Source organism: Microbispora hainanensis (genome assembly GCF_006874475.1).
Lineage (GTDB): Bacteria > Actinomycetota > Actinomycetes > Streptosporangiales > Streptosporangiaceae > Microbispora > Microbispora hainanensis.
Genome location: NZ_VIRM01000067.1, coordinates 1 through 42,630, shown reverse-complemented (window position 1 = coordinate 42,630; position 42,630 = coordinate 1). Strand labels below are relative to the sequence as shown.

Annotated in this window: 42 protein-coding genes and 1 tRNA gene; 21 read left to right on the top strand and 22 right to left on the bottom strand. The window is 70.8% G+C overall.

Features of this window, described 5'->3' with window-relative positions:
• Window positions 1-1,480: 1,480 nt before the first annotated feature.
• Entirely contained in the window at window positions 1,481-3,214 is a 1,734-nt protein-coding gene (locus tag FLX08_RS42655) for a trypsin-like serine peptidase (RefSeq protein ID WP_244313131.1), read from the bottom strand.
• Window positions 3,215-3,688: 474 nt separating this feature from the next.
• Window positions 3,689-4,213: a MarR family winged helix-turn-helix transcriptional regulator gene (locus tag FLX08_RS35805; RefSeq protein ID WP_142624691.1), complete on the bottom strand. Its 525-nt coding sequence runs from the start codon at window positions 4,211-4,213 to the stop codon at window positions 3,689-3,691.
• 83 nt (window positions 4,214-4,296) lie between these two features.
• Between FLX08_RS35805 and FLX08_RS35800 the strand changes: the two genes are divergently transcribed.
• Both FLX08_RS35800 and FLX08_RS35790 read left to right on the top strand, forming a co-directional pair.
• Entirely contained in the window at window positions 4,297-5,055 is a 759-nt protein-coding gene (locus FLX08_RS35800; protein WP_208761877.1) for a trans-aconitate 2-methyltransferase, read from the top strand.
• 209 nt (window positions 5,056-5,264) lie between these two features.
• On the top strand, window positions 5,265-6,803 hold the full coding sequence (locus FLX08_RS35790; RefSeq protein ID WP_142624690.1) for a CYTH and CHAD domain-containing protein: 1,539 nt from the start codon (window positions 5,265-5,267) through the stop codon (window positions 6,801-6,803).
• Window positions 6,804-6,807: 4 nt separating this feature from the next.
• Here the strand turns inward: FLX08_RS35790 and FLX08_RS35785 are convergent, their stop codons facing one another.
• From FLX08_RS35785 to FLX08_RS35770, 4 genes are all read right to left on the bottom strand, one after another.
• The gene (locus FLX08_RS35785; RefSeq protein ID WP_244313130.1) at window positions 6,808-7,704 is read right to left on the bottom strand and encodes an NUDIX hydrolase; all 897 of its coding nucleotides are present in this window, start codon (window positions 7,702-7,704) and stop codon (window positions 6,808-6,810) included.
• A gap of 72 nt (window positions 7,705-7,776) precedes the next feature.
• Window positions 7,777-9,873, bottom strand: a complete 2,097-nt coding sequence (locus FLX08_RS35780) for an RNA degradosome polyphosphate kinase (protein ID WP_142624689.1) — start codon at window positions 9,871-9,873, stop codon at window positions 7,777-7,779.
• Window positions 9,874-10,129: 256 nt separating this feature from the next.
• The gene (locus tag FLX08_RS35775; RefSeq protein ID WP_142624698.1) at window positions 10,130-11,125 is read right to left on the bottom strand and encodes a TetR/AcrR family transcriptional regulator; all 996 of its coding nucleotides are present in this window, start codon (window positions 11,123-11,125) and stop codon (window positions 10,130-10,132) included.
• Window positions 11,126-11,513: 388 nt separating this feature from the next.
• Complete coding sequence (locus FLX08_RS35770) at window positions 11,514-12,452, bottom strand: acyl-CoA desaturase (RefSeq protein ID WP_142624688.1); 939 nt, start codon at window positions 12,450-12,452, stop codon at window positions 11,514-11,516.
• A 553-nt stretch (window positions 12,453-13,005) separates the two neighbouring features.
• On the opposite strand from FLX08_RS35770, the gene FLX08_RS35765 reads away from it, so the two are divergent.
• The 3 genes from FLX08_RS35765 to FLX08_RS35755 all read left to right on the top strand — a co-directional run bounded on the left by FLX08_RS35765 (window position 13,006) and on the right by FLX08_RS35755 (window position 16,033).
• Window positions 13,006-13,076, top strand: a tRNA-Gln gene (locus FLX08_RS35765).
• A gap of 183 nt (window positions 13,077-13,259) precedes the next feature.
• A complete protein-coding gene (gene glmU, locus FLX08_RS35760; RefSeq protein ID WP_142624687.1) occupies window positions 13,260-14,738 on the top strand; it encodes a bifunctional UDP-N-acetylglucosamine diphosphorylase/glucosamine-1-phosphate N-acetyltransferase GlmU in 1,479 nt (492 codons plus the stop codon).
• 317 nt (window positions 14,739-15,055) lie between these two features.
• Window positions 15,056-16,033, top strand: coding sequence for a ribose-phosphate diphosphokinase (locus FLX08_RS35755; RefSeq protein WP_142624686.1), 978 nt, complete (start codon window positions 15,056-15,058; stop codon window positions 16,031-16,033).
• Between the two features lie 157 nt (window positions 16,034-16,190).
• On the opposite strand, the gene trpS is transcribed toward FLX08_RS35755, so the two are convergent.
• Window positions 16,191-17,270, bottom strand: coding sequence for a tryptophan--tRNA ligase (gene trpS / locus FLX08_RS35750; RefSeq protein WP_142624685.1), 1,080 nt, complete (start codon window positions 17,268-17,270; stop codon window positions 16,191-16,193).
• Between the two features lie 370 nt (window positions 17,271-17,640).
• On the opposite strand from trpS, the gene FLX08_RS35745 reads away from it, so the two are divergent.
• A complete protein-coding gene (locus FLX08_RS35745) occupies window positions 17,641-18,237 on the top strand; it encodes a 50S ribosomal protein L25/general stress protein Ctc (RefSeq protein ID WP_142624684.1) in 597 nt (198 codons plus the stop codon).
• Window positions 18,238-18,380: 143 nt separating this feature from the next.
• Window positions 18,381-18,992: an aminoacyl-tRNA hydrolase gene (pth, locus tag FLX08_RS35740; protein WP_142624683.1), complete on the top strand. Its 612-nt coding sequence runs from the start codon at window positions 18,381-18,383 to the stop codon at window positions 18,990-18,992.
• Here the strand turns inward: pth and FLX08_RS35735 are convergent.
• Window positions 18,916-19,611: a 3'-5' exonuclease gene (locus tag FLX08_RS35735; RefSeq protein ID WP_208761876.1), complete on the bottom strand. Its 696-nt coding sequence runs from the start codon at window positions 19,609-19,611 to the stop codon at window positions 18,916-18,918. The two genes, pth and FLX08_RS35735, sit on opposite strands and share 77 nt — an antisense overlap.
• A gap of 114 nt (window positions 19,612-19,725) precedes the next feature.
• Between FLX08_RS35735 and FLX08_RS35730 the strand changes: the two genes are divergently transcribed.
• Genes FLX08_RS35730 through cysN form a run of 4 tightly spaced genes read left to right on the top strand, consistent with a single transcriptional unit; the run spans window position 19,726 to window position 24,116 of the window.
• Window positions 19,726-21,150, top strand: coding sequence for a sugar transferase (locus FLX08_RS35730; protein WP_142624697.1), 1,425 nt, complete (start codon window positions 19,726-19,728; stop codon window positions 21,148-21,150).
• Window positions 21,151-21,153: 3 nt separating this feature from the next.
• Window positions 21,154-21,927 (top strand): 3'(2'),5'-bisphosphate nucleotidase CysQ, encoded by a 774-nt coding sequence (locus FLX08_RS35725; protein WP_142624682.1) that lies wholly within the window; start codon window positions 21,154-21,156, stop codon window positions 21,925-21,927.
• Between the two features lie 12 nt (window positions 21,928-21,939).
• Window positions 21,940-22,854, top strand: coding sequence for a sulfate adenylyltransferase subunit CysD (gene cysD / locus FLX08_RS35720; protein WP_142624681.1), 915 nt, complete (start codon window positions 21,940-21,942; stop codon window positions 22,852-22,854).
• Window positions 22,854-24,116, top strand: a complete 1,263-nt coding sequence (gene cysN / locus FLX08_RS35715) for a sulfate adenylyltransferase subunit CysN (RefSeq protein ID WP_142624680.1) — start codon at window positions 22,854-22,856, stop codon at window positions 24,114-24,116. Before cysD ends, cysN begins: the two co-directional genes overlap by 1 nt.
• 20 nt (window positions 24,117-24,136) lie before the next feature.
• On the opposite strand, the gene FLX08_RS35710 is transcribed toward cysN, so the two are convergent.
• The 4 genes from FLX08_RS35710 to FLX08_RS35695 are packed head-to-tail and all read right to left on the bottom strand — an operon-like array spanning window position 24,137 to window position 26,951.
• On the bottom strand, window positions 24,137-25,354 hold the full coding sequence (locus tag FLX08_RS35710) for an NAD(P)/FAD-dependent oxidoreductase (RefSeq protein WP_244313129.1): 1,218 nt from the start codon (window positions 25,352-25,354) through the stop codon (window positions 24,137-24,139).
• A gap of 14 nt (window positions 25,355-25,368) precedes the next feature.
• Window positions 25,369-25,968 (bottom strand): GTP cyclohydrolase I FolE, encoded by a 600-nt coding sequence (gene folE, locus FLX08_RS35705; RefSeq protein WP_142624679.1) that lies wholly within the window; start codon window positions 25,966-25,968, stop codon window positions 25,369-25,371.
• A gap of 1 nt (window position 25,969) precedes the next feature.
• Window positions 25,970-26,398, bottom strand: a complete 429-nt coding sequence (locus FLX08_RS35700; protein WP_142624678.1) for a hypothetical protein — start codon at window positions 26,396-26,398, stop codon at window positions 25,970-25,972.
• Window positions 26,399-26,432: 34 nt separating this feature from the next.
• The gene (locus FLX08_RS35695) at window positions 26,433-26,951 is read right to left on the bottom strand and encodes a DUF2231 domain-containing protein (RefSeq protein WP_142624677.1); all 519 of its coding nucleotides are present in this window, start codon (window positions 26,949-26,951) and stop codon (window positions 26,433-26,435) included.
• 127 nt (window positions 26,952-27,078) lie between these two features.
• Between FLX08_RS35695 and FLX08_RS35690 the strand changes: the two genes are divergently transcribed.
• From FLX08_RS35690 to FLX08_RS35675, 4 genes are all read left to right on the top strand, one after another.
• Window positions 27,079-27,768 (top strand): helix-turn-helix transcriptional regulator, encoded by a 690-nt coding sequence (locus FLX08_RS35690; RefSeq protein WP_208761875.1) that lies wholly within the window; start codon window positions 27,079-27,081, stop codon window positions 27,766-27,768.
• A 164-nt stretch (window positions 27,769-27,932) separates the two neighbouring features.
• A complete protein-coding gene (locus FLX08_RS35685) occupies window positions 27,933-28,856 on the top strand; it encodes a sulfotransferase family protein (RefSeq protein ID WP_244313128.1) in 924 nt (307 codons plus the stop codon).
• Window positions 28,853-29,788: a glycosyltransferase family 2 protein gene (locus tag FLX08_RS35680; RefSeq protein ID WP_142624676.1), complete on the top strand. Its 936-nt coding sequence runs from the start codon at window positions 28,853-28,855 to the stop codon at window positions 29,786-29,788. The genes FLX08_RS35685 and FLX08_RS35680 overlap by 4 nt, the downstream gene beginning before the upstream one ends.
• On the top strand, window positions 29,788-30,708 hold the full coding sequence (locus tag FLX08_RS35675; protein ID WP_142624675.1) for a WecB/TagA/CpsF family glycosyltransferase: 921 nt from the start codon (window positions 29,788-29,790) through the stop codon (window positions 30,706-30,708). Before FLX08_RS35680 ends, FLX08_RS35675 begins: the two co-directional genes overlap by 1 nt.
• On the opposite strand, the gene FLX08_RS35670 is transcribed toward FLX08_RS35675, so the two are convergent.
• From FLX08_RS35670 to FLX08_RS35655, 4 genes are all read right to left on the bottom strand, one after another.
• Complete coding sequence (locus tag FLX08_RS35670; RefSeq protein ID WP_142624674.1) at window positions 30,705-31,079, bottom strand: DoxX family protein; 375 nt, start codon at window positions 31,077-31,079, stop codon at window positions 30,705-30,707. The two genes, FLX08_RS35675 and FLX08_RS35670, sit on opposite strands and share 4 nt — an antisense overlap.
• Window positions 31,080-31,258: 179 nt before the next feature.
• On the bottom strand, window positions 31,259-31,633 hold the full coding sequence (locus FLX08_RS35665) for a hypothetical protein (RefSeq protein ID WP_208761874.1): 375 nt from the start codon (window positions 31,631-31,633) through the stop codon (window positions 31,259-31,261).
• Window positions 31,634-31,790: 157 nt separating this feature from the next.
• The gene (locus FLX08_RS35660) at window positions 31,791-33,059 is read right to left on the bottom strand and encodes an RNA polymerase sigma factor (protein ID WP_142624672.1); all 1,269 of its coding nucleotides are present in this window, start codon (window positions 33,057-33,059) and stop codon (window positions 31,791-31,793) included.
• Window positions 33,056-33,370: a YciI family protein gene (locus tag FLX08_RS35655; protein WP_142624671.1), complete on the bottom strand. Its 315-nt coding sequence runs from the start codon at window positions 33,368-33,370 to the stop codon at window positions 33,056-33,058. The genes FLX08_RS35660 and FLX08_RS35655 overlap by 4 nt, the downstream gene beginning before the upstream one ends.
• Before the next feature lie 234 nt (window positions 33,371-33,604).
• On the opposite strand from FLX08_RS35655, the gene FLX08_RS35650 reads away from it, so the two are divergent.
• Window positions 33,605-34,825: an MFS transporter gene (locus tag FLX08_RS35650; protein WP_167530702.1), complete on the top strand. Its 1,221-nt coding sequence runs from the start codon at window positions 33,605-33,607 to the stop codon at window positions 34,823-34,825.
• Window positions 34,826-34,884: 59 nt separating this feature from the next.
• On the opposite strand, the gene FLX08_RS35645 is transcribed toward FLX08_RS35650, so the two are convergent.
• The 4 genes from FLX08_RS35645 to FLX08_RS35635 form a co-directional block, all read right to left on the bottom strand.
• Window positions 34,885-35,742 carry a bifunctional 5,10-methylenetetrahydrofolate dehydrogenase/5,10-methenyltetrahydrofolate cyclohydrolase gene (locus FLX08_RS35645; protein WP_142624669.1) on the bottom strand — a complete coding sequence of 286 codons (858 nt, stop codon included), beginning with the start codon at window positions 35,740-35,742 and terminating at the stop codon, window positions 34,885-34,887.
• Window positions 35,739-36,359: a cyclodeaminase/cyclohydrolase family protein gene (locus FLX08_RS35640; protein ID WP_142624668.1), complete on the bottom strand. Its 621-nt coding sequence runs from the start codon at window positions 36,357-36,359 to the stop codon at window positions 35,739-35,741. Before FLX08_RS35640 ends, FLX08_RS35645 begins: the two co-directional genes overlap by 4 nt.
• Before the next feature lie 106 nt (window positions 36,360-36,465).
• On the bottom strand, window positions 36,466-36,633 hold the full coding sequence (locus tag FLX08_RS40995; protein ID WP_167530701.1) for a hypothetical protein: 168 nt from the start codon (window positions 36,631-36,633) through the stop codon (window positions 36,466-36,468).
• Between the two features lie 81 nt (window positions 36,634-36,714).
• Window positions 36,715-37,692: an EamA family transporter gene (locus FLX08_RS35635; RefSeq protein ID WP_142624667.1), complete on the bottom strand. Its 978-nt coding sequence runs from the start codon at window positions 37,690-37,692 to the stop codon at window positions 36,715-36,717.
• Window positions 37,693-37,796: 104 nt separating this feature from the next.
• Here FLX08_RS35635 and FLX08_RS35630 point away from each other — a divergent pair, with 104 nt between their 5' ends.
• The 3 genes from FLX08_RS35630 to FLX08_RS35620 all read left to right on the top strand — a co-directional run bounded on the left by FLX08_RS35630 (window position 37,797) and on the right by FLX08_RS35620 (window position 40,258).
• Window positions 37,797-38,297 (top strand): MarR family winged helix-turn-helix transcriptional regulator, encoded by a 501-nt coding sequence (locus tag FLX08_RS35630; RefSeq protein ID WP_142624666.1) that lies wholly within the window; start codon window positions 37,797-37,799, stop codon window positions 38,295-38,297.
• A 179-nt stretch (window positions 38,298-38,476) separates the two neighbouring features.
• The gene (locus FLX08_RS35625) at window positions 38,477-39,661 is read left to right on the top strand and encodes a Fic family protein (protein WP_244313127.1); all 1,185 of its coding nucleotides are present in this window, start codon (window positions 38,477-38,479) and stop codon (window positions 39,659-39,661) included.
• 189 nt (window positions 39,662-39,850) lie between these two features.
• A complete protein-coding gene (locus tag FLX08_RS35620) occupies window positions 39,851-40,258 on the top strand; it encodes an ASCH domain-containing protein (RefSeq protein WP_142624664.1) in 408 nt (135 codons plus the stop codon).
• A gap of 78 nt (window positions 40,259-40,336) precedes the next feature.
• Here FLX08_RS35620 and FLX08_RS35615 read toward each other — a convergent pair whose 3' ends face one another.
• A complete protein-coding gene (locus FLX08_RS35615) occupies window positions 40,337-41,056 on the bottom strand; it encodes a GntR family transcriptional regulator (protein ID WP_142624663.1) in 720 nt (239 codons plus the stop codon).
• A 19-nt stretch (window positions 41,057-41,075) separates the two neighbouring features.
• The gene (locus FLX08_RS35610; RefSeq protein WP_208761873.1) at window positions 41,076-41,615 is read right to left on the bottom strand and encodes a GntR family transcriptional regulator; all 540 of its coding nucleotides are present in this window, start codon (window positions 41,613-41,615) and stop codon (window positions 41,076-41,078) included.
• Between the two features lie 158 nt (window positions 41,616-41,773).
• On the opposite strand from FLX08_RS35610, the gene FLX08_RS42650 reads away from it, so the two are divergent.
• Together FLX08_RS42650 and FLX08_RS35600 are read left to right on the top strand one after the other, a co-directional pair.
• On the top strand, window positions 41,774-42,184 hold the full coding sequence (locus FLX08_RS42650; RefSeq protein WP_244313126.1) for a hypothetical protein: 411 nt from the start codon (window positions 41,774-41,776) through the stop codon (window positions 42,182-42,184).
• 101 nt (window positions 42,185-42,285) lie between these two features.
• Window positions 42,286-42,630, top strand: a 345-nt coding sequence (locus FLX08_RS35600) for a hypothetical protein (RefSeq protein WP_142624662.1), incomplete at its 3' end; no start/stop codon positions are given.

The window sequence follows — 42,630 nt, the reverse complement described above, 5'->3', positions numbered from 1 at the left end:
CTATAGGACCAATTGGAGTGACGTAAGTGGAATTGGTCGCTTCGCGCATTGCCTCCAACTTGGTGCCTTCAGCCGCTTCCTGAACGGAAGCTGAAAATGAGCTGATCGCAGGCTGTGCAGGGGGATATCGGTCACGTTCCGCACCAGGTCGGTCACGAGGCAATGTGATGTAAATCACAGGTTTGAGCGAAACCAGATGACCGCGAGATTGCGTCAGAGTGTGCCCGTTCGCCTGGATCTTGGTCCGTGTGGCCGGCCGGAGGACGCGGCTTGATGATCAAGGAGATGTGCGAAGGAGCAGGTCGATCCCTTGATGGCCATGGTGAGGCCCTCTCTGGAACGCCAGGCACCGCCTCGGCCGGCTCGGGTTCCCGCTGCGCCGGAACCCTGTCGAGAGGCCCTCGTCGCGGTGCGGCGAGGGCTTTCCTGGGGGTTTCCTGGGAGCTCTCGCCAGGGGGTTACCATCCGGTAAGCCAGCTAATCGGATGACCGATATTCACCGGGCCCTCTGAGTCGCCGAATCGGGGCGTTCGAGACTCCGCCGGAGCGCACTTGGGATCGCCGTACCGCTCGCGATGTGCATTCTCCGGATGGCCGAGCGGGGTTTTCTGGCCAGGCCCCACGATGATCACGGGGTTTTCGGGCAGGATGCCGGCGGTGATTGTCCGCCCGCCGCTGAGAAGGTGAGGCGACGAGCGTCGTTCGTGCTCGACGGCCAGTGGTGTCGTGATGTCTGCGCAGGTGGATCGGTGTGTTGTCGGTATGGGGTCCGCCTGCGACGGTTGTCCTCGGCGGTTTCCCGTGACCCGGAGAAGCGGTACGCGACCACGGATGCGGGAGCCTCCAGGATGCTTTCAGGTCCGCAATGGGGGCGCTCTTCAGGGAGCCGGCGGTGAGGCTCTGCGGAAACAGGTGTCAGGGTATTTTGCTCGTGTTCTCCATGCGTTCTCATGAATGATTTCCGTATTCGGATTTTATTGTGGTCAGTGATCATTGTTTTGATCGTTTGATTTCTCGTGACCCCGGCTGTCCGTTATTCGCGTGCTTTTCTCCCGGGCCGTGCCGGCGAAGTCGCGAAGGGGTCATGACCCCGAGGAAGCGCATTCCGTAATGCCGCTGTGAGAGGAAAGCCGGCCGAACCCGGCATGGGCGATCAAGCCGGGGAGGCCGAGAACGGGCCTGAGAGGCCGTGCGGGCGGCCGGCGCGGCGATGCCGAACAGGGCGGGCTGCCCGATCTCGTCGCCCACTAGCGAGGGGCCCCGTGATCGGGCACAAGGCAACGGGCCCAAGTCAGCGAGCACTAGGCACTGGGCGCGAGGGTGACGGGCACAAGGCGGGAGGCGCCAGAGGCGGGAGGCGCCAGAGGCGGGAGGCACAAGAGGCGGGAGGCACAAGAGGCGGGAGGCACAAGAGCGCGGGTAAAAGGAAAGGGCCCGGCTGCGAACAGCCGGGCCCTCCTGGACGTCAGGAGTCGGAGACTCAGACGATCTTGCCGGACCAGTTGGCCGCGGCGGCCTTGTAGACGCCCAGGGTCTCACCGTCGAAGTACGGCGAGATGCTGGTGTCGATCCGGCCGTTGCCGTCGGTGTCGGCGACACCGATGGTCACACCGTTCAGGTAGCCGAGCCGCTTGGCGTTGCTGTAGCGGTAGAGCCAGGACGAGCCGATGGCGCCCTCGCCCGTGAAGGAGGACTTGACCCCCACGAGCTCCTCGCCCTTGATGGCCGCGGAGCTCGCCTTGAAGGTCTTGCCGTACGCCCACTTCTGGGTCTTGCCCGTGAAGGCGTAGTTGCCGTCCGGGTGCGACCCGCTCGGGTAGCCGAACATGAAGATCGAGGTGCCGATCTTCTGGTTGTAGGCCAGGCCCTGACCACCGACGTTGGAGCCGAGGCTGCCGACGTCCTTCAGCGTGATCTTCAGCGTGCCGTGCGGCCGGTGGTCGTCGCGGGTCTGTGCCCAGAACGTCCGCGCGTAGTACTTGTACTTCGCGTGGTCGTTGTGGTCGCAACGGTCCTTGCCGGAGAAACGACCGTGGTCGTCGCACCAGTCGGGCTTGCCCGTCGGCCTGTGGGTGGGAGTCGCGGTGACCGTGGCGGTCGCGGTGACGGTCGCGGTCGCCGTGACCGTGGCGGTCGCGGTCGCGGTCGTCGTGACCGTGACGGTCGGCTGCGGCTTGGGCTTGGGCGGCTCCGGCTGCTTCAGCGTCTGGAGCTCGTTGTTCTCGCCGCTGGGCGCGGCCTTCGGCGTGAGCGGCTTGTCGTCGCCCTTCGGACCCTTGTAGTCGTCGCGGTCCCAGACCTTCTTGCGGAAGTAGAGGGTCTTGCCGTCACGGCTGACGTACGAGTCCGCGTGGCTCTGGTAGGCGCGCTCGCTGATCTCGTGGGTCTGGACGCCGGTGCCCTTGGCCCAGGGGCCGTTGCCGGTGAGGTCCCTGCCCCTGTTCAGGGCCTGGAACTGCCGGACGGAGACGGGGCCCGCGTGCCAGTCGCTCTTGCCGTGGTCACGTCCGCCGCGGTGCTTGCCGTCGTGGTCGTAGCGGCCACTGTGGCCCTTGCCGTGGTGGTCGTCGCGGCCGTGGTTGTCGTAACGCACGTCCGTGACCTGGACGCCGTTGTAGACGGTGACGAACGCGTAGTCGCGGTCGCCGTCCTCGTACACGCTGTAGTCGTAGTGCGTGTAAGCGGTCTTACCGACGTAGATGCCCCACGGGGTCTTGCCCTCGTAGTAGCCGGGGATGAAGACCCACCTGTCCAGAGTCGTGGCGTTCGACTTGGTGTCGTACACGCAGTGACCCGCGGTCGCCACCAGGTTCTTGTACTGCGACTGGACCGAGGTGGCCGAGCACCAGTGCGGCCTGCCGTCGGCGCCGATGAAGAACACCTTGCCGGTGGTCTTCGGCAGGTTCACGTTCTTGAGGCTGCCGGTGGCGGCCTTCTGGTCGCCGCTCGACCCGACAACGCCGGCCTTGGTGTCGGCGGACGCGCCACCCGTGGAAACGTGCTTCGCGGAGATCTTGGTCTCCACGCCGTACGGGGTGGCGTTGATCAGGTTGGCTCGCGCCTCACCGAACCAGAACGCGGCGATTTCCTTCGCGGCGAGGTTGGTCTTGGCGAGGTTGACGGACGGGATGGAGTCGGCGTGAGCCGGGGCGGCGATCGCCGCGGAGGCCAGCAGGCCGGCCGCGACCCCGCCGAGAGCGAGAGTGCGCTTCAAGAGGATCTCCCTGGTCTGTCGTGAGGCGTCACTTGCGCCCCATGCGTCAGTGAAGGAACGGTGGGAAGTTATAACGAGAAACCCTCTGAAAACAGAAATTTCACGGTTTCCTCTCCAGGCCCGCAGAGTCTTCGCCTCGGTGCGGTGGCCGCGTCACCGTGGCGATGTGGGGCCCGTCTTCGCTGATCACAGACCCATTCGGCCGCCTCGGCCCTTGTTCGATGCTGGACCGATCCAAGGAAGGTATGTGACGTAAATCACATCCATATGCCCATATCTATGCCGAATGGGAATGAGTCAATGGCGCGCCGGCGTGGCGTTCGGGGCGCCACCGAAAACGTCAAAAGCGACAAACGGCAAAGACGGGCACGCTTTAGTCCTGATAGGAACGTTTGTCAGCTTTTCCCATCGACGTCCGGCCGGTTCCGTCTCCATGTCGGGGTGGCCGGCCGGGGGGACGACGGCTCCGCCGGATCAGGGGGCGGCCGCGTCGGAGGCGTCGAAGGGGATCAGAAGCGTGCGCAGCAGGGCGGCGAGAGCCTTCTGCTCGTGCTGGTCGAGACCCGCGAGGAGTTCGCGTTCGCGGCGCAGCAGGTCGGCGAAGGCGGCGTCCACGCGGTGCATCCCGGCGGGGGTCAGCCGCACCAGCACGCCGCGCCGGTCCTCCGGATCCGGGCGCCGGGTGACCAGTCCTCCGGCGGCCAGCCTGTCGATGCGGTTCGTCATCGTGCCGGAGGTCACCAGGGTGGCGCGCAGCAGTGCGCCCGGGCTCAGCTCGTACGGTTCCCCGGCGCGGCGCAGGGCCGTCAGCACGTCGAACTCCCACGACTCCATGTCGTGCGACGCGAAGGCCGCGCGGCGCTCGCGTTCCAGGTGCCGGCTCAACCGGGAGACCCGGCTCAGCACTTCGAGAGGCGTCACGTCCAGGTCCGGGCGCTCCTGTCTCCAGGCCGCGACCAGCCGGTCCACTTCGTCCTCGACGGGCCTCGAGAAGGTCATGGGCCGAGTCTAGCTTCTCTTGACATCGAGATATCTCCCGCGATATCGATTTATCTCGACGTCAAGATAATGGAGGTGTGAGCATGGGTGCGGACATCTGGGATCCGGTGGTCTACGAGCGGTACGCGGCCGAGCGTGGCCGTCCCTTCCACGAGCTCATGGCCCGGGTGGGCGCCAAGTCGCCCGAGTATGTCGTCGATCTCGGCTGCGGCACCGGGGAGCTCACGGCGACCCTGTGTGATCGATGGCCCGGCGCTCAGGTGCACGGCGTCGACTCCTCGCCCGCGATGATCGCCAAGGCGCCGCCTGGGCCGACGTTCGAGGTGGCCGACGTCCGCGAGTGGCGTCCGCCGCGCCCGGTCGACGTGATCGTCTCGAACGCGCTCCTGCAGTGGGTGCCGGAACACCCCGACCTGCTGCGCCAATGGAGGAGCCACCTGACCGAGGGCGGCTGGCTCGCCTTCCAGGTGCCCGGCAACTTCGACGCGCCGAGTCACGCCGTCGTGCGCGAGCTGTGCCGTACGACCTGGCGGGAGGAGCTGGGCGACGTGCCGCGGGACGCGCCGGTCCGGGAGCCGGCCGACTACGTGGACCTGCTCGCCGGTCTCGGCTTCTCGGTGGACGCGTGGGAGACGACCTACATCCACGTGCTGCCGGGGGAGGACGCCGTGCTGAACTGGATCAAGGGCACCGCCCTGCGGCCCATGCTCGACCGGCTGCCGCCCGAGCGCCGCGCCGACTTCCTCGCCGACTGCGCCCGCGCCCTGCGCGCCGTCTATCCGCCCAGGCCGTACGGCACGCCGTTCCCGTTCCGGCGGATCTTCGTCGCCGCGCACCTGTGAACGCGCACCCGAGCGGGCCGGAGGGGCACGCCGCCGGCACGACCGCGCGGGGCTGAGCGCGTCACCGCTGAGCGCGTCACCGCTGAACGCGTCACCGCTGAACGCGTCACCACTGAGCGCGTCACCACTGAGCGCGTCCTCGGCGAGCGGAACGTACGGTTCACCTTGGGGGCCGATATGACCGTCAACCGGGACATTCAGGGGGAACGGTGGCGCTGGAGATCGAGGACAAGTTCGACGTTCCGGAGGGTTTCGCCCTGCCCGACCTCAGCGGCGTGCCGGGGTGCGAGGGGGTGTCCGAGCCGCTTTCCCACCGGCTGACCGCGGTCTATTTCGACACCCCCGATCTGCGGCTGGCGGCTCGCGGCGTCACCCTCCGCCGGCGGCGCGGCGGGGACGACGAAGGCTGGCACCTCAAGCTGCCCAAGGCCAAGGGGGCCCGTCAGGAGATCACCCGGCCGCTCACCCGCAGCGCCAAGGTGGTGCCCGCCGAGCTGGCGAGCCTCGTCCTCGCGTACACGCGGGGCGCCCCGCTCGCGCCGGTGGCCCAGCTGGAGACCCGCCGGAGCATCACCCGGCTGCTCGGCCCGGGCGGCCCGGGCGGCACAGGCGGCGCGGGTGGCACGAGCGGCGCGGGTGGCACGAGCGGCGCGGGTGGCACGAGCAACACGGGCAGCACTGTGCTTGTGGAGATCGCCGACGACCGCGTTAAGGGCACCGTGCTCGGTGACGAGCCGGTGGTGCGGCGCTGGCGCGAGGTCGAGGCCGAGCTCAAGGAGGGCGAACGCGACCTCCTCAAGAAGGTCGCCAAGCGGCTGCGCAAGGCCGGCGCCGCTCCCGCGGACAGCGCGAGCAAACTCGCCCGCGCCCTGGGCGACCGCATCCCCGCGCCGCCGCCGAGGACCCGGCCCGAGCCCGGTTCGGCCGGAGAGGTCGTCGTCGCCTACCTCCGCGCTCACGTCGACGCGCTGATCGCGCAGGACCCGCACGTGCGGCTGGCCGAGGAGGACGCCGTCCACAAGGCCAGGGTCGCCAGCCGCCGCCTGCGCAGCGCGCTCAAGGCGTTCAAGCGGATCGTCGCGGGCACCGAGGACATCCAGGAGGAGCTCAGGTGGCTCGGCGAGGTGCTGGGCGAGGCACGTGACCTGGAGGTCATCAGGGCACGCTTCGCCGCCCGGCTCGACGGCCTCGATCCCCGCTTCGTCACCGCCGGCGCGCGCCGCAGGCTGGGCGACGACCTGGCGGCCAGGGAGCACGAGGCGTACGAGCGGATCCGGCGCGTGCTCAGCGAGAGCCGATACTTCGCGCTGCTCGACGCCCTCGACGCGCTGGCCGCCGGCCCGCCGCTGACGGCCGCTGCGGCCAAGGACGCGGACAAGGCGCTGCCGAAGATCGTGGACCGGAACTGGCGGCGGGTGACCGACGCCTACGAAGCGGCGCGGCGTATGGAGGAGGGCGCGGAACGGGAGACGGCCATGCACGACGTGCGCAAGGCCGCCAAGCGCGCCCGATATACGGCGGAGGCCGCCGGCATGTCCGGCGCGGCCGAGCGCGCCAAGGAGGTGCAGGAGGTGCTCGGACGGCACCAGGACGGCGTCGTCGCCCAGGGCGTGCTGCTGGAGGAGGCGGAAAGGGCCCGCCAGGCCGGGGAGGACACCTTCACCTACGGCATGCTCGCGGGCATCGAGAGCGCCGAGGCGGCCCGGGCCCACGAGGAGTTCCCCGCCGTCTGGTCCCGCCTCGCCTGAGGGTTCAGGTCGTATAACGCTCGAGGCTGACAACGTGGACGGGGTCGGTGGCACCGTGAAGGAAGGCGCGGTGGAGCACGGCGAAGCCGCCCTTGGGGAGGGTGTGATCGGCGGTCCACACGCCGCGCAGCGCCCGGCCCGCCATGCCCAGCAGCTCGGGCAGGACCTTGCCGTGGCTGCACACCACCGCCGGCTCGGGCGCGGCGAGCAGCTCGCGCATCAGCCGTTCCGCCCTGCGCGGGTCGTAGCCGCTCTCCGACAGCGCCGTCTCCTCCCGCACCTCCAGCCCGTGCCGCTCGGCGTACGGCGTGAGCGTCTGCGTGCAGCGCCTGCTGTGCGAGCTGACCAGCACGGTCGGACGGTAGGCCCCCAGCACCGTGGCCAGCACCTCGGCCTGAGCGCGCCCGCGCTCGTCCAGTGGGCGCAGGTCGTCGTCGCCCTTCCACTCCTGCCGGGAGCCCGCCAGCGCGTGCCGCACCAGGATCAGCGGCGTGGTCGACAAGGGGGCGGCGCGAGCGGCGTGCAGCAGGCCGCGGTCCCACTTGTAGGTCAGGCGCCGCCGCGCCTCCTCGATCGGCAGCCACACCACCTCGTCGACCTCGTCGCCGTCGGCCGCGACCCGGTCGTCGAGAGCGCGGGCGAGCCAGTAGTCCACCCGCTTGAGCCGGTCACCGTGCATGTAGTGCACGGGCGGCAGCGCACGGCCGAGCACGACCTCCAGGCCGGTCTCCTCCCGCACCTCGCGCAGGGCCCCCACGATCACGTGCTCGCCGCGCTTGAGCTTCCCCTTGGGGAGGCTCCAGTCGCCGTACGCCGGGCGGTGCACGAGAGCGACCTCCGGGGCGTCCTCGTTCCCCCGCCAGACGACCGCCCCGGCCGCCCTGATCATGCCCGTGGCCATGTTTCCGACCCCGCCGTCGATCCGTCGATCCGTCGATCCGTCGATCCGTCAGTCCGTCACGTCGTCAGTCCGTCAATCCGTCACGTCGTCCACGGTCCGCCAGCGCCTTCCGGCGATCAGGTGGTGCTGGAGATCGACCTCGCCCCGGTGACGCAGCCACTTGCCGTCGGAGTGCAGCGTCCAGGCGGTGGTGGTGTCGCGGAACGCCAGGTCGAGCAGGTCGGACAGATACCGGCGCTGCTGCGGGCTGGCGACCTTGACCAGCGCCTCGACCCGGCGGTCCAGGTTGCGGCGCATCAGGTCGGCGCTGCCGATCCAGATCTCCGGCCGGCGCCCTCCGCCGAACTCGTAGATCCGGGAGTGTTCGAGGAAACGGCCGAGCACGCTGCGTACGCGGATGTTCTCCGACAGGCCGGGCACGCCGGGACGCAGGGTGCAGATGCCGCGGACCCACAGGTCCACCGGCACCCCCGCCTGCGAGGCGCGATACAGCGCGTCGATGATCGGCTCGTCCACGATCGAGTTGGTCTTGATCCGGATCCTGGCCGGACGGCCCGCCGTGCGGTGGGCGATCTCCTGCTCGATCCGGGCGAGCAGGCCCTGGCGCAGCGAGTTGGGCGCGACCAGCAGCCGGCGATACTCCGACTGGCGGGAGTAGCCGGTCAGGTGGATGAACAGGTCGGTGACGTCCTCGCCCACCTGGGGATCGGCGGTCAGCAGCCCGAAGTCCTCATACTGCCGGGCCGTCTTCGGGTTGTAGTTGCCGGTGCCGATGTGGCAGTAGCGCCGCAGCTCGCCGCCCGCCTCCTGGCGGACCACCATGGCCAGCTTGCAGTGCGTCTTGAGGCCGAGCACGCCGTAGACCACGTGGCATCCGGCCGTCTCCAGCTTGCGCGCCCAGGAGATGTTCGCGTGCTCGTCGAACCTCGCCTTGATCTCCACCACGACCACGACCTGCTTGCCCGCCTCGGCCGCGTCGATCAGCGCGTCCACGATGGGCGAGTCGCCGCTGGTGCGATAGAGGGTCTGCTTGATCGCCAGCACGTCCGGATCGGCCGCCGCCTCCTCCACGAACCGCTGCACGCTGGTCGCGAACGAGTCGTACGGGTGGTGGACGAGGATGTCGCGCTCGCGCAGCACGGTGAACAGGTCGTCCTCGGCGCTGATCGCCTCCGCCGGGACGAACGGCCGATAGTGCAGCTCCGGGCGGTCGAGGTCGGCGATGGCGTGCAGCCCGGTTAAGTCGAGCGGCCCGGGCAGGCGGTAGATCTCGTTCTCGGACACACCGAGCTCGTCCACGAGCAGCTCAAGCACCTGGGGGGTGATGGTGTCCTCGACCTCCAGCCGCACCGGCGGCCCGAACCGGCGGCGCAGCAGCTCGCGCTCCAGCGCCTTCATGAGGTTCTCGGTGACGTCCTCGTCGACCTCCAGGTCCTCGTTCCTGGTCACCCGGAAGACGTGGTGCTGCACGATCTGCATGCCCTTGAACAGCTCGCCCAGGTGGGCCGCGATCACGTCCTCAAGCGGGACGAACCGGTTCGGCGAGGCGGTCACGAACCGGGGGAGCTGCGAGGGGACCTTCACCCGCGCGAACACCGTGTGGCCGTCCTCCGGGTTCCGCACGGTCACGGCCAGGTTCAGCGAAAGACCCGAGATGTACGGGAACGGGTGGGCGGGATCGACGGCCAGCGGTGTCAGGACCGGCCGGATCCGCTCACGGAAGAGCTTGCGCAGCGCCGTCCGCTCGTCCCGCGCGAGGTCGTCCCAGCGGACGATCGCGATGCCCTGCTCGGCGAGCTCCGGGCAGATGCGCTCGTGGAAGACCGCCGCGTGCCTGCGGGCGAGGTCGTCGGCGACCGTCGCGATCCGCGACAGTGCCTCGCTCGGCTTCAGCCCGCCCGTCGTCCGCAGCAGCAGGCCGGTGGCCATCCGCCGTCTGAGCCCGGCCACCCGTACGCGGAAGAACTCGTCCAGGTTGCTCGCGAAGATGGCGAGGAACCTGACACGTTCGAGCAGCGGCACCGAGGAGTCCTCCGCCAGCTCCAGGACGCGCTCGTTGAACTGGAGCCAGCTCTCCTCCCGGTTGAGGAATCGATCGCTGGGCGGCGGAGTCTGCGCGGGGAGGTCGGTCTCCTCCGGCTCACGGGCGGGGGAGCTTTGGGCGGACATATAACGAAATATGCCCCAAGTCGTTGAACAGAACGTTAACTTAACCGCAACGAAACCGTCAGACCGCTCCGTCAGGCGGCGTTCGCCCCGATCCCCACGCCTTCACGCGTGTGGCTCCCGCGGGTCACCGGCGAGCGCCCGCAAACCGCCTCCCTCGGCATCGCCGGATCACTCTGAGCGGGGATCGCTCTGAGCGGGGTCGCCGGACCATCCTGAGCGGCTTTCCGCACGTCGCCGGCGAGCGCCTGCGAGACCGTCAGTCGGATCCCTTCACCCGCTCGCGCTGAAGGCGTTCCAGTTCCTTGGCCCGCTCGCGCTGCTGGCGTTCGAGCTGCTTGGCGCGTTCGCGCTGTTCGCGCTCCTGCGCCTTCTCCTGCTCGCGGCGGAGCTTCTCCTGCTCCTTCATCTGCCGTTCGAGCTCCTTGGCCCGTTCGCGCTGTTCGCGCTCCTTGGCCTTCTCCAGCTCGCGCTGCTGACGTTCGAGCTGCTTGGCGCGTTCGCGCTGCTCGCGTTCACGAGCCTTCTCCTGGTCGCGGCGGAGCTTCTCTTGCTCCTTCGACTCGCGCTCGGCGGGTCTCGCCGTACGGGTCTCCGCGGAGGGGGACAGGATCAGGCCGCGCGTCGCGGCGGTGAGCATGGGATTGGCGTCGAGGCCGGTGAGGCCGTTCCAGGACAGGTTCACCAGGTGGGCGGCGACCTCCTCGCGGCGCGGCTTGCGCACTTCGAGCCACCACTGTCCGGTGAGGGCGGTCATCCCCACGAGCATCTGGGCGTACATCGGCGCGAGCTTGGGGTCGTAGCCGCGCTCCTTGAACTCGTCGGCCAGCACGTCCTCCACCTGGCTGGCGATGTCGCTGATCAGGCTGGCGAAGGTGCCCGTGCCCGAGGCGGCGTGGGAGTCGCGGACCAGGATGCGGAATCCCTCGCTGCTCTCCTCGATGTACTGGAGGAGGGCGAGCGCGGCCCGTTCCAGCTTGATGCGGGCGTGCGAGGCCGACAGGGCCTGGGTGACCAGGCTGAGCAGGCGCTGCATCTCCCGGTCGATGACGACGGCGTAGATGCCCTCCTTGCCGCCGAAGTGCTCGTACACCACGGGCTTGGACACCTTGGCGCTGGCCGCGATCTCCTCGACCGAGGTGCCGTCGAAGCCCTTGTCCGCGAACAGGGCACGGCCGACCTGGATCAGCTGCTCGCGCCGCTCCGCGCCGGTCATGCGTCTTCGGGATCGGGAGGACTCGCTCACGGGTTCCATCATGGCGGGTGCGGCGGCTCGAACCCGGTTCGGGCCGGTTCGCGGTTGTTTGGCGGAAGTCGCCGGACGCGCCGGTACGACCACCGCGGAGGCGGGGGCCGTACGAGTGCCGAGGCCGGCCGAGGCCGAACGAGCCGGGGCCGAACGTGCCGGGGCCGAACGTGCCGGGACCGAACGAGCCGGGGCTTGACGGGCCGTTGCCGAACGGGCCGGTGCCGGGAGGGCGGATGTGGTGGACACCGCCGGAGGAGCCGCCGGAGGAGCCGCCGGGGAAGCCGCCGGGGAAGAGGGTGCCGATGCGGGGGGCGTCGGTGTGGGGGACGTCGGTGTGAGGGACAGGGCCGCCGCGTTACGCGGAGCGGCCCTGCCGTCACCGCTGACTGAGTCGTCAGGCAATGCGCTTCGCCGCCAGCCGCTCTGGGGTCGGCCAGCGCACGTCGTAGGCCCATCCGGCCTTCTCGAACCAGCGGATCAGGCCCGCGCTGAGGTCGATCTGGCCCTTCAGGGCACCATGCCGGGCGCAGGTGGGGTCGGAGTGGTGCAGGTTGTGCCACGACTCGCCGAACGACGGGATGGCCAGCCACCACACGTTGCGGGACTTGTCGCGCGACTCGAACACCTCCTCGCCGAACACGTGGCAGATGGAGTTGATCGACCAGGTGACGTGGTGCAGCAGCCCGATCCGGATCAGCGTGCCCCAGAAGAACGCGGTCAGCGCGCCCTGCCACGACCAGGTGATGAGGCCGCCCAGGACCGGCGGGAGCAGCAGCGAGGTGATCGCCAGCGTCGGGAACCACCGGTGCAGCTTCATGATGTCCGGGTCCTTGAGCAGGTCCGGGGCGTACTTGGCGCGGTTGACGCGCTCGACCTCGAAGAGCCAGCCCACGTGCGCGTACAGCAGGCCCTTGCACATCGACTTGAAGCCGGGCCCGAACCGCCACGGCGAGTGCGGGTCGCCCTCCTTGTCGGAGAACTTGTGGTGCTTGCGGTGGGCGGCGACCCAGTCCACCACCGACATCTCCAGCGACAGGCTGCCGGCGATCCCGAGCGCGATCTTCAGAGGCCGGTTGGCCTTGAACGAGCCGTGGGTGAAATAGCGGTGGAACCCGACCGTGACCCCCAAGCCGGACACGATGTAGAAGGCGGCGGCGATCGCGACATCAGTCCAGCCCAGGCCCCATCCCCAGGTGAACGGCACCGCCGCGATGACCGCGAGGATCGGAAGGCCGACGACGAGTGCGAAGACGACAAGATCGGCTTTGCTCTTGCCTTCCGGCTCGAACTCCGGCTTCGGCTGTGGTGAGGGACGTTCGGTCAGGACGGTCATGGGCTACCTCACGAGATGGGGAAGAATGTCTGGCTACGGAACCGTAACCTACGCCATCGTAAGTTAGGAATCCCTAAGAGCGAATGTGTGGAAGGTGACGCTCCGGGCCACATCTGGTGGCGAATCCACGTCTTGCACCAACGGTCGGCCATCTGGTAGTGCATCGCGCTCACTTACGGCCGCGTCGAGGATGCCGCGGCGTCGACGGCGATCTGCCCGGAATGTCCTCCCGATAACATCCCCGGCCGTCGCGCCCGGCGCCACACGCGGGCCTGCCGGACCGTTTGATGTGGTGCCGATGCCGGGCCGCGTCGGCGAGGCGGGCGCCGGCCTGCTCGCGGGCGTGCGCACAGCCCACGTCCGGCCTGCTCGCGCGGCATGGGGCGCGGTCTGTGCCCGGCCTGCTCGTCACGGGACGTCCGTGCGTTCCGCGGCTTCCGCCGGGGATTTCCCCGCGCTGGATTTTGGGGGCGCGCGGCGGGGGGACTGCTCTGTATCCTGAGTGCGGATTCCGGCGGGCGCCGGGATCCGACAAAACGGCACTTCGCGCCCATCCCGGGTCGTCTAGGGGCAAGACTACAGATTTTGGTTCTGTCAACGGAGGTTCGAATCCTCCCCCGGGAGCCTGTTTCGTCCGTTTGTCGGAGCCCCAGGGGGGCTGGTCCCCTCTTGGGGTACGGCAGGTAAGCTCACCTTGTCGAGCGGGTGACCGTGCGGTTCCTGGGTATTGGACGCGTGGGAAGCCGCCCTCAATCCATACAGTCACGATCCGTGTAGTGAGCCGCGACGCCGAGGGAGCCTCAATCCGTGAGTGTGCCGCGCCCGGCAGCCGTGATCGTCCTCGCCGCCGGCGAGGGCACCCGGATGAAGTCGAAAACCCCTAAAGTCCTCCACGAGGTCTGTGGCCGAGCGCTGGTCGACCACATGCTGGCCGCTGCGCGCGGCCTGTCGCCCGAGCGGCTGATCGTGGTCATCGGGCATGCGCGCGAGCAGGTCGGCGCCCATCTCGCGACGACCGCCGCGGACGCCCGCACGGTCGTCCAGGAGAAGCAGAACGGCACCGGCCACGCCGTGCGCACCGCGCTCGAAGCCGAGGGCCCGTTCGACGGCACCGTCCTGGTGACGTACGGCGACACGCCGCTGCTGCGCACCGAGACCATGGCGGCCCTGCTGGAACGGCACGCCGCCGACGGCAACGCCGTCACGGTGCTGACCGCCGTCGTCCCCGATCCGACCGGCTACGGCCGGATCGTGCGCGACGAGGACGGCGCGGTGCTGGAGATCGTCGAGGAGAAGGACGCGACCCCCGAGCAGCGCGCGATCGCCGAGATGAACTCCGGCGTGTACGCCTTCGACGGCGCGTTGCTGGCCGACGGCCTGAGGCGGATCGGCGCCGCCAACGCCCAGGGCGAGGAATACCTGACCGACGTGCTGGCCATCCTCCGCGAGGACGGCCACCGGGTGGGCGCGCACGTGGCCGCCGACCACGCCGAGGTCGAGGGCGTCAACGACCGCGTCCAGCTCGCCTTCGTCCGGCGCATGCTCAACGACCGCATCCTCCAGGCGCACATGCGCGCCGGCGTGACCGTCGTCGATCCGGCGAGCACGTGGGTCGACGCGGGGGTCGAGATGGAGCCCGACGCCGTGATCCACCCCGGCACCCAGCTCAAGGGCGCCACGAGGATCGGGGCGGGAGCCGAGGTCGGGCCCGGCACCACGCTGACCGACACGGTCGTCGGGGAGGAGGCCGTCGTCCGCAACACCGTCTCCGACGGCGCGGAGATCGGCCCCGGCGCCGTCGTGGGGCCCTTCTCCTACCTGCGCCCTGGCACCGTGCTCGGCGCCAAGGGCAAGATCGGCGCGTTCGTCGAGACCAAGAACGCGCGGATCGGCGAGGGCTCCAAGGTCCCGCACCTGACGTACGTCGGCGACGCGACGATCGGGGTCGGCTCGAACATCGGCGCCGCCTGCGTCTTCGTCAACTACGACGGCGTCGCCAAGCACCACACCGTCGTGGGCGACCACGTGCGCGTGGGCAGCGACAACATGCTCGTCGCCCCGGTCACCATCGGGGACGGCGCCTACACGGCCGCCGGATCGGTGATCACGTCGGACGTGCCGCCCGGGGCGATGGCGGTCGCCCGCGGCAAACAGCGCAACATCGAGGGCTGGGTGGAGCGCCGCCGCGCCGGCACCCGGTCCGCGGAGGCGGCCCGGCGGGCGACCGAAGCCCGCGACGCGGCCGCGGCGAACGGCGGGGACCCCGCCGGTGACCAGAGCCGGTGACCAGAGCCGGTGACCAGAGCCGGTGACCAGAGCCGGTGACCAGAGCCGGCGCCTAGAACCGGCGAACAGCGCCGTCCATGAGGACCACCTGCGGCCCGCCTCTCCGCGGGCCGTACGGGGACAGGAAAAGAGTACGAGGCGCGGTTCCGGCCGCGTAGCGCCGAAGGGCCAGGCCAGGAGGACACCGTGACCGACCACATCGACCGGGCGAAGGGGTTTGCGGCCCCCGGGCGAGACGGGGGGACGGCGTTACACCCGGCCCGGCCCCAGCACCATGCCCGGTACGGCGAACAGGCTCGACACGCGAGGAGCGCGGCATGAGCGGCAAGAAGACGACCGACGAGCGGAACCTGATGTTCTTCTCCGGCCGGTCCCACCCCGAGCTGGCCGACGAGGTCGCGCAGGCCCTCGGCGTCGAGATCACGCCGACGGCGCTGCGTGACTTCGCCAACGGCGAGATCTACGTGCGCTATCTGGAGTCGGTGCGCGGCTGCGACGCCTTCGTCATGCAGAGCCACACGGCGCCGATCAACCAGTGGATCATGGAGCAGCTGATCATGGTGGACGCCCTCAAGCGGGCCTCCGCCAAGCGGATCACCGTGATCATGCCGTTCTACGGCTACAGCCGGCAGGACAAGAAGGGCCGCGGTCGCGAGCCGATCACCGCGAGGCTGATGGCCGACCTGTTCAAGCAGGCCGGCGCCGACCGCATGATGTCCATCGACCTGCACACCTCGCAGATCCAGGGCTTCTTCGACGGTCCGGTGGACCACCTGTTCGCCCTGCCGGTCCTGATCAACTACCTGCGCGGCAAGCTCGACCCGGCGACGACCACGATCGTCTCCCCCGACACCGGCCGCGTACGGCTGGCGGAGCGCTGGTCCGACACACTGGGCACGCCGGTGGCGTTCATCCACAAGCGGCGCGACCTCGACGTGGCCAACCAGGTGAAGGTGCACGAGGTGGTCGGCAAGGTGCGCGGCCGGACCTGCGTGCTGATCGACGACATGATCGACACGGGCGGCTCGATCTGCAAGGCGGCCGACGCCCTGTATGAGCACGGCGCGACCGACGTCATCGTGGCCGCCACGCACGCGATCTTCTCCGACCCGGCGGTGGACCGGCTCAAGAACTCCCGCATCTCCGAGGTGGTCGTGACCAACACGCTGCCGATCCCTGAGGAGAAGAGGTTCGACAGCCTCACGGTCCTGTCGATCGCCCCGCTGCTCGCCCGGGCCATCACCGAGGTCTTCACCGACGGCTCCGTCACCAGCCTCTTCGAAGGCGACAGCTGAGCGGTACGGGTCCCCGGTCAGGCCGACCGGCCGTCCGGGGGCCCGCGCACGTCCTCAGGCGACACGTGCCGCCGAATAGCGACACGTGCCGGTGAATAACGCGTGCCCGTGAGCAACGTCCCTCACGTGGACGTTCCTCAAGCGGCGGGTTTTCCCTTCAGTAAAGGGCCTTCATCGCCTCCCGCACCTCCTTGAGGGTGTCGTCGGCGATGGCGTTGGCCCATTCGTTGCCGTCGCGCAGCACCTGGCGGATGTGGGCGCGGTCCCGGGCCAGCTCGGCGCGCCGCGCCCGGATGGGCGCGAAATGGTCGTTGACCGCGTCGGTGACGACGGCCTTCAACGCCGCCGCTCCCCGGCCGCCGATCTCCCCGGCCACCTCGTGCGGGTCGCGCCCCAGGCACAGCGCGGCCAGGAGCACCAGGCTGGAGACCTCGGGCCGGGCCACCGGGTCGTACGTGATGTGGCGGTCCGCGTCGGTCTTGGCGCCGCGGATCATCCGGGCGGTCTCGTCCGCGGTCGCGGCCAGCGCGATGGCGTTGCCCCGGCTCTTGCTCATCTTGCCGCCGTCGGTGCCGAGCAGCAGCGGAGCCGCGGACAGGAGCGCCTCCGGCTCGGGGAACACCGGGCCATAACGGCTGTTGAAGCGGCGGGCGACGGTGCGGGCGACCTCCAGATGGGGAAGCTGGTCCTGACCGACGGGCACGAGGCCGGCCTTGCAGAACAGGATGTCGGCGGCCTGGTGCACCGGATAGGTGAACATCAGCCCGCTGACCGCCGACTGGCGCGAGTGTGCGATCTCGTCCTTGACCGTGGGATTGCGGCCCAGCTCCGCGACCGACACCAGGCTGAGGAACGGCAGCAGCAACTGGTTCAGTGCGGGGACGGCGCTGTGCGTGAAGATCGTGGCCCGGTCCGGGTCGATGCCCACGGCCAGGTAGTCGAGCACCAGGTCCTCCACGTGCTCGGCCAGCCGGTCGGCGACGTCGCGGTCGGTCAGGACCTGATAGTCGGCGACGAGCACCATCACGTCCACGCCCAGGTTCTGCAGGCGGACGCGGTTGTGCAGGGTGCCGAAGTAGTGCCCCAGGTGCAGCCGGCCGGTCGGACGGTCACCGGTCAGCACGCGGAACCGTCCCGGCCGCTCGTGGATCTGTCTTTCCAGCTCGGCGCTGCGGCGCCGGGCGGCCGGCACGCCGAGCTCGTCGTCGTCCGGGGCGGCGTCGATGATCGTGGTCATGGTCTCTCCCTTGGCAGGTGGTCCGCCGTCCCGACGGCGACCCCTCGTCCAGGGAGCACGAAAAAGGGCCGTCCATCCGAACGGCCCGGTCGTACGCGTGTGAGATGGCCGCTCCTACGTGGAGCGCCACCAGCCCTGACACAACGTACGAATCACGCGGCCAGTTTAACGGCCACCAGGGGACTCGCGGCAGACCCCGAGCGGCGCGCCTGCGTGCGCGACGCTCCTGGCGCGCCTCCGGCGCGATGCTTCTGGCGCGCCATCGGCGCGACGCACGGTAGGGTAAGAGGGTTGCGCTCGTAACGCCTTCCGCTAGGGCGGGTGAGGGGGAGCGCGCCAATCCCGTCGAGTCATCCCTAGGAGATGTGCCGTGTCCGAAGTACGCATCGCCGCCGAGCTCCGCAACGAGTTCGGCAAGGGCGCCGCCCGCAAGATCCGCCGGGCCAACAAGGTCCCCGCCGTCCTCTACGGCCACGGCACCGAGCCCAAGCACCTCACCCTCCCCGGCCACGAGCTGCTGCTCGCGCTGCGCACGCCGAACGTGCTCATCCGCCTGCAGGGCGAGGGCGTGGACGAGATCGCGCTGCCCAAGGGCGTCCAGCGCGACCCGATCAAGGGCTTCCTTGAGCACGTCGACCTGCTGCTGGTCAAGCGCGGCGAGAAGGTCACCGTCGAGATCCCGGTCACCGTCGTCGGCGACCCGATCGGCAGCGCGATCGTCGAGCAGCCGCTGAACACGATCTCGGTCGAGACCGAGGCGACCCACATCCCGACCGGCGTCGAGGTGGACGTGAACGGTAAGGACGCCGGCTACACCGTGCACGCGGGCGACCTGAAGCTGCCGAGCGGCACGACGCTCGCCGGCGACCCCGAGGCGCTGGTGCTGCACGTGATCGCCGCGCCGACGGCCGGGCTGCCCGAGGAGGGCGAGGCCGCCGAGGGCGAGAGCGCCGAGGCCGCCGAGTAGGACCCGTTCGTGGCAGAGTCCTCCGCAGAATGTCTGTGGAGGACTCTTCCATGTGAGCCGGCGGTGGAGCCGGCGGTGGAGCCGGCGGCAGAGCAGGCGGCAGAGCAGGCGGCGAAGCGAAGCAGACAGCGGAGGAGACAGCGATGTCCGACACGTCCGCGCAGCGGTGGCTGGTGGTGGGCCTGGGCAACCCCGGGCCGGAGTACGCCGGGAACCGGCACAACGCGGGCTTCATGGTGGCCGACGAGCTGGCGGCCCGGGTGGGCGGCCGGTTCAAGGCGCACAGGTCGCGGGCCGAGGTGGTCGAGGGCCGTCTGGCCGCGCTCCCGGTCGTGCTGGCCAAGCCGCTGTCGTTCATGAACCTGTCGGGCGGCCCGGTGAAGGCGCTGGCCGACTTCTACAAGGTCACCCCCGACCGGGTGATCGTGATCCACGACGAGCTGGACATCCCGTACGGCGCGCTGCGCGCGAAGATCGGCGGCGGAGACAACGGCCACAACGGCCTGAAGTCGATCACGAAGGCGCTCGGCACGCGCGATTACTCCCGGATCAGGTTCGGCATCGGCCGCCCGCCGGGCCGCATGGACCCGGCGACGTTCGTGCTGCGCGACTTCGCCACCGCCGAGCGCAAGGACCTGCCGTTCCTCGTCGACCGGGCGGCCGACATGGTCGAGTCGCTCATGACCGCCGGTCTTGAGGCGACGCAGAACCGCTTCCACGCCGCCGATCTGAATCCGGCGAAGCCGCCCCGCTGAGACCGCGCGAATCCGCCCCGCCGGCGTCGCCGGTTTCGCGGTGTGCCGAGCCCGGCCACTCCATGAGGTTCTGCAGCAGCTCCGCCTGCTCGATCGCGTCGTCGAGCGCGTTGTGGGTGTGCGGGCGCCGCGAACGCACCTCGCGCGGCATCTGACGCTTGGTCGCCCAGGCCACCGGCACCACGGCCTTGGCGGCGTACAGCGTCTTGATGTCGATGCACCGCGAGTGGCCGAAGGGCGACTGCCCGGTGAAGCGGAGGAAGTACCAGTACATCCACATCCAGTCGTACGACAGCGGGAAGGCCGCGAGCACCGGCAGGTCGTCGCCGCACACCTCGCGCACCCAGGCCGCCGCCTCGGTCATCGCCTCGGCCGGGTCGCGTCCCTCACGCAGCAGCGTCGCCCGGTCGAGGCCGGTCACCGCCAGCGCCTCCGCCACATGGTCGTCGCTGATCGGCCGTAACTCGGCGTAGAACGTCAGCGCCTCCGGGTCGGTCCGCTCGAACCGCCGCCCGGTCATCCGCCCGGCCACGGTCATGCCGAAGCTGACCATCGAGTACGGCCCCGGAATGGGGCCGTCCGCCTCGACATCGACCGATATGTACGTTTCGGCTTTCAACGAATCTCCCTGAGACGCCGTGGTGACGCCGCTAGCATTCCATCACCGTCGGTAGTGGCAGGATTGCGGGGGGCGACAGTGCTGGACGGCGATACGGCCGCGCTCGCCGTCGGCATGTCCCGGGACACGCCCGCCCATCCGATGCCGCGCCCGCCCGTGTGGGCCGTGCGATATCGGCTCACCGCGGCCTTCTGCGACATCGTGGGGGCCCTTCTCGCTGGGGTCACCGCCGTGGTGATCCGGTTCGGCGAGGTTACTCCGTACGTCATGCCTTATGTGATGGTGAGCGCCGCGCTGCCCGCCGTCTGGGCGATGATCCTCGTGCTGAGCCGGGCGTACGAGCCGCGCCTGATCGGTGTGGGGGCTGAGGAGTTCCGCCGGGTCGCGCGGGCCGGGTTCACGCTGATCGCGGGGGTCGCGATCGTGGCGTACGCGTCGAAGACCGGGATCGCCCGCGGCTACGTGCTGATCGCGCTGCCGCTCACGACCGTGCTCACCCTCGCGGCGAGGTACGGCCTGCGGCAGCGGCTGCACCGCAGGCGGGCCAGGGGCGAGGGCTGCATGCGCAGGGTCGTGGCGGTGGGCCACCGGGCGGCGATCGCCGAGCTGGTCGAGACCTTCCGCCGGGAGCGCTACCACGGCATGGAGGTGGTGGCCGCCTGCGTGCCCACCCGCGCCTCCGGGCAGGTCGCCGACGTGCCGGTGCTGGGCGACTTCACCGACGTGCCGCTGGTGGTCGAGCAGGTCCGGGCCGACACGGTTGCGGTGCTCGCCTGCCCGGAGCTGGACGGCACGGCGCTGCGCCGGCTGGCCTGGCGGCTGGAGCGGACGCGCACGGACCTCGTGGTGGCGCCCGCGCTGATGGAGGTGGCCGGCCCGCGGATCGCGATCCGCCCCGTCGCCGGGCTCCCGCTGCTGCACGTGGAGCATCCCGAGCTCGCGGGAGGACGCCGGGTGGTCAAGGGCGTGTTCGACCGGCTGGTCGCCGCCGTGGCGCTGGTGCTGCTCGCCCCGCTGCTGGCCGCCGTCGCCGTGGCCGTACGGGTGACCAGCCCGGGGCCCGCCCTGTTCCGCCAGCGGAGGGTCGGCAGAGACGGCGTGGAGTTCACGATCCTGAAGTTCCGCACCATGCGGCGCGACGCGGAGGCCCGCAAGATCGAGCTGGTCAGCGATGCCGACGGTGTGCTGTTCAAGGTGCGCAGAGACCCGAGGGTGACCCCGCTCGGCGCCGCGCTGCGGCGTTACTCCGTCGACGAGTTGCCGCAGCTCATCAACGTGCTGCGGGGCGACATGTCGCTCGTCGGGCCGCGTCCGCCGCTGCCCGAGGAGGTCGCGCGCTATGGCGACGACGTGCGCCGCAGGCTCGTGGTGCGGCCCGGGCTGACCGGGCTCTGGCAGGTCAACGGCCGGTCCGACCTCTCCTGGGAGGAATCGGTACGGTTGGACCTACGTTATGTCGAGAACTGGTCTCTCATGCTGGATCTGCAGATCTTATGGAAGACGTGGTCTGCGGTCGCACGCGGGGCGGGAGCGTACTGAGAAATGACGATGCGGGACGACCACACCCTCGCCGGCGAGCTGGCGACGGAGGCGGGGGAGCGGCTCCTGGGCCTGCGCGCCCGTCTCGGGTTCGACGACGGCCGGGCGCTGAAGGACGCCGGAGACCGCGCGTCCCACGAGTTCCTCATGGACGCCCTGAGGCGGCTGCGGCCGGACGACGCCGTGCTGTCGGAGGAAGCGACCAGCGAGGAGCGGATGGACCCCCGGCGGCTGTCGGCCGAGCGCGTCTGGATCGTCGATCCTCTCGACGGCACCCGCGAGTTCTCCGAGCAGGGCCGCACCGACTGGGCCGTCCACGTGGCGCTCTGGCAGCGCGGCGCCCTCGCGGCCGGGGCCGTCGCCCTGCCTGCCCAAGGCCGTACGCTCACGACCGCGGCGCCGCCCGAGCTGCCGGAGAAGGTGCGTGAGCCGTTCCGCATCGCGGTCAGCCGCACCCGGCCGCCCGAGTTCGTCCGCGAGCTGGCCGCCCGCCTCGGCGGGGAGCTCGTCCCCATCGGCTCGGCCGGTGCCAAGATCGCCGCGGTCCTCACCGGAGAGGTCGAGGCGTACGTGCACGCCGGGGGTCAGTACGAGTGGGACTCGGCCGCGCCGGTCGCGGTGGCGGTCGCGGCGGGAGCCCACGCGAGCAGGATCGACGGCACACCCCTGACCTACAACCAGGAGAACCCCTGGCTGCCGGATATCCTGGTCTCCCTACCGGATCTGGCGCCAACGTTGCTCGCCGGAATCCGTGACCTGCATCGCCAGACTCCGTGAAGGAAGTCCCTAATGCTTCAGCGTGACTACACCACGTCACAGCTCGACGTGCTCGAGGCCGAGGCGATCCACATCATGCGTGAGGTCGCGGCCGAGTTCGAGCGCCCCTGTCTGCTCTTCTCCGGCGGCAAGGATTCCATCGTCATGCTGCGGGTCGCGGAGAAGGCCTTCTGGCCGGCGCCGATCCCGTTCCCCCTGATGCACGTGGACACCGGGCACAACTTCCCCGAGGTCATCGAGTTCCGCGACCGGCGCGTCGCCGAGCTGGGCGCGCGCCTGGTGGTCGCCTCGGTCCAGGCGTCGATCGACGCCGGGCGGGTGGTCGAGCAGACCGGGCGGCGGGCCTCCCGCAACCGGCTGCAGACCACGACGCTGCTGGACGCCATCGAGGAGCACGAGTTCGACGCGGTGTTCGGCGGAGCCCGGCGCGACGAGGAGAAGGCCAGGGCCAAGGAGCGGGTGTTCTCCTTCCGCGACGAGTTCGGCCAGTGGGACCCGAAGAACCAGCGCCCCGAGCTGTGGAACCTCTACAACACCAAGATCAGCAGGGGTGAGCACATCCGGGTGTTCCCGCTGTCGAACTGGACCGAGCTGGACGTGTGGCACTACATCCGGCGCGAGGGCATCGAGATCCCGTCGATCTACTTCTCCCACACCCGGGCGGTCTTCGAGCGTGACGGCATGCTGCTGGCCGACGCCGAGGTGGTCCAGCGGGGCGACGACGAGCCCACGTTCGAGGCCGTCGTCCGCTATCGCACGGTCGGCGACATGACCTGCACCGGTGCGGTCGCCTCGACCGCCACCACGATCGACCAGATCATCGACGAGATCGCCGCCACCCGGATCACCGAGCGCGGCGCGACCCGGGCCGACGACCGGGCCTCCGAGGCCGCCATGGAAGATCGCAAGAAGGAAGGCTACTTCTGATGGACATCCTTCGTTTCGCGACGGCGGGCAGCGTCGACGACGGCAAGTCGACGCTGATCGGGCGGCTGCTGTTCGACTCCAAGGCGATCTTCGAAGACCAGCTCGAAGCGGTCGAGCGCACCTCCCGCGACCGGGGCACGGAATACACCGACCTGTCGCTGCTCACCGACGGCCTGCGGGCCGAGCGCGAGCAGGGCATCACGATCGACGTGGCCTACCGCTACTTCGCCACGCCCAAGCGGAAGTTCATCATCGCCGACACCCCGGGGCACATCCAGTACACCCGGAACATGGTCACCGGCGCCTCCACGGCCGACCTGGCGATCATCCTGATCGACGCGCGCAAGGGCGTGCTGGAGCAGTCGCGCCGGCACGCCTTCCTGACCACGCTGCTGCGGGTGCCCCACCTGGTGCTGGCGGTCAACAAGATGGACCTCGTCGACTACTCCGAGGCCCGGTTCGAGGAGATCCGTGAGGAGTTCACCGCGTTCGCGAGCAAGCTGAACGCGTCCGACCTCACGTTCATCCCGATCTCGGCGCTGCACGGCGACAACGTGGTCTCCCGCTCGGAGAACATGCCGTGGTATGAGGGCTCCTCGCTGCTGCACCACCTGGAGAACGTGCACATCGCCTCCGACCGCAACCTGGTCGACGTGCGCTTCCCCGTGCAGTACGTCATCCGCCCGCACAGCGCGACCAGCCAGGAGCTGCACGACTACCGGGGATACGCGGGGCAGGTCGCGGGCGGCGTGCTCAAGCCGGGCGACGAGGTGCTGCACCTGCCGTCCGGCCTGACCACGACGATCACCGGGATCGACACCTTCGACGGCCCGGTGGAGGAGGCGTTCGCGCCGATGTCGGTCACGCTGCGGCTGGGCGACGACATCGACATCTCCCGGGGCGACATGATCTGCCGGCCGAACAACCAGCCGCAGGCCGCCCAGGAGATCGACGCGATGATCTGCTGGATGGCCGACGGCCTGAAGCTCCAGCCGCGCTCCAAGCTGATCATCAAGCACACCACCCGTACGGCCCGGGCCCTCGTGCGCGACCTGCACTATCGACTCGACGTCAACACCCTGCACCGGGACGAGTCGGCCACCGCTCTCGGCCTGAACGAGATCGGCCGGGTGGCGCTGCGGACGACCCAGCCGTTGTTCGTGGACGACTACGCGCGCAACCGCCTCACCGGCGGCTTCATCCTGATCGACGAGGCCACCAACGGCACCGTCGGCGCCGGGATGATCGTCGACGCGCGCTGAGGGGGGCCGGGCGGCGGGAGCTATGACGCGACGAGCTTGTCCAAGGGCAGGCCGGGGTCGGCCAGCGCTTGAGGGGTGACGGGCGTCCCGGTGCGGATCAACGCCTTGATCGGCTCGACGACGTCCCAGATGTTGACGTTCATGCCGGCCAGGACGCGATCGCCGCTGAGCCAGAAGGCGATGAACTCCCGCGCCGCGACGTCGCCCCGGAAGACGACCTGGTCGTAGCCGCCGGGCTCGACGTGACCGACATACTCCATGCCGAGGTCGAACTGGTCGGTGTAGAAGTAGGGCAGCTCCTCGTAGGCCGCCTCCCGGCCCAGCATGGTGGCGGCGGCCACCCTGGGCTGCTTGAGCGCGTTGGCCCAGTGTTCGACCCGTACGCGCCTGCCCAGCAGGGGGTGGTGGGCATTGGCGACGTCTCCGGCGGCGACGATGTCCGGGTCGCCGGTGCGCAGGGCCGCGTCCACCAGGATGCCGTTGTCCACCGGCAGCCCGGCGCGTACGGCGAGCCGCACCTCGGGCTCGGCGCCGACACCGACGAGGACGGCGTCGGCGGGGATCTCCTCGCCGCCGCCCAGCCGTACGCCCGATGGCGTGATCTCGCTGACGACGACGCCGAGCCGCAGATCGACACCGTGGTCACGGTGCAGGCCGGCGAAGACCCGGGCGACCTCGGGCCCGAGCACGCGCAGCAAAGGCAGCTCGGCCGCCTCCAGCACCGTGACCGCGACGCCGGCCTGCCGGGCCGCCGCGGTGACCTCCAGCCCGATCCAGCCGGCCCCGATCACGGCCAGCCGCGACACGCTCCCGAGGACCTCCTTGAGCGACTCGCAGTCCTCGATCGTGCGCAGGTAGCGCACGTGGGGCGCGTGCGCGCCGGGGATCGGCGGCGTGCGCGGGCGGGCCCCGGTGGCCAGCAGCAGTTTGTCGTAGCCGACCGCGCTGCCGTCGGTCAGCTCGACGCGCTGGGCGCCGCGGTCGAGGCCGGTCGCCGCCACGCCGAGCCGCAGCTCGACGTCGTGCTCGGCGTACCAGCCTTCCGGGTGGACGAAGAGGCCGGCCCGATCGGTCGTGCCCATCAGGTAGCCCTTGGACAGCGGGGGCCGCTCGTAGGGACGGTGCGGCTCGGCGCCGACCAGCGTGATCCGCCCGTCGAACCCCTGCTCCCGCAGGGCCTCGGCGGCCTTGGCTCCGGCCAGACCGGCTCCGACGATCACGAATCTCCGCGGTATCACGATGATCTCCTTGTTCAGGGGCGGGTGCCGGTGAGGGCGAAGAACTCCTGGCGGGATCGGGCGTCCTCCCGGAGTATGCCCAGCAGCGTCGAGGTGACGGTGGTCGAGCCGACGGCGCGCACTCCCCGCAGGGTCATGCAGGTGTGCTCCGCCTCGATCACGACGCCGACCCCGCGGGGCCGCAACCGCTCGGCGAGCCAGTCGGCCACCTGCTTGGTGAGCCGCTCCTGCACCTGCGGCCGGCGGGCGAAGTGCTCGACGACGCGGGCCAGCTTGGAGAGCCCGAGGATGCGGTCGCCGGGAAGGTAGCCGACATGGGCGACCCCGGCGAAGGGCAGCAGGTGATGCTCGCAGACCGAGCGGACCGGGATCGAGCGGGCCAGCACGAGCTCGTCGTAGCCCTCCTCGTTGGGGAAGGTGGTCAGGTCGAACGGACGCGGCGTGAACAGCTCGGCATAGGCCCGGGCCATCCGCGCCGGGGTGTCCCGCAGGCTCTCGGAATCCGTCGAGATGCCCAGCGCCTCCAGGAACTCGCCGGCCGCCCGCTCGGCCGCGGCCAGGTCCACGCCGTCGCGCTGCTCGTCGATCACCCGCAGGGCGGTGCCGGAACGCATCTCAGGCACCGCTCGTGCCGAGCGCGGCCAGCAGCACCAGCACCACGGTGACGACGGCCAGCAGGCCGTGCCCGGCCACGACCGCGACCGGGAAGTGCCGCTCCGGCGCCTGCTCTGTGCTGGTGGCGCCGGGACCGCCGGCCACCGCCGTACGGGCGCGGTAGGCGGGGATCCACCGGGCGAACATCGCGAAGCCCAGCAGGGCGACCGGGACCAGCAGAACCAGGGCGACCCACGCCAGGACGGCGGCGCCGGCGACCAGGAACACGATCCACACGACCAGCCCCGCGGCGGCCAGCGCGAAGTGGCCGAAGATCAGACCCGGTGAGAAGCGGCTGGTGCGCCGGCCGCCTCTGGCGATCCAGATGCCCAGCATCACGAAGCCGCCCACGGCGGTGAGCAGCCACGTGATCAGTGCCGCGATAGCCATGATGAGTTCTCCTCCTGTGCAGGTGGGATGGGGGTCAGCGCCGGAACCCGCCGGCCTGGGTGACCTCGTCGGCGACCCGTACGCCATAGCGGTAGGCGAGCTTGCCGCCGAGATAGCCGGAGACCACGAGCAGCGCCAGGCTGCCCGCCGAGAGCAGCAGCGGGCCGAGCGCGACCGGCCCGCCCGCCGCCGTTGGTGAGAGGGCCTGACGCCACAGGAAACCGGCGGCGTACGCGGCGGTGATCACGAGGTTCAGCCCCATGTGGAGCAGGCCGGTGCGGAACGCCGGAGTGCCCGCCGGGATGGCGAACAGGTCGAGGAACCCGGCCATCGCCGCGGCCAGCGCGCCGAGCACGCCGATGGCGATCAGCCACTTCGATCCCTCGGCCAGGAAACCCGGATCGGGGGCGAACCGGGACGCCAGGTCGAAGACCATGCTCGCCACCCAGGCGCCGATGGGCACCGCGACCAGCATGGGATGGAACGGATGGCCGTACGGCCCGGCGAGCACCGCGCTCACCGGTCGTTTCGCCTCGTGCAGTTCACCGGTCATCCGGACCTCCGCGTACGACGTATTACGCCAATGAATGTTGGTCTTATTCAGTCTTGCGGTCAAGACGTTCGCGTACATCGAGGGGGTGATGGTTTTCGACCGTCGAAGCGGGCGATATGGTGGCAGGGTGACGACGGATCCCGCGATCGGTGCGGTGGCCGCGCTGGACGACGAGCTGCGGCAGGGCATGTACGCCTACATCCGCAGGGCGCGTCGCCCGGTGACCCGGGACGAGGCGGCCGCCTCGGTCGGGATCTCCCGCAAGCTGGCGGCCTTCCATCTGGACAAACTGGTCGACGCCGGGCTGCTGCGGGCCCGCTACGAGGCGGTCGGCGGCATCCGCAAGGTCGGCCGCACCCCGAAGGTCTACGAGCCGGCCGACATCGACATCCGCGTCACGATCCCCGAACGCCGCCATGAGGTGCTGGCCGACATCCTCATGGACGCCGTGCTCACGGAGAGCGACGGGGAGAGCGCCCGCCAGGCGGCGGTGCGGGTGGCCTCCCGGCGCGGCGAGGAGATCGGCGCCGCGGAGCGCGCCCGCACCAAGCCCGGACGGCTCGGCGCCGAGCGCGCGCTCACCCTGCTCGAAGGGCTGCTCGCGCGGCACGGCTTCGAGCCCGGCCGCGAGTCACCCACATGCGTGCGGCTGCGCAACTGCCCGTTCCATCCGCTGGCGGCGCGGGCCCCCGACCTGGTCTGCGGGGTCAACCACGCCTTCCTTGACGGCATGCTCAACGGATTGGAAGCCGCCACGGTGGAGGCCGTCCTGGTGCCGCGGCCGGGAGAGTGCTGCGTCGAGCTGCGCTCCTCCTGAGCAGGCATTCCGGCGGGAGCGGGCGTGCGGGCGGCCGGTGATCAGCGGCTCGACCTCCGGTTGCGGCGGCGCAGGGGGCTCGTAGATCCTTTGGGCGATCGGGAGCCGTTCGATTACCGTGCGCGCTAGGGTCGTCACGTTTCGCATCCATCCGTGGAGGACACGTGGCCGACACTCAGCCGGTGATCTTCGTGGGCGGCCTGGGACGCAGCGGTAGCACTCTGCTCGAACGCCTCCTCGGCGAGGTGCCCGGCGTGGCACCGCTCGGCGAGGTCGTCCACTTGTGGGACCGCGGCGTACGCGCGGACGAGCCGTGCGGTTGCGGGCAGCGGTTCTCCCAGTGCCCGTTCTGGACCAAGGTGGGTGCCCGCGCGTTCGGGCAGTGGCGGCAGAGCCAGGCGGGGTGGTTGCCGGGCCTGCGCGCCCGCGTCGACCGGACCCGCCGCGTGCCCGTCCTCGCCCTCGGGCTCGCGACCCGTGAGGCCGAACTGGCCGAATATGTCCGGTCGTACGCCCGCATCTACACGGCGGCGGCGGAGGTGGCCGACGCCCGGGTCGTCGTCGACTCCAGCAAGCACGCCTCCCTGGCGTACTGCCTGGCGGCCATCATGGAGCTGCGGGTCGTGCAGGTGGTGCGCGATCCGCGGGCGGTGGCCGCGTCGTGGCGGCGCAGAGTGCGCAGGCCCGAGGACGGGCGGCCGATGACCCGGTGGACGCCCGTGCGCACCGCCGTCCACTGGCTGGCCCAGAACCTGGCCTTCGAGGTGCTGCGCCGCAAGGGCGTCGAGGTCGTGCGGGTGCGTCACGAAGATCTGGTGCGCGACCCGCGCGCGACCCTGGGACGCCTCGCCGCGCGGCTCGGCCTTCCGACCGGCGGTTTCACCTTCCTGGACGACCGCGAAGCGCTGCTCGGCGTCGCGCACACCGTCTCGGGCAACCCGATGCGCTTCTCGGTGGGGCCGGTCGAGATCCGCCACCGTCCGGCGCCCCTCCCGTGGTCCCAGCGGTGGCTGGTCACCGCGATCACCCTTCCCCTCCTGTTCTTTTACGGCTATCGCCTCGTGTATCGCCCGGGAGCCCGGCGATGAGGCCGTCCGTCGGCGTCGTCATTCCGACAAGGGGCGACCGGCCCGGCCCGCTGCGGGCCGCGCTGACCGGCGTGCTCGCCCAGGAGTACGACGGCCGGGTCGAGGTGGTGGTCGTGGCGGACGGCGTCCCCGCCTCCCTCGTCGCCCGGCAGGTGTCCGGCGTCTCCGGTTCCGCGCTTGGCGTGGAGGCGGGCGGAGCGGCCAGGAGCGTCCGGGTGCTGGGCAACCGGCGGGCGGCCGGCCTGCCGGGAGCGCGCAACACCGGGATCGCCGTGCTCGGCACCGATCTCGTCGCCTTCTGCGACGACGACGACCTCTGGCTGCCCGGCAAGCTGGCCGCCCAGGTCGCCGCGCTCGCGCAGGAGCCCGACGCCGGCTTCGCGAGCTGCGCCGTCGAGGTCGAGTATGGCGACCGCCGGGTGCCGCGGCTGGCCGGCACCGGCCGGGTGACCCACCGGCACCTCACCCGCTCGCGCATGATGATGGTGCACTCCTCGACGTTCCTGTTCCGCCGCGGCTGGGCGTGGGTGGACGAGAGCGCGCCCGCCGGCCAGAACGAGGACTGGGATCTCGCGCTGCGGGCCGCCTGGCGGTATCCGATCGTCCACGTCGACCGGCCGCTCGTGCGGGTGCGCTGGGGCTCCTCCCACTACGTGGGCCGCTGGGCCGACCGGATCGCGGGGCTGGAGTGGATGCTCGCCCGGCATCCCGGGCTGGCCGCGGAGCCCCGGGGCGCGGCCCGCGTCTACGGGCAGCTCGCCTTCTGCCACGCGGCCCTCGGCCGGCGGCGCGAGGCCGCCCGCTGGTCGCTGCGCGCCCTCTCCGCCCGGCCGGCCGAGCCGAGGGCGGCGGTGGCGCTGGCGGTCGCCGGAGGGCTGGTCAGCCCGCGCGCCGTGCTGCACGCCCTCCACCGTCGCGGCCACGGCATCTGATGGCCGAGCCCGCACACGCACGTCCGGCGGCGGTGGGCCCGGCGGCACCCGTACGGCAATGCCTGGAGGCCGTCCGCTCGCCGGTTGCCGGTGCAGGAACGGCCAGAGCAGGGACGGCCGCCGCGCGAGCGGGCAGGGTCCGTGTGGGCGGCGTGCTGCTCGATCCGCTCACCGAGGCCCAGGTGGTCGCCCGGGTGATGGCCGCGGCAGAGCGCGGCACGGGCGGCCACGTCGTCACGCCGAACGTGGACATCTGTCGTGCCGCCGCCCGTGACCCCTCGCTGCGTGCGCTGATCGACGCGGCCGAGCTCGCCGTGGCCGACGGCATGCCGCTGGTCTGGGCGTCGCGCCTGCTCGGGCGCCCGCTGCCGGAGCGGGTGACCGGAGCCGACCTGATCTGGTCGCTGACCGGGGCCGCCGCCGCCCGCGAGCTGCCCGTCTACCTGATCGGGGGACCGCCCGGCGTCGCAGCGGCGGCGCGGGACGCGCTGTGCGAGCGGCATCCGGGGCTGGTCGTGGCGGGCGTGCACGCTCCGCCGTACGGGTTCGAGACCGACCCGGCGGCGCTGGCGGAGGTGCGGGAGAGGCTCGTCGCCGCGCGGCCGTCGCTGGTCTTCGTGGGGCTCGGGTTTCCCCGGCAGGACCGGCTCATCGCGGAGCTGCGGACCGGCCTGCCGGGCGCCTGGTTCGTGGGGTGCGGCGCGGCCATCGCGTTCGCGGCCGGATCGGTGCGCCGGGCCCCGGGCTGGATGGGCGACCACGGCCTCGAATGGCTGTTCCGCCTGATCAGCGAGCCCCAGCGGCTCGCCCGCCGCTACCTGGTCGACGACCTCCCCTTCGCCTTTCGCATCCTGTCGGGCGCCCTGCTGCGCAGGGTTATCGGGACGCGGGCATCGCGGCGCGTTCGCAGGAAGGATTAGAAGGCGTACGGGCCGAAGCGGCCCCAGGCGACCACGAAGGCCAGCGCCAGGAGCACCAGGTTGACGACGATCACCTGGGCTTCCGCGCGGCGGGCGTGGACGACGGCCGCTCCGGCCATGAGCAGGGCGATGCCGAGCGCGGCGACCGGCGTCAGCACCAGGGCGACGCCCGTGACGGCGGGCAGCACGAGCCCGAAGGCGATCAGCACTTCGAGAGCGCCGATCCCCTTGATCGCGCTCGCGGAGAAGTCCTCGGTCCAGGCCATGCCTGACGCGGCCAGCCTGTCCTTCGGCTGGGCGAGCTTCATCACCCCGGCGACGAGGAAGGCGAGGGTGAGCAGGCCGGCGATGACCCACAGGACGACGTTCATGGGGAGTCCGTTCTTGCGGCAGCAGAGCGAAATGTAGCGGAAGAGCGCGCCGCGGCCATCGTCGGCGGATCGCTGTCACGCCTGCCGCGGCCGAACGCGGGACCGGCGGGCCGGTCGCCGGTCATCTTTTCCGTCCACGGTAGGACGCCGCCGCGACCACCCGATGGACGGCGAGCCTCTCAGACGGCCAGGCGGCCACGAAGCCGGTGTTGCCGGTCCGGCAGTGCGCGCGTGAGCTGTTCGGTCAGTGCCGGATCGGCCAGGATCCGGGCCGTGGCCCGCCATTCGACGACGACCCGGTGCAGCGTGGCGTGAACGTCCAGATCGATCGCGTCGTGAGTGGCGTCGACAAGGTCCCGCACGAACTGCTGCTTCTCCTCGTCGTTCAGGTGCCGCACCCAGGGAAATACGACGGGAAGGGCGTGCAGCACGGCACGGATGCCCTCGTCATCGGCGAGGAGCGCCGCGACCATGCGGGCGGCGACTTCGGCGGTCTCCTCCCGTTGCCGGTCATGCCGGGCGGTGGAGATGAACAGGAGCCATCTCCTCGCCACCCTCACCGACGCCCACAACCTGTCGCTCGCCCTGGACACCTACGGCCCGACCGCCGGACAGGCGTCGGCCCGCACCGCCGGGCCGCCTCTGGGGCACGGTCCCCAGCGACCGGCGGCAGGCGCCCGGCCGGCAGGGGCCGCACGACCGGGCCGCCTGTCAGGTCCCACCGGTCTCGGCACGTCTGCGGGCGAGGTACCGGCGCTCCGCGTCGGTCGGCGCGAGCGCCAGGGCCTCCTCGTAGGCCTGCGCCGCGTCCGCCGTACGGCCCAGCCTGCGCAGCAGGTCGGCACGGGTCGCGGCGAGCAGATGGTGCCCGGCCAGCGCGCCGCCCGCCCGCAGTTCGTCGACCAGCCGCAGACCCGCGAGGGGGCCGTCGGCCATCGCGACTGCCACCGCCCGGTTCAACTCGACGACCGGAGACGGCGCCAGCCGTGCGAGCCGTGCGTAAAGACCGGCGATCTGCGGCCAGTCGGTGTCGTCCGGGTCGAGGGCGGTGGCGTGACAGGCGGCGATGGCCGCCTGCACCTGGTAGGGCCCGGGACGGCGGCACGCCAACGCGTCGTCCAGCAGCCGCAGCCCCTCCTCGATCTCGTCGTGGTCCCACTGCGCGCGGTCCTGGAACTCCAGGGTGACGATGTCGCCCGCCGCGTCGAACCGGGCCACGCGCCGTGAGTCCTGCAGCAGCATCAGCGCGAGCAGCCCCTGCGCCTCGGGCTCGCCCGGCATCAGCCCGGCGAGCACCCGGGCCAGCCGGATGGCCTCGGCGGTCAGCTCCGGCCGGGCGGGACTCGGCCCGCCGCTGGCCGAGTATCCCTCGGTGAACAGGACGTACAGCACGCCGAGCACCCCCGCCGTCCGCTCGGCCAATAGGTGCGCGGGCGGCACCCCGTAGGGTATGCCGGCGTTGCGGATCTTCTTCTTGGCCCTGACCAGCCGCTGCGCCATGGTCGTCTCCGGCACCATGAACGCGGCGGCGATCTGGGCCGTGGTCAGCCCCGCGAGCGTACGGAGGGTGAGGGCCACCTGCGCCTCCAGCGGCAGGGCCGGGTGACAGCAGGTGAACATCAGGCGCAACCGGTCGTCGGGCACGTGGTCCTCCTCCACGTCCTCCTCCACGTCCTCCTCCACCGGCTCCGGATCGGGGCCGGCCGGCATGGCCGCGACGGAGCGGAGCCGCGCCGCCTCGGTCGTGCCGCGACGGAGTCGGTCCAGCGCCCGGTTGCGGGCCGCCGTGGTGAGCCACGCCCCGGGACGGCGCGGAACGCCGTCCCGGGGCCAGCGGGCGATTGCCTGGGCGAAGGCGTCCTGGGCGCACTCCTCAGCAAGGTCCCAGTCGCCGGTCAGCCGGATGAGCGTGGCGACGACGCGGCCCCACTCCTCGCGGAACGCCTCCTCGACGACCCGGGTGACGTCGGCGCCGCTCATTCCGGCCAGAACGGCCTCACCTCGATCGAACCGAACGACGCCACGGGATGCTTCAGGGCGATCTCGATGGCCTCGTCCAGGTCGGCGCACTCGATGATGTCGAATCCGCCGATCTGCTCCTTGGTCTCGGCGAACGGCCCTTGGGTCACCAGTCCGGCTCGCACCGTCGTGGCGTCGCTGACCGGGCACAGGCGATGCCCGTCGAGGCGCACTCCGCGGCGCTCCGTCTCCTCGATCCACGGCTCGGGGTCGGCCTGCTCGGGGCTGACTTCGACCGACTCCTCGCCGCAGATCAACAGCAGGTATTTCAACGGCTTCCTCCTCCGGACACGGGCCGCCCCGCGCGGCCGCTCTCCTCTACGACGCGGTGAGTCTCCGAAATCGACATCCGATCGCGCCCGGATGTCGAAAATCCGCGTCGGCGCCGTCGTCCTTCCAAGGGGGGCGCCCGTCGGGAGGCGCCGTACGGGAAGGCGGGACGCATGTCCGAGGTGGCTCGGGAAGCCGGCCAGGAGCGTCGACGAGAGGGCCGGGAGGGGAGAGCCGTGCGACGGGCACGCGCGGCGGTGACGGCGGTGTTCGCCGTGAACGGCGCGCTGATCGCCTCGCTCGCGGTCCGCACGCCGTCGCTGAAGACGGATCACGATCTGACGACTGGGCTGCTCGGGCTCCTGACCGCCCTGGTCGCCGTGGCGGCGCTCGCCGCCACGCAGGTCGCCGGGCGCCTCGCGGCGCGGATCGGCAGCGCGTGGGTCGTGCGGATCGCCGCAGTCACGCTTCCCCTCGCCCTGCTCGGAGTGGGCCTCGCCGGCGGACCCGTTCACCTGGCCGCGGCCATGCTCCTCGTCGGCGCCGCGAACGGGCTGCTCGACACGGGCATGAACGCGCAGGCGGTGATGGTCGAACGGGCGGCGCACCGTCCCATCATGAACGGCTGCCACGCGGCATGGAGCATCGGCTCCGTGGCCGGGTCGTTCACCGGCGGGGTCGCAGCGCAGGCGGGTATGTCTCTCACCACGCACTACCTGATCCTGGGAGCGGTCGTGACGGCCGTCGTCCTGGTGGTGGGCAGGGGGCTGCCGGCCGAGGAGTTCTCCGCGGAGCACCCGCCCGCGCGTACGGACGACGGCGCCGGACGGCGAGGATGGCGGGCGGGCTGGACGCGCCGCGTCCTGCTCCTCGGCGCGCTGGGCGCGGCGGTGCTGGCCTGTGAGGGGGCCGTCATCACCTGGAGCGGCGTGTTCCTGCACGAGGACCTCGGCGCCTCGCTGGGCGTGGCCTCGCTCGGCCTCGTCGCCTTCACCGCCTCCCAGACGGCCGGACGGCTGGTGGGCGACCGGTTGTCCGCCCGGCACCCGGCACGGGTCCTGGTGCGGAGCGGCACCGCGCTGGCGGCCGCCGGCCTGACGGCGGTGGTCGTGGCCCCCACGCCGATCCTCGCGGTCGCCGGGTTCGCCCTCGCCGGTCTCGGGCTGGCGACACCGCTGCCACTGATCTTCAGCGCGGCCGGGCACGCGGGCACGGAGGAGGGCGGCACGGGAGCGACCGCCGCGGTCGCCCGGCTCACCACCATGACGTACTCCGCCATGCTGCTCGCTCCGGCGCTCGTCGGCCGCGTCGCACAGGCGCTCGGGCTGACCTGGACGCTGGCGCTGCTGGTGCCGCTGCTGGTGACCGTCGCCTGGAAGGCTCAGGTGGTGGCGCGCCCCCCGTCGAGCGTGGCCCCACCCGTCGTCGCGGCCAGGGTGCCGGACGAGGCGCTTTGACGGCGCGGGGCCGGGGCGGGGCCGGGGCGGGGCCGGGGCGGGGCCGGGGCGGGGCGTGATCAGCCGCGGCCGGCGGCCTGCACGGCGGCGTTCACGGTGTGCCGCAGCAGCAGCGCGGTGGTGACAGGGCCGACCCCGCCGGGCACGGGCGTGAGCGCCCCGGCCTTGTCCGCGACCGCGACCGCGTCGACGTCGCCGACCAGGCCGCCGTCCTCGGTCGGGTTGGTGCCGACGTCCACGACCACCGCCCCGGCCCGCACGTGCTCGGCCGTGATCAGTCCGGCGCGGCCGACCGCGGCCACGACCACGTCGGCCGCGGAGGTGACGGCGGGCAGCTCCCGCGTACGGGAGTGGCAGATCGTCACGGTGGCGTTCCGGTCCAGCAGGAGGTGGGCGGCGGGTTTGCCGACCACGGTGGAGCGGCCGACGACGGCGACGTGGAGGCCGGTCAGGTCGATCTCGTGGTGGTCGAGGATCGCCACGACGGCCTCGGCGGTCGCCGGAGCGAACGCGGGCAGGCCCGCGGCCAGGCGGCCCAGCGACAGCGGGTTGGCGCCGTCGACGTCCTTCTCGAACGCGATCGCGCCGGCCAGGTCCTCCAGCTTCGCTCCCTGCGGCAGCGGGGTCTGGAGAATGATCCCGTGCACGGTGTCGTCGGCGCTCAGCGCCGTCAGCCTGTCGCGGATCAGGCCGGGGGCGGCATCCGCCCCGAGATCGACGATGTCGCAGGCGATGCCGGCCTTCTCGGCGGCGCGGGCGATCGAGCGTACGTACCAGGCGCTGGACTCGTCCGCCGTGGCGACGACGACCGCGAGCTTCGGCGGTGTGCCGGCCTCGGCGAGCGCGGCGGCCCGCTCGGCGGTCTCGGTCCGGATGGACGCCGCGAGCTCCTTGCCGGACAGCACGCGGGCGCTCATTTGGCGATCTCCTCGCGTACGGCGGCGGTGACCCGTTCGGCCCGGGCGGCGACCTCGTCCACCCCGGCCGCCTCGGCGGCCAGTTCGGCACGGGCGCGCTCGTCCTTGATCCCGCCGAGATTGATCTCGATGTTCACCCGGGCGGTGGTCGCCGCGGCGCGGGCGGCCTCGGTGGCGGCGGCGATGTCGGAGACGACGTTGCGGTTGCCGATGGGCAGCAGTTCCTCGGCGATGCCGACGGCCTTCCTCGCGACGGCGACCACCTCGGCCGGGACCCTGCCCGCCCCCACCAGCGCCTCGGCGATGGCGGCCGACCGGGCCGCCTTGGCCTCGTCGGTGTCCTTGGGCAGCTTGTACGCCTCGGTGACCGCCGTGAACGCCGCCTCGTCGTCCTCGGCCAGGCGCAGGGCGGTCGACCGCAGGTCGTCGGTCTCGCCGATGATCCGTTCGATCACGGCCGCGTGCTCGGCGTACTTCTCGCCGGTGGTGTAGCGCGCGACCATGCCCAGCAGGGCCGCGGCCTGCGCGGCCTGCAGCGCCGCTGCGGCACCACCGCCCGGTGCGGGCACCCGATCGGCGAGGCGGGACAGGAAATCGCTGATCTTCTCGTCGCGCATCGCGCTCGTCCTCCGGTCGTCCTGGTTCGCGCACGCGTGGCACGGTTCGTGCGTCGCCACAGCTCGCGCATTGCACGGCCGGGAAAATCCTCCCACGTCCCGCTGGTCACTCCGCGTATGGGGCTCGTGTCAGCGTCGGCCACCCCGCCCCCGCCAGAACATCCCGGCAGGTCGTGGAGAACTCGTGCTCCTCGTCAGGGCCGTGGCCGACCCACGGGAAACGCCGCCGGATGCTCTCGTAGTCAACCTGGCCGTCCGTCTCAGCGTTGTCCATGCTTCGCGTGTGGACAAACACGAAGCGAGTATAGGTTGCGACGTTCTGTGACGAACCGCCTTTCGGTGACCAGGCTCGCCCTCAGCTCGTACGGGCTGTCGTGGCGGGAGGGCGCAGGGGAGTCTCGGAGGCGGGGGTGGAAGTGGGCTGGGGCGGGGCCGCGGCGCGCCGGGAAGGCCCGGCCGGAGCCTGGCCGAGGAGGGTGCCGCCGAGGGCGAGGAGCATGCCGAGCAACTGGATCGGGCTGAGAGACTGCCCGAGCGCCGCCCAGCCGATGACGGCCGCGGATACCGGGCTCAGCAGCGCGAGGAAGGCGACGGATGTGGCGGGGAGCCGGGAGATCCCGCGGAACCAGATCCAATAGCCGACCGCGGTGCCGACGATGCCCAGGTAGGCGTAGCCGAGCAGGTTCTCGCCGCTCAGCGCCGGAGGTGCGCCCTCGACGAGCAGGGCGACGGGAACGAGCAGCAGCCCGCCGGCGGTGAGCTGCCATCCGGTGAGGGCGAGGGCCCCGACCCCCTCGGGGCGGCCCCAGCGCTTGGTCAGCACGGTCCCGGCGGACATGGACGCGGCCCCGGCCAGCCCGGCGAGCACCCCGGCCATGTCGAGCCGCGCCTCGGCGCGCAGGACGACCAGCCCGACCCCGAGCAGTCCGAGGACTCCGGCGAGCACCTTGCGTGTGGTCGGACGCTCGGCGAGCAGCAGGGAGGCGAAGGCGAGCGCGAACAGCGGGCCCACCGCGCCAAGCACGGCCGCGACGCCGCCGGGCAGCCGGTACGCCGCCAGGAACAGCAAGGGGAAGAACGCCCCGATGTTCAGCACGCCGAGCACCGCGGCCCGCCAGATCCACATGCCGCGCGGCAGCACGCGGCCGATGACCAGCAACGCCAGCCCGGCGGGCAGCGCTCTCATCACCGCGGTGAACATCGGGCGGTCGGGCGGCAGGAACTCCGTGGTCACGGCGTACGTCGAGCCCCAGGCGAGTGGCGTGAGCGCGGTGAGGGCCAGGGTCGCGGCGTGCGGCGCGGAACCGGACCGGGATGCGGCGGAGATGCCCATGAAGATTGCTCCTCGTTGATAATCTCAACGTTGAAATAACAGCACGCCGAACGCATCGACGTCAAACTGATGAACGTTGAGATACTTAGTGCTTAGGGGTCGCCATGGGTGACGCGGTCGATCTGCTGCTCGCGCAGTGGGCGCGGGAACGGCCTGACCTGGACGTATGGCCGATGGGGATCATGGGCAGGATCACCCGGCTGTCGCGGCTGCTCGACCGGGAGCTGAAGGAGTTCTTCGCCGCGTACGGCCTGGAGCGCTGGGAGTTCGACGTCCTGGCCACGTTGCGCCGCTCCGGCCCGCCGTACGAGCTGTCGGCGGGAGCCCTCAATAAGGCGGCGATGGTGACCTCGGGTGCGATCACCAACCGCATCGACCGGATGGCGGCCAGGGGACTGGTCGAACGAATCCCCGACTCCGATGACCGGCGGTCGGTCCGGGTGCGGCTCACCGACCGCGGTCTCGCGCTCGTGGACGAGGTGCTGGGGCCGCATGTCGCGAACGAGGCCCGGCTGCTGGCGCCGCTGGACCCCGGGGAGCGCGACCACCTCACCGGCGCCCTGCGCACCCTCCTCGCCTCCCTCGGCGACACCACCCTTGGTTAGTGCCGCCCGTACGGCGGCGGCGCGCGGTTTTCCTTCCAGGCCGGCCGAGGACGGGAAAAGATAACCGGATGGCCGGGTACGTCGAGGTGTCGTGGCCCAACGCATGGGCCGCCCCCAGCAAACGGGACAGTCGTGGAGACACTCGCCATGCCTACACACCGGATCACATGGTCGGCCGTGTGCTCGTCCTGCCGTCCGACGTCGCCCAAGAGGCAGCGGTGGTCGAGAGGCTTGTGCGGCGGCTCGTCGCGCACCCCGCGAGTCACGGCGTCGACGGCTTGGCCCGATTCCTGCTCAGATCCGAGGCGATCGCGTCCTCCCGGATCGAGGGATTGCAGGTGTCTCCGCAGCAGGTGGCCCTCGCCGAGCTGTCCGGTCCAACCACGGGCGTGACGAAGGGCTTCACCGCGACGGAGAAACTGGTCGCCGACAACGTGACCGCCCTGCGGTGGGCGGTCACCGATCTGGTGACGGTCGACGCGGTCTCCGTGTCCGACGTCGTCGCTCTTCATCAGGTGCTCCTGCCGGACGAACGCCACCACGGGCTCCGGACGGTGCAGAACTGGGTCGGCGGGAGCGAGTGGCATCCTCTGGATGCCGAATTCGTTCCGCCTCCGCCCGACCGTGTGCCGTCGCTCATGCGGGATCTGGTGACGTACATCAACAGCGCGGAGCACGCGGCCCTGGTCCAGGCCGCTCTGATCCACGCCCAGTTCGAAACCATTCATCCCTTCACCGATGGCAACGGCCGAGTGGGGCGAGCGCTCATCCATACGGTCCTCGCCCGGCGTGGGCTGACACCGAACGCGATTCTGCCGATCAGCCTTGTGCTGCTGACACGGTCCGACGAGTACGTCTCGGGCCTCATGGCCTATCGCTACTCCGGGGAAAGCGCGTCCGCTGACGCTCAGGCGGCCGTGGGCACCTGGCTGCGGGTCTTCCTGGCGGCCACCCGTACGGCGGTGGAGCAGGCGGAGCGGTTCGCCGACGAACTTCGCGAATTGCAGGAAGACTGGCTGGACCGCCATCGCCGTTTCCGTAAGTCTCAGGGCATGCGGGCCGCTCCGCGATCCGACTCGGCGGTCGCACGCCTTCTCGACCTGCTGCCCGCGGTGCCGGTTGTGACGGCGCGGACCGTGCAAAGCCTGCTGGAGATCACTCACCCCGCCGCGCGGCAGGCCTTGGAAGAGCTCGCGGGAGCAGGCATTCTGCACCCCAAACAGGTCGAGAGGAACACTCGGGGATATTCAGCGCGGGAGGTGTTCGACCTGCTCACCCTCACCGAGCGCCGCCTGGCCGGCACTCGATGGGACACCCGGGAGTCGTCACCCCGGCGGATGGTGCCCGCTCGTCCACAACGCTGAACCCGGCGACTCCGGAGCGGGTTTCCTTTCACGCCGACCAAGATCATGAAAGGATACGGCTTATCCTTTCACGCTCGGCTCCGAGGTGAAAGGATAGCTCGGGTCCCAACTCGTCTGCCTTGCGCGCCCATAAGCCTCGTGAAGCGAAGTTCCGTACGTCTCGGGTGGGTGGCGCGACACTGTGTCCTCATGCGGGGTGAAGAAGAGGCACGGGCAGTCGCCGATGGTCCGCCGGACAAGATCCGTACGCCGCGGAGCGTGCGCGTTCGCTCGATGAACCTGTACCGGCGGTACTTCGATCTCGTCGCCGACGGCAGCAAGACCATCGAGGTCCGGGTCCAATACCCCAAGCTGCGGGACCTCGCCACAGGCGACTACATCCGATTCACGTGCGGCGGCGACGACGCCCTGACCAAGGTCAAGCGGGTCGCTCGCTATCGCAGTTTTGAGGAGCTACTGGACACCGAAGGCCATGAGAAGGTCGACCCGACCAGCCCGCGAGATCAGCAATTGACCGCCATCCGGCGCATCTATGGACCGGAGAAGGAAGCCCTCGGCGTCCTGGCCATCGAGATCGAGTTGGTCGCCACTACGTGATTACCTGGTCGAACCTGAGCGTGCCGGGCCGTCGCGGCCGGTTCGGCCGCTTCCTCGTGTGACGGCTTTCTGAATGCCTCAGGATGCCTCACCCGGGATTGTCTGCTGATACCTCAGCTCATAGAGGTGGCCGCCCTTGATGAGGATGGACACCTCGACCGGGCGCGCTTCGTCGGAGTAGACGACGCGGAGCTGCCGGATCACTGGAATGCCCTCGGGAAGTTCCAGGAGTTCGGCCTCTCCTGTGGTCGGCGGCCTTACCGAGACGCTGTCGGTGAACTCACGTTCCGGGTGGCCGAGCTCCGCGAGTACGGCCGGCGCGCCCCCTCGGATGCGTCCCCGACGGCTGAGCGCGGTGTCGGCGGCCAGGCTGTGCGGGTAATACGACCAGGACACCTCGACGGGCTCCTCGTCGCGCAGCATCAACCGGTGTCGCAGTATCGCTCGTTCCTCTCCAAGCTCCGCCGCGACGTGCTTGGGTGCGTCGACCTCCGCGACATCGAGCAGCCGGTAGGTGACGCCGCGCTCGGCGGGGTCGAAGTAGGCGGCGGTACGGACGACGAACGGGCGCCGGTCGCGGACGAAGACGCCTTTGCCAGCCTGGCCGTACGCGAACCCCTCGGCTTGGAGGAGCTTCGTCGCATTGTGGGCGGTGGCCGCAGCGGTGCCGTACGTCTCGGCCAGTTCGGCTGTGGAGGGGAGCTTCTGGCCCGGTTCAAGTTCGCCTGACATGATCTTCGCTCGAAGGTCGGCGGCGATCTTCAGTTGCGGGGGTCGCTCGTCCGACTTTCGCGGCACGGTACGAGTTCCTTTCTCATCACAGGGTTGTCTCATATCGCAGGTAGCGGCCCCACGGGTTCATCGTCATGACGCTGACCTCGACCGGTTCGCCGTTCTCGGCTCGGAGTGTGCGGGTCAGCACCAGAACCCAGCCGTGCTCATCGAGGCCGAGGGACTGCCGCTCGTCCGCTGACGCCGGTCGGGCGTGGACGTCCTCCTCCGCGTACCGAGGCTCGTAACCGAGCTCGGCCAGCAGCGCGACGGCACCGCCGGGGATCTTGCGCGGCTCGGCGAGCCGGGTTCCCCTGGCGATGGTCACGGGATAGTAGGAGTCGGCGAGTTCCACGGGCTGATCGTCCAGGAGCACGATCCGGTGCCGGACGACCACCTGCTCGCCAGGTGTGAGCCGAAGCCGCTCCGCGACCTCCGGGGGTGCCGGCTGTTCTCCCACCTCTCCAAGTCGATGCGTTCCCTTGCGGCCATGCTGCGCCGCCTCCGTCGCCCACGCGTCCGCCTGCCCCATCCTGTGCGGCTGGAGGTACGGCGTGGAGACACTCGCCCACTTGCGCTCGTTCACGCTGAGCCTCCTCAGTCCGGCAGGATTACCACTTTTCTACCTTACTTATTAGGCAGTAAGGCGTTCGGCGAGAGACCTTTACCGAGGCGGAAGCGGGCTAACCTTGCTAGCCTTCATGTAAGGCAGTAAGGCTGCGAGGCCCCTGGGAGGACTTCGTCATGAAGGCGCACCACGAGGAGTTCGTGCAGACCGGGATCAGCCCACCTACCTTTCCGGCTACCGCGGTGCCCGAAGAAGTACCGATCATGGATCGTCTCGCGGCAGAAGCGCGCCGGGAGTTCCCGGACTGGTGCTTCACCCGTACGGGTGAGGGGTGGGCGGCGAGGTCCGCCCGCGTTGAGCTGTCGGCAGAGACCCTGGTCGAGCTTCGCCACATCGTTCGGGCGGTGAGCCGTTGGAGCGTGTGGCGGTCCGACGCCGGGAGGTTCTGGGCGACACGCGAGCGGCCGTTCAGCGTCGTGGCTGAGGCGGCCGGTGCTCACAGGACCGTGGACGGGGACGATCTGGGCGAACTCTGCCGAGTGATCGCCGAGCAGGAGAGCCTGGCCGATATGGCCGCCCTGCCGTGACCATCGCGATTTCGGGAACCAGGGCGCAACAGCGGCGAGACGAGGCGGTGCGTCAAGTCCTGCGACTCCAGCCCCTGACGGAGGTCCGCCAGGAGCTCAGGTTGAGCGATGCCGACCTGGAGGTGGTCGTCAGCCGGGTGCGGGCGGCGTACCCCTGGATTGCGGCCATCGTCTTCGGCCCCGAGGAAGACGACGACACAGGGCTGTGCCCCGGGATCGCGCCGCATCCCGCCGTTCCCCGGCCGGGCCATGTCAAGCTGCTCTGGTGTGCCGAATCGCCCGGCCGGGGGCGGGTCCTGGCGCACACGTGCGCCTGCCGGATGACCTGGTTCGAGCTGCTGTCGTACGGCGGGGTGTACCGGATCCGTCGCAACACCGTGCCGCGCCCCGACGTCCCTGCCGTCTCGTACGCGGGAGGGTGGCGACGGCCCGAGGCCAGTGATCGG

What these genes read in the sequence shown, in the direction of transcription:
- FLX08_RS35805 (WP_142624691.1), bottom strand. Translation starts at nt 4,213, where the DNA reads ATGACCTTCTCGAGGCCCGTCGAGGACGAAGTGGACCGGCTGGTCGCG.
- FLX08_RS35800 (WP_208761877.1), top strand. Translation starts at nt 4,297, where the DNA reads ATGGGTGCGGACATCTGGGATCCGGTGGTCTACGAGCGGTACGCGGCC.
- FLX08_RS35785 (WP_244313130.1), bottom strand. Translation starts at nt 7,704, where the DNA reads ATGGCCACGGGCATGATCAGGGCGGCCGGGGCGGTCGTCTGGCGGGGG.
- FLX08_RS35780 (WP_142624689.1), bottom strand. Translation starts at nt 9,873, where the DNA reads ATGTCCGCCCAAAGCTCCCCCGCCCGTGAGCCGGAGGAGACCGACCTC.
- FLX08_RS35775 (WP_142624698.1), bottom strand. Translation starts at nt 11,125, where the DNA reads ATGGAACCCGTGAGCGAGTCCTCCCGATCCCGAAGACGCATGACCGGC.
- FLX08_RS35770 (WP_142624688.1), bottom strand. Translation starts at nt 12,452, where the DNA reads ATGACCGTCCTGACCGAACGTCCCTCACCACAGCCGAAGCCGGAGTTC.
- FLX08_RS35755 (WP_142624686.1), top strand. Translation starts at nt 15,056, where the DNA reads ATGAGCGGCAAGAAGACGACCGACGAGCGGAACCTGATGTTCTTCTCC.
- trpS (WP_142624685.1), bottom strand. Translation starts at nt 17,270, where the DNA reads ATGACCACGATCATCGACGCCGCCCCGGACGACGACGAGCTCGGCGTG.
- pth (WP_142624683.1), top strand. Translation starts at nt 18,381, where the DNA reads ATGTCCGACACGTCCGCGCAGCGGTGGCTGGTGGTGGGCCTGGGCAAC.
- FLX08_RS35730 (WP_142624697.1), top strand. Translation starts at nt 19,726, where the DNA reads ATGTCCCGGGACACGCCCGCCCATCCGATGCCGCGCCCGCCCGTGTGG.
- FLX08_RS35725 (WP_142624682.1), top strand. Translation starts at nt 21,154, where the DNA reads ATGACGATGCGGGACGACCACACCCTCGCCGGCGAGCTGGCGACGGAG.
- cysD (WP_142624681.1), top strand. Translation starts at nt 21,940, where the DNA reads ATGCTTCAGCGTGACTACACCACGTCACAGCTCGACGTGCTCGAGGCC.
- cysN (WP_142624680.1), top strand. Translation starts at nt 22,854, where the DNA reads ATGGACATCCTTCGTTTCGCGACGGCGGGCAGCGTCGACGACGGCAAG.
- folE (WP_142624679.1), bottom strand. Translation starts at nt 25,968, where the DNA reads ATGCGTTCCGGCACCGCCCTGCGGGTGATCGACGAGCAGCGCGACGGC.
- FLX08_RS35700 (WP_142624678.1), bottom strand. Translation starts at nt 26,398, where the DNA reads ATGGCTATCGCGGCACTGATCACGTGGCTGCTCACCGCCGTGGGCGGC.
- FLX08_RS35695 (WP_142624677.1), bottom strand. Translation starts at nt 26,951, where the DNA reads ATGACCGGTGAACTGCACGAGGCGAAACGACCGGTGAGCGCGGTGCTC.
- FLX08_RS35680 (WP_142624676.1), top strand. Translation starts at nt 28,853, where the DNA reads ATGAGGCCGTCCGTCGGCGTCGTCATTCCGACAAGGGGCGACCGGCCC.
- FLX08_RS35675 (WP_142624675.1), top strand. Translation starts at nt 29,788, where the DNA reads ATGGCCGAGCCCGCACACGCACGTCCGGCGGCGGTGGGCCCGGCGGCA.
- FLX08_RS35670 (WP_142624674.1), bottom strand. Translation starts at nt 31,079, where the DNA reads ATGAACGTCGTCCTGTGGGTCATCGCCGGCCTGCTCACCCTCGCCTTC.
- FLX08_RS35660 (WP_142624672.1), bottom strand. Translation starts at nt 33,059, where the DNA reads ATGAGCGGCGCCGACGTCACCCGGGTCGTCGAGGAGGCGTTCCGCGAG.
- FLX08_RS35645 (WP_142624669.1), bottom strand. Translation starts at nt 35,742, where the DNA reads ATGAGCGCCCGCGTGCTGTCCGGCAAGGAGCTCGCGGCGTCCATCCGG.
- FLX08_RS35640 (WP_142624668.1), bottom strand. Translation starts at nt 36,359, where the DNA reads ATGCGCGACGAGAAGATCAGCGATTTCCTGTCCCGCCTCGCCGATCGG.
- FLX08_RS40995 (WP_167530701.1), bottom strand. Translation starts at nt 36,633, where the DNA reads ATGGACAACGCTGAGACGGACGGCCAGGTTGACTACGAGAGCATCCGG.
- FLX08_RS35635 (WP_142624667.1), bottom strand. Translation starts at nt 37,692, where the DNA reads ATGGGCATCTCCGCCGCATCCCGGTCCGGTTCCGCGCCGCACGCCGCG.
- FLX08_RS35630 (WP_142624666.1), top strand. Translation starts at nt 37,797, where the DNA reads ATGGGTGACGCGGTCGATCTGCTGCTCGCGCAGTGGGCGCGGGAACGG.
- FLX08_RS35620 (WP_142624664.1), top strand. Translation starts at nt 39,851, where the DNA reads ATGCGGGGTGAAGAAGAGGCACGGGCAGTCGCCGATGGTCCGCCGGAC.
- FLX08_RS42650 (WP_244313126.1), top strand. Translation starts at nt 41,774, where the DNA reads ATGAAGGCGCACCACGAGGAGTTCGTGCAGACCGGGATCAGCCCACCT.